This window comes from Streptomyces sp. NPDC057307, from assembly GCF_042667665.1.
Classification (GTDB): domain Bacteria; phylum Actinomycetota; class Actinomycetes; order Streptomycetales; family Streptomycetaceae; genus Streptomyces.
This window is the reverse complement of the sequence record NZ_JBHUZM010000049.1, coordinates 1-48,228: the sequence shown is the minus strand read 5'-3', so window position 1 is coordinate 48,228 and position 48,228 is coordinate 1. Positions and strand designations below refer to the sequence as shown.

Here is a 48,228-nt window from a genome sequence, read left to right as displayed (position 1 = left end):
CGCCGATCCTCCGCCTTGCGACGCACCGCACCGACGAGACATCAGCCGCTCCGCGGCGGGCGCAGGGCCCGCCCTACGGGCGGACGGCGCTACTTCGCGGACCCGCCCTAGTCCGCCTTGCGGAAGATCTCCGACAGCCGGTCCCCGCTCTCCGGTGACAGCAGCCCCGGGCTCTCCGGGCCTTGGAGGCCCACCAGCACCGCCAGGTCCCGGCCGTGTACGTCCACCGCCGACTCCACCAGTGACGCCAGCGCCTCCACCGATTCGCGGGCGCGGGACCGGGCCACCGTCGCGCAGCCCGCCGCGATCAGGAGGGCGGGCCACCACCAGACGGCGACGGCGAGGTAGCCCAGGGACCACGCGCCGAGCCGGGCCGCCGCCGCGAAGGAGGTGCGGGCCGATTCGATCTGGCGCTGGGCCGGTTCGGTGAGGATCAGCCACAGGCGTGGCCAGACGGCGGCGAGGTCGATGCCGTACGCCGCGTGGACCCGCCACGCCGCCGCCGCGAGGCGGTCGCCGTACCAGGTGGGGCGGCTCGGCGGGACGAGGGCGATACGGTCGCGGGCCCGGGTGAGGCGTTCGATCTCGGCGGCCGGGGTGGCCGGGTCGCGGATCGCGTCGGTCCGTTCGTGGTCGAGGCGCTGCCAGGCCGTGTGACGGCGGTGCTGGAGGCGGCGTTCGAGGGGGAAGCGGCTCTCGCGCAGCCAGAAGCTCTCGACGGCGGCCCCGAGGAACTGCGCGGCCAGCGACAGCGCGGCCGACAGCAGCAGGACGGCGGCCACCGCGACCGCCGCCGTGCCGGTGCGGTCCATGACCGGCCGGGCGGTCAGGTCGTCGAGGGCCTGGCTCAGCCGGTGGATGTCGTGCCAGTGGGTGTGCCCGAGGGTCGTGCCGGCGGCGAGGACGCCCAGGAAGAGCGCGCCGGGCAGTACGAGGAGGTTGAGCCACCGCTCGGTGAGTTTCGTGCCGAGCGTGACCAGGAGCGGGTTCACCGGCGCGAGTACGTCGAGAGCACCGGGCTCATATCGTCGAGTCCCCGCGCAGGCGCTCCTTGCGCATCCGTACGCCGTTGACCGCGCACGCGGGCGCCGGCCGCAGGTCCTTGGCGGGTTCGCGGCGCGTGCACGGCACCGTACCGGGACAGAGCGCGACCTTGATCATCGGGCGGACGCCGGGCAGGGCGGCGCCGGGCGGACCGAGGAACTCGCCCCGCCGGGTGCCGAGCCCCCGCGAGTCGCCCGCCCGGCGCAGCGCCTCGTCCACCGCCTCGAAGGCGGCGTCCAGCCGGGCCGGGTCGACGGCGTCCGCCGTCAGCAGCCGTCTCGCCCGCTCGACCGTCTCCGCGACCTGCGCGTCGCTGCTCCGCAGTCCGTCCGGGGTGTTGAGCAGCAGGCACAGAGCCGCGATGGAATCGGCGCGTCGGCGCTCCCCGGGCGCGCCGTCTGATGCGGTCATGGCGTCAAGTGTGCCTCGGACAGGCACTCTTGGCTCGCACTTGACCACAATGAGTCACTGGGACGGATGAGTGGCGGGGCGAGCAGGGGGAGGACGTACGGGTGAGTGCGACGAGTCGGGAGCACCTGCTGACCGCGGTGGTCGAGCGGCTGGCGCGGGTCGACCAACAGGGCGACGGGGCACTGCTGTTCGGCGCCGAGGCCGACGCCGAACTGGGGGCGTTGCTGCGCGGCTGCGACCCGCGCACCGACATGGAGGCCCGGTACGTGGCCGGTTGGCTGTTCTGGTACCGCTGTATCTCCCTCGGCGAGGGGCACGGCGCGGAGGAGGGCAGTTGCGCGGGGATGCTGCTCCTTCCGGTCTGGGTGCGCGACCGGGACGCCGTACCACCGGAGTTGGCGGCGCTCTGGGCCGCGCAGCCGCCGGAGTCCTGGCCGGATCCGGCGGGCGCCGACGGGCCGGAGGAGTGGAGCCTGGTGTGCATGGCCGCCACGGCGGTCGGGCAGGGTCGTCAACTGCCGGGAGCGCCGGCGGACATGGCGAAGGCGTTCGACCTGCCGGGCAGCACGCCCGACATCGTGCGGGCGCAGGCGATCGGCGCGGGACGGCTCGCCGTGCTCGCCACCGAGGACGACGACCCCGAACTCGCCATCCGGGTCGGCTGGCTGTCCGAGGCGATGGGCGCGGCGGCCCGCGCCCGGGGCGACGACGAACTGCTGCGGGAGTCGCTGAGTCTGGCCGACGAGGTGTTACGGCTCCAGCGCCGCGCCGTGCGGCTCACCCCGCCCGGCGACCCCAACCGAGTGCCACGGCTGAGCAATCACGGGCTGTCGCTGGTCACGCGCTACGAGCGGACGTCCGATCCGGAGGACCTGGACGAGGCGATCGGGATCGCCCGCGACGTCGTGGCCCAGGCCGCCCGGGCGGACGACCGTGACCCCGATCTCCCGCGCTACTGGAGCCTTCTGGCGCGCGCGTCGGCCCTGCGGCTCGACCGGTCGGGCGGTGCGGTCGAGGAGTTCGACGAGGTGGTCGACCTGTACCGGCGAGCCGCGCCCGGCGACCCGAACGGGCCGGGCTCGGGTCTGGCGAATCTCGGCGGCGCGCTCCTCAAGCGGTACGAGGTGACCGGCGCGCTGCCGGACGTGGAGGAGGCGGTCGCCGTGCTGCACCGGTCGCGCCGGGAGGTGTGGGCCGAACCGCGCGAGCGGTCGCGGGCGGACGAGCAGCTGGGACACGCCCTGCGCGCGCGGCACGCGCGTCTCGGAGACCTGGCCGACCTGGAGGAGGCACGGCGCCTGCTCGGCGGCGAGGCGCGGCCGGACGCCCACGAGACGACGGGCCGCGCGCTCCAGAGGATGGTCAACTCCGCGCTGGAGCTGCGGGGGCGGTACGAGCGGGGCCTCGGTGATCCGGACGATCTCCGTACAGCGGCGGCGCGGTTGCGGGAGGCACTCGCGATGCTCCCCGCCGGTCACGCGGCGCGGCCGGCCGTACTCAACAACCTCGGCAGTGTGCTGGTCTCCAGCCATCAGCACTTCGCCGAACTCGGCGAGCTGACCGAGGCGGTCGACGCGCTGCGTGAGTCCGTACGGGAGACCTCCGCCGGACACCATCAACTCGGCGGCCGGCTGATCAACCTCAGCGGCGCGCTGATGCTCCGTCACAACCGGCTCCAGGACTCGGCGGACCTCGCCGAGTCGCTGGACTGCCGCCGGCGCGCGGCGGCGCTGCCCGGCACCTCTCCCGTGAAGCGCGCCGCGATCCTGTCCGCGACGGGCGCCGCTCTGATGCGGACCGCCGACCGGACGATGGACCCGGTCGCCGCCGACCAGGCGGTGGAGCACATCAGGGCGGCGCTGGAGCTGACCGGTACGGCCGATCCGCTGCTGCCGCAGCGGCAGTTGGCGCTCGCGATCACCCTGCTGCGGCGCTTCGAGACCACGCACGGCCGCCGCGATCTGCGGGAGGCGCGGACGCTCGCGGACGCGGTGCTCGCCGCGCTGCCCGAGGGATCTCCACGGCGGGCCAACGCCCTGATGCTGGCCGCCGCCGCCCACGGGTCCTCGCTGCGGGCCGCCGTGTCGTCGAACGCGCGCGATGAGGTGGTCCGACTGCTGCGCGAGGCGGCCGATGTGACCCCGCCGGATCATCCGAACGTCACGACGCGGCTGTCCGCGCTCGGTACGGCCCTGGCGGAGCGGTACGGGCGTACGCACGCGCGGGACGATCTCAAGGAGGCCGCCGGGGCTTTCCGCGAGGCGGCGCTCGAACCGCAGTGCCCGCCGTCCGAACGGCTTGAGGCCGCCTGGCGGTGGGCCCGTGCCGGGCTGGATCTCGGGCGGCCGGATCTCGCGCTGAAGGGGTACGTCGTCGCCGTCGACCTGATGCCGCTTCTCTCGCCGCGCCATCTCCTGCGCGACGACCAGGAGTTCCGGCTCGCGGAGACGACGGGGCTGGGCGCGGAGGCCGCCGCCTGCGCCGTCCGGTGCGGCGAACCCGGGCTCGCGGTACGGCTGTTGGAGCAGGCGCGCGGGGTGCTGCTGGCGCAGGCGTTCGACGCCAACAGTGACCTGACGGAACTGGGCCGTAGGGCACCGGAGTTGGCGGCGCGGCTGGTCCGGCTGCGGGACGGACTCGACGAGTCCACGGGCGCGTTGGAGCCGGAGCCGGAGCCGGAGCGTGAGCCTGCGGAGGAGAGCGCGGACCCCGCCAGCGACCGGCGGCAGCGGCTGACCGCCCAGTGGGACGAGCTGACCGCGCGGATCCGCGCCGAGCACCCCGAGTTGCGCCTCTTCCGCTCCGTACGCGACTGGGACGAGGCCGAGTTGTACGCGACGGCCGCGCACGGCCCCGTCGTCCTGGTGCATGTGCCACGCGCCGACAGCGGCGACGGCGCCGACGCCCCGGCCGGCGGCGCGCTCGTCGTGACCGGGCGGTCCGTCGAGGCCGTACCGCTGCCCCTGCTCACCGCACCGGCGGTCACCGCGCGCACCGAGCGCTTCCACGACGCGCTCGCCCGGCTGAACGCGCCCGGGAGCGGCCACGAGGAGGCGCTGCGGGCCCAGGGCGAGGTGCGGTCCACGCTGGACTGGCTCTGGTCGGCCGTCACCGGCCCCGTCCTCGACCGGCTGGGCCTCGGCGTCCCCCGGGAGGGGGAGGAGCTGCCGCGCGTCTGGTGGTCGCCGGGCGGGCTGCTCGGCACGCTGCCCCTGCACGCCGCCGCCCCGGACGGCACCGGGCCCGGCGCCCTCGACCGGGTGATCTCCTCGTACGCCCCCACGCTCCGTACGCTCCACCACGCCCGCACCCGGGTCCCGGCCCGCATCCCCTCACGCGCCCACGCGCACCCCGCCGGCGACGACTCCATGCTGATCGTCGCGGTCCCGGAGGCGGCCGGACAGCCCGCGCTGCACGGCGCGCGCGAGGAGGCCGAGTGGCTGGCGGCACGGCTGCCGTACGCCACCGTCCTCGCCGACGGCGAGGCGACCCGCGCGGCGGTCGAGGCCCGGCTGCGCGACCACGCGCACGCGCACTTCGCCTGCCACGCCGTCAGCGATCCGCTGCGCCCGTCGGCCGGGCGGATGGTGCTGCACGGCCCGCCCGACGCGTCGCCGACGATCCGTGATCTCGCCCGGCTGCGCCTGCCCGGCGCGCGCCTGGCCTATCTGTCGGCGTGCGACACCATGCGTATCGGCGCCGAACTCGCCGACGAGTCCGTGCACATCGCGAGCGCCTTCCAGATGGCGGGCTTCCCGCATGTCGTCGGCTCGCTCTGGCAGGTGGACGACACGGTCGGCGCCCGGATCGCCCGCCGGGTGTACGAGCAGCTGGACGGCGCGGCCGCCGGGGCCGGGCTCGCCGTCGAGGACACGGCGCGCGCCCTGCACCGCGCGGTGCGCGAGGTGCGCGCCGACTACCCCCGTACGCCCAGCCTCTGGGCCTGCCAGGTCCACGCGGGGCCGTGACGGCCGGCCCCGGAGATCACCCCGCCAGCGTCTTCAGCCGGGCCGCCGCGTCCGCCAGGACCTCCGTGCGCTTGCAGAACGCGAAGCGTACGAAGGGCGCGCCCTGCTCCCGGTGGTCGTAGAACACCGCGTTCGGTACGGCCACCACCCCGCACCGCTCCGGCAGCGCGCGGCAGAAGGCGAAGCCGTCGGTCTCGCCGAGCGGCCGGATGTCGGTGGTGACGAAGTACGTGCCCGCCGGCCGGTAGACCTCGAAGCCGGCGGCGGTGAGCCCCGCCGACAGCAGGTCGCGCTTGGTCCGCAGATCGTCGCGCAGCTCGTCGAAGTAGCTGTCCGGCAGCCGCAGCGCCTCGGCGACGGCGTACTGGAAGGGGCCCGCCGAGACGTACGTCAGGAACTGCTTCGCCGCCCTGACCGTCGTCACCAGCTCCGGCGTGGCCGTCACCCAGCCGACCTTCCAGCCGGTGAACGAGAACGTCTTGCCCGCCGAGGAGATGGTGACCGTGCGCTCGCGCATCCCCGGGAAGGACGCGAGGGGCAGATGCTCGCCGTCGAAGACCAGGTGTTCGTACACCTCGTCGGTGACGACCAGCAGATCCCGCTCGACGGCGAGCGCGGCCACGGCCGCCAGTTCGGCGCGGGTGAGGACCGTGCCGGTGGGGTTGTGCGGGGTGTTGAGGAGGATCAGCCGGGTGCGCGGGGTGACGGCGTCGCGCAGCTCGTCCAGGTCCAGGTGGTACGCGCCGTCGCGGGGACGCAGCGTGACGGGGACGCGGGTGCCGCCCGCCAGGGCGATGGAGGCGGCGTACGAGTCGTAGTACGGCTCCAGGGCGATGACCTCGTCGCCGGGCTCGACGAGGGCGAGCAGCGAGGCGGCGACGGCCTCGGTGGCGCCCGCCGTGACCAGGACCTCGGTGTCGGGGTCGTACGTCAGGCCGTACCGCCTCAGCTGGTGGTCGGCGATCGCGGTGCGCAGCTCGGGGACGCCGGGGCCGGGCGGGTACTGATTGCCGCGGCCGTCGCGCAGCGCCCGTACCGCCGCCTCCCTGATCTCCTCGGGGCCGTCGGTGTCGGGAAAGCCCTGGCCCAGGTTGATCGCGCCGGTCCGGACGGCCAGCGCCGACATCTCGGCGAAGATCGTCGTCCCGAACTCCGCGAGGCGTCGGTTGAGCAGGGGGCGGCGGCGCGCCGGGTCGTCGCTCGCGGCGGGTGTCGGGGGATTCGTGGCGGTCATGGCGGCCATCCTGCGCCGAAGCTCTGGAGTTGCTCAAGTTCGCTTTGGGTGTGCGGGGCGGCGGGCATTGACCAGTCACACAAGAAGACGGCACGAAAGCCGATCACTGGCGAAGCCGGTCCCGCGACGGCGCGGGGGCCTCGCTTCGGGGGAACAGAAAGACGGTGGGGACGATGGGCGTTGTGGGACTGGCCTTCGGGCTTCTCGCACTGGTGGTTGTCGGGTTCCTGTTCGCCATGAGGGCCTATGCGAGGCACCTGGGGGCGGCGCGGAGCCGGGGTGTCCGCGTCTACAGCAGCCGCCGGTCCGGCGGGGGCGACGGCGGGGGTGGCGGCGGGAGCTGGTTCGCGAGTGGGGACGGAGGCGGTTCGTCCTCCTGCGGTGGCGGATCGTCGTCCTGCGGTGGCGGTTCGTCCTCCTGCGGCGGGGGCGGCGGAGGGTGCGGCGGCGGAGGCAGCTGACACGGGGCAGCTGGTCCGTGGTTGATCGAAGGTGCCCGGCGGGAGTGAACTTCCGCCGGGCACCTTCGTGTTGGCGCCGGGGGTGAGCCGGTGCTGAGCCGGTGCTCGGTCGGTGACGAGCCGGTGGTGAACCGATGAGCGGTTTTTCATTGAACAGGTGAACTGGGGTGCCCCCGAGGGGATGGAAACCCCGTCAAGTTGGGTAAAAACGCTGTGAGCGCCCCTTACTTCGTGATTCTCTCGCTGTTGAGATTTTCCAGCCCCCGGACCTTGGGCCTCGAACCTCGGACCTTCTGCGCGGAGCCGAGCAGACGATCTCCTACTGCCGTCGATCCTCAGCTCTCAGCCCTCAATTCCCCCTTCCCAGCTTTCAGTTCACAGATCTCAGTTCACAGCTCTCAGTTCCTTTCGTTCATCCTCCGGGGCGCCACCCGGTCCACTTTGCCAAGCGTGTTTGCGGAGCCGACCCATGCTCAGAACCCTCAATACCGCCTACACCGACACCCGCGCCGCCGATCTGGCCTGGGCGTTGGGGCGCGAGCCGCTGCCCGCCCTCGCCGTCCTCGATCTCGAACTCACCGGCGCCAAGGTCCAGATGAGGCTTCTCGGCGCCTCCCACCAGGTGCTTCTTGAGGAGGCGCAGGGCAGTTGCTCCGAGACGGTGGCCTGCATTCCCGGCAGCAGTACGCCGCTGCCGCTCGGGGTCGCCGAGCGCGTGGGGGAGTGGGAGTACGAATTCGCCGCGCGCGTCGAGACGTTGTCGCAGGGCTCGTTCGCGGGGCGCGCGCAGGAACTGCTCGCGCTGGTGGCCGACCATCCGAACGGGCTCGCGGGCACCTTTCCGGGTGAACCGCACGCCTTCACGGCGATGCTCGTCCAGCGGCACGAGGGGCAGGTGTCCTGGCGGACCTGGCACGCGTATCCCCAGGAGGGGGCGCTGGTGGTGACCCGGACGCGGGTGGGGGTGCGGGTGCCGGCCGCGCTGTAGCCGGGCCCGGGGTCGGGGCGAGAAGCGGGGCGAGAGGCGATGGGCGGGGGCGTGGCGCGAAAACGTCAACAGAACGGGTGCGTACGCCGGTTACCACCCTTGTGGGTGACAAGCCGCACGGAAGTCGTGACGTAGCGTTACTGGAATGATCGACCAGTCTGTGGTCGCGCCGCCGGACAGCGCGGCGCGACTGCCCGTCCGACCGAGCGCGGGTCGCTTCCTGATCCTCGCCGTGGTCTTCGTGTGCGCCGCGTGCGGACTGGTGTACGAGCTGGAGCTGGTCGCCCTCGCGTCGTATCTCATCGGGGACTCAGTCACGCAGGCGTCGGTGGTCCTGTCCCTGATGGTCTTCGCGATGGGCCTCGGCTCGCTGCTCGCGAAGCGGCTGCGCTGCCGGGCGGCCGTCGGATTCGGCCTGGTGGAGGCGGCGCTCGCGCTGCTCGGGGGCCTCTCGGCGCTGGTGCTGTACGCGACGTTCGCCTGGATGGGCGAGTCGCGGTACGCGCTGATCGGCTTCTCGCTCGCCATCGGGATCCTCATCGGCGCGGAGATCCCCCTGCTGATGACGCTCATCCAGCGGGTGTCGCGCCAGGACGCGGGCGGGACCGTCGCCGATCTCTTCGCCGCGGATTATGTGGGCGCGCTGGTCGGCGGGCTCGCGTTCCCGTTCCTGCTGCTGCCGTGGTTCGGACAGCTCACGGGCGCGCTGCTGACCGGCGCGGTCAATGTGGTGGCGGGCGGCGCGCTCGTGCTCTGGGTCTTCGGCCGCGACCTGACGGGCCGTGAGCGAGGGCTGCTGCTCCTGGTGAACGTGCTGGTGCTGGCCGTGCTGGGCACCGCCGCCGTCATGGTGGACGACTTCGAGCGGGCCGCGAGGCGTGCGGTGTACGGGGACGGGGTGCGGGTCGCCGTCCAGACGGACGTCCAGGAGGTGGTCCTCACGGGCGGGCGTGACGGGCCGCTGGACCTGTATCTGGACGGGCGGCTGCGGGTCAGCGAGCGCGACGAGTTCCGGTACCACGAAGCGCTGGTGCACCCGGCGATGAGGGGCGAGCACGCGCGCGTGCTGATCCTGGGCGGCGGCGACGGGCTCGCGGCGCGCGAGGTCCTGCGCTACGCGGACGTCCGTTCGGTCACGCTCGTGGAGATGGACCCCGGCGTCGCGCGCCTGGCCCGCACGGATCCGGCGCTGGCGGGGCTGAACGGGCATGTGTACGACGACCCGCGATTCCGGGTGGAGTACGCGGACGCGTTCGCGTGGCTGCGCGGGGCGGCCGGGGCGGGGGCGTACGACGTGGTCATCTCCGACCTGCCGAATCCCGGGATCACCCCGAGCACGAAGCTCTACTCGGAGGAGTTCTACGGGCTGGCCTCCCGGGTGCTCGCCGAGGGCGGGCGGCTGGCGGTGCACGCCGGTCCGCCGGCGTCCCGGCCGCGTACATACTGGACGGTGGACGCGACGCTGCGGGCGGCCGGCTTCGGTACGAGTCCGTACAGCGCGACGGGCCGGGCGGCCGGGTTCGGGGCGGGGCCGGACCGGGTGCGTGACGGGAAGGGCGCGGACGAGGAGGACTGGGGGTTCGTCCTGGCCGCCGTCGGCCGGGCGCCGAGGGTGGGGCTCTCCCCGGACGCGCCCCCGCTGCGCTCGCTGGCGGCGCCGGTGCTCGAAGAGGGCGTCCTCGGGGCGGAGCGCACGCGGTTGCGCGATCTGCCGCCGTCCACGCTGGTGCATCCGCGGTACGCGGGCTGACGGGCGGTGCGGGCGCGTACGGGTCCGGTTGTGCGCGGAGAGGCGCCTGAGGCGGCGGGGCTGAGTAGGCTCGGATCCCATGGAGCATGAGGTGTTCATTCCGGTTCCGGCTGAGACCCTCCGCGAGGCGTTGCGGGACCACGCCCGCGTCGCGCGCTGCGTCCCCGGACTCCAACAGGACGCGGACGCGTCGGCGCGCCCGCTCTCGGGCCGGCTGAAGGTCCGCGTGGGCGGCCACACGATCACGTACCGCGGCGCGCTGACGCTCACGGAGCGGGCGGGCGGCTTCACGGCCAAGGGCGAGGGCGCGGAGGTACGCGGTACGGGCTCCGCCAAGGTCTCCGTCCGCGTCAGACTGACGGAGACGGGTGAGGGCACGACGGTCACGTTCACGTCGACGTGGACGCCGACGTCGGACGGCCGCCTGTCGGACATCGCCGCGTCCACGGCGGAGGCGACGGCCCGCAGACTGCTGGACCGCTTCGTCGCGGCGCTGGCGAAGCCGGGTGCCGCGCCCGGCGGTGCGGAGGGTACGGCGGAGAGCCTTGGCGCCGACCGGGCTCGGGGCGACGGGCCGGACGGCACGGGGGTCGGGGCCGGGCAGCCGTCGGACGCGACGGCTGCCGCCGAAGGGCCGGACGCCTCCGGCGTCGTGGCCGCGGGCGCCGGGCGGGACGGGGACGTACCCGCTTCGGACACGGCGTCCGCGGGCGGGACGCGTGCCGCTGACGCGGCGACGCCTGCTGATCGACCGGCGGGGAGTCCCGCTGCCGGGTCGGACCGGACCGTACCGACCTCGGACGGAGCCGCTGCCGCTGAGCCACGGGGCGGCGATCGGGCTCCGGGCGACGGGCCGGACTCCGGCGCGGACACGTCCGGCCCCGCCGCCGGGTCGGACCAACAAGTGCCGGCTGCGGAAGCCACGCCCAGCCCCGCCCCCACCTCCGGCGCCGACCGGCTTCCGGAAGACGCACCGGACGCCTCGCCCGCCGGCGACGAGGCGTCGGCAGGCGCGAGCCCTGGCGCCGACAGTGCCCCCGGCGATGAACCGGACGGGCCTGACGCCGCTGCCCCGGACGCCGCCGCTGCCGCGCAGGCGTCGGATGCGGCGGCCGCCGGTGACGCGGCTCCTGCTGACGGCGTGGCCGGGCCGGAAGAGGGCGTGACCGCCCCGGAGGCCGCTGCCGCGCGGGACACGGACACCGCCCCCGAAGCCGAAACCGGCGGAGACCCCACCCCCGAGGTCCCCGACCCCGACGACCCCGAGCTGACCGAGCCCGCCGGCTTTGACGTTCCCGTGCCGCCGTCCGCTCTCGACGCGTCCGCCGGGTTCGGGCTCACCGCCTCCGGGGACGGGGACTTCCTCGTACCGCTCGATCCGCCCGCCGAGGCCGCCCATGCCCGGCGGACCATGATCGGGCGGAGCGCCGAGGAGGTCGATCACGCGCCGCCCCGCGGGCGTTACGCGCCCGAGCAGGCGCCCGACGCCGGGGGCGCCGGTGCCGCGTTGCGTTGGGTGGCGCCCGCCGCCGCGCTCGCCATCGCGGGCGCCGTCGTCGTGGGGCGCGCGCTGCGGCGCAGGCGTTGAGCGGGGCGGTGCCGGTCCACGACGGTTAGGGTCATGGCGTGAGTACGGACACGGACCAGAAGCGCGAGATCCGACTGGCGGCCGGCGACGCCGAGTTGACCATCCATCCGGCGAACGGCTGCCGCGTCGCGAGCCTGCGCGTCGGCGGTACCGAACTGCTGCGGCAGGGCGACCGCTACGGCTGCTTCCCGATGGTGCCCTGGTGCGGCCGCACCGGTGAGGGCCGGTTCCGCAACGGCGGCGTCACCCACCAACTGCCGCTGAACTCCCCGCCGCACGCCATCCACGGCACCGGCCGCGACACCTCCTGGCGTACGGCCCGCAAGGGCGGGAGCGAGGCGGCGTTCACGTACGAGCTGGCCGACCCCTGGCCGTACACCGGCCGCGTCACGCAGCTGTTCGAGCTGACCGACGACTCGCTGACGCTGACGCTGGGCGTCGAGACGTACGACGACTCCTTCCCCGCCCAGGCGGGCTGGCACCCGTGGTTCCTGCGCCATCTCGACGGCGGTACGGCCGACGAGGACGCCGTACGCCTCGACTTCGCGGCCGCCGCCGCGTGGCAGGAGGAGCGCGGCGCGGACCATCTGCCGACCGGGCGCCGTATCGACCCCCGGCCCGGCCCGTGGGACGACTGCTTCGGGATGCCCGACGGCGTCGAGGCGACGCTGACCTGGCCGGGGCGGCTGGAACTCAAGGTGACCAGCACCGCCGAGTGGGCCGTCATCTACGACGAGCAGGCCGAGGCGGTCTGTGTGGAACCGCAGACGGGCCCGCCGAACGGGCTCAACACCGCCCCGCGCCTGGTCACCCCCATCGACCCCCTGGAGATCCGGGCGACCTGGAGCTGGCGCCGGCTCTGAGAAGCCCCCGTGGGCCGGGCCGTAAGCTCAGGGCCATGACTGACGTACGCGCTGAGCTGCTCCAGCAGATCAAGGACAAGGCCGTCGTGCACGGCAAAGTGACCCTCTCGTCCGGCATCGAGGCGGACTGGTACATCGATCTGCGCCGCATCACGCTGGACGGGCAGGCCGCCCCGCTGGTCGGGCAGGTCATGCTCGACACCGCCGCGGCCGCCGGTCTCGACTACGACTGCGTGGGCGGCCTGACCCTCGGCGCGGACCCCGTCGCGACGTCGATGCTGCACGCCTCCGCCGCGCGGGGCACGAGCCTGGACGCGTTCGTCGTACGCAAGCAGGGCAAGGCCCACGGCATGCAGCGGCGCATCGAGGGCACCGACGTGAAGGGCCGCCGCTGTCTGGTCGTGGAGGACGTGTCCACGACCGGCGGGTCCCCGCTGACCGCTGTCGAGGCGGTGCGTGAGGCGGGCGGCGAGGTCGTCGCCGTCGCCGTCATCGTCGACCGGGGCGCCGCCGGGGCCGTCGAGGCCGCGGGGGTCCGGTACGTCAGCGCGTACACCCTGCCGGACCTCGGTCTGGCCTGAGCCCGGCCCGGGTCCGGCCCGGGTCCGGCCTGGGCCTCACCGTACGGAAAAGGATCTGGAAGGATGAGGGCGACAATGACGTCGCCCCCAGGTCAGGGACAAAGCACCTCACACCCGCACATCACAAGGAGCGGCCCGATGCCCATCGCAACCCCCGAGGTCTACGCCGAGATGCTCGACCGGGCGAAGGCAGGCAAGTTCGCCTACCCGGCCATCAACGTGACCTCGTCCCAGACTCTGCACGCCGCGCTGCGCGGCTTCGCGGAGGCCGAGAGCGACGGCATCATCCAGATGTCCACCGGTGGTGCGGAGTTCCTCGGCGGCCAGTACAACAAGGACATGGTGACGGGCGCCGTCGCGCTGGCGGAGTTCGCGCACATCGTGGCCGCGAAGTACGACATCACGGTCGCGCTGCACACCGACCACTGCCCCAAGGGCATGCTGGACACCTACGTGCGTCCGCTTCTCGACGTCTCCGCCGAGCGCGTCAAGGCCGGCCGGAACCCGCTGTTCCAGTCGCATATGTGGGACGGCTCCGCCGAGACCCTCGCCGACAACCTCACCATCGGTGAGACGCTGCTCGCGCAGGCCGCCGCCGCGAAGATCATCCTTGAGGTCGAGATCACCCCGACCGGCGGCGAGGAGGACGGCGTCACGCACGAGATCAACGACTCCCTCTACACGACCGTCGACGACGCGCTGCGCACCGCCGAGGCCCTGGGCCTGGGCGACAAGGGCCGTTACCTGCTCGCCGCGTCCTTCGGCAACGTGCACGGCGTCTACAAGCCGGGCAACGTGGTGCTCCGTCCCGAGCTGCTGAAGGACCTCCAGGAGGGCGTGGCGGCGAAGTACGGCAAGCCCGCCGGCAGCCAGCCCTTCGACTTCGTCTTCCACGGCGGCTCCGGCTCCTCCGCCGAGGAGATCGCGACGGCGCTGGAGAACGGCGTCGTGAAGATGAACCTCGACACCGACACCCAGTACGCCTTCACGCGGCCGGTCGCCGACCACGTACTGAAGAACTACGACGGTGTGCTGAAGGTCGACGGCGAGGTCGGCTCCAAGAAGACCTACGACCCGCGCACCTGGGGCAAGCTGGCCGAGGCGGGCATGGCGAAGCGCGTGACCGAGGCGTGCGGCGCGCTGCGTTCCGCGGGCACCAAGCTCAAGTAGGCAACTGCCTTACGCACAGCGGGCCCGGTACCTCTTCAGGTGCCGGGCCCGTGTGCTGTTCCGATCGCTGTCCGATTGCCGTCCGATCGCTGTTCCGAGCCGAGGAGGACCGAGACACCGTGGATCAGGGTTACGACTTCGACACCCCCGTCGACCGGCGCGGCACCTGGAGCGTCCAGTGGGACGGCGTCGCCGACCGCTTCGGCGTGGACGGGCTGCTCCCCTTCACCATCTCCGACATGGACTTCGCCTGCGCGCCCGAGGTGCTCGCCGCCCTCCAGGCGCGTATCGCGCACGGCGTCCTCGGCTACACGGACTGGCGGCACGAGGACTTCCTGTCGGCGCTGCGGCACTGGTTCGCCACGCGCTACGGCACCGAGCTGGACACCGACCGCGTCGTGTACGCGCCGTCCGTGCTCAGCCAGGTGTCGCAGCTGCTGCGGATGTGGTCCGCCCCCGGCGACGGCGTGGTCGTCCACACCCCCACGTACGACGGCTTCCGCAAGGCGGTCACCGGGCTCGGCCGCGAGCTGCGCGGGGTGCCGGTGGGGGACACGGCGGCGCTGGAGCGGGAGCTGGCGCGCGGCGACAGCAAGGTGCTGATCCTGTGCTCGCCGCACAACCCGACGGGGCGGGTGTGGACGGAGAGCGAGCTGACGGAGTTCGCCGGGCTCGCGGCGGCGTACGGGGTGGCGGTGATCAGCGACGAGATCCACGCCGACTTCGTGCACCCCGAATTCCTTCCGGCGGGCCGCCGCCATCTGCCGTGGACCCGGTTCGGCACGGGCCGGTGGGCCATCGTCACCTCGGCGTCGAAGTCCTTCAACTTCCCGGCGCTCAGCGGTTCGTACGGCGTCATCGGCGACCCGGACGACCACGCGGAGTTCATGCGCCGGATGCTGACGGCCGAAGGGCTCGCCTCCCCGGCGGTCCTCGCGCTGACGGCCCACATCACCGCGTACCGCGAGGGCGCGCCCTGGCTGGACGCGCTCAACGCGTACGTCGTGGGCAACCTCCGTATGCTCGCCGCGCGCCTCGACGCGGCCTTCCCCGCGCTGGGCTGGCGTCCGCCGGAGGCCGGTTATCTGGCCTGGATAGACCTGCGGTCGCTGGGTGTGGACGACGACGCGCTCCAGCGGGAGCTGATCGAGCGCGAGAAGGTGGCGATCATGCCGGGCACGACATACGGCTGCGAGGGTTACGTACGGCTCAACGTCGGCTGCCCGCGCGCCAAGGCGGAACAGGGCACCGACGCGCTGATCCGTGCACTCCGCCGGCTCGCCTCCTGATACTCGTAACTGTCCTCATGCAAGGGGGAGTTCGGCGAGCATCACCGCGAAGACGGGCGAGTCGGGAAACGGTTGGCGCTCGCCCACCTTGCGGTAGCCCCACGACTCGTACAGGGCCTGGACCTTGGGGTGCCGGGTGTCGACCAGCAGGACGGCCAGGTCCTCCTCCCGAGTCCGCAACAGTGCGCGGGACAGCCGTTCGGCGGTACTCGTCCCGCGCCAGGTGGGGTGGACCGCCAGTTCGGAGAAGGAGTATGTACGGGTCCTCTCCGGCGCCGGGTCCAGGTGTTCACGCCACCATTCGCGGCCCTCTGTCGCCGGGGCGCCGTAGGCGAAGCCGACCGGCTTGTCGTCGTCGTAGCCCACCACACACGAGAAGCCCGGATGACTGCCCCAGCGGTCCACGAACCAGGGAAAGCGCTGGTTGAACTCGTCGTCCAACTCCTCCGCGTACGCGGAGGAGTGGAGATCGAGGAGCGTCTGCCGGATTCGCGGGAGATCGGCGTGCGCGTAGTGGCGGATGTCGAGGTCCGTGGTGCCCGTCATGTACGGCTCCGTTCGAGGCGGTAGCGGTCCGACCACTGGCGTGAGGGTTTTGAGCCGGGGGCGGACGTGGTCAGGGCGCGCTGGAAGTGGTCGAGCCGTGAGCGCAGGCGGCCGGGCAGGGCCTGGTCGGGCAGTAGGCCGAAGACCGTGTCGGCCGTGGCGCAGGCTTGGCCGATGTCTCCTTGGCGGAGCTGTGCGAGGGCGAGCTGTGTGGTGGCCATCGCGCGGTTCCTACGGAGCGCGTCGGGGATACGGGCCAGGGCTTGGTGAGAAGCTGCCTCGGCCTGGTCCGGATCTCCGGTGGCGTTCATGACGACGGCGGTGATCGCGCTCAGCTCCCCCGGCCCGTAGAAGGCGATCCAGTTCGGTCGTGCGAGGTTGGACCCCTCAGCTCTGCCGAGGGCGTCCTCGGCGCGGCCCAAGGCCCGCAGAGCGGCCGGACGGTCGCGGAGATGCGTGTGATTGATGGCCGCGCGGGCGTGTGCGAGTGAGGCGAACATCGGATCACGGCGGGTGATGGTGGTCGCCAGTGCCGCGTCCGTCGCGTCCGCCGCCTGATGGAAGTCATGACGCTGGCGGCACAGCATCGCGTACATGTTCCACACCTGGAAAAGCGCCACGGGATCCCGTGCCATACCCGCGAGATGGAGCGCTCTCGCCAAGCGCGTCTGGGCGTGATCCAGCCGATGGGCGTCCAGCGCGGACCACGCGGCGATCCCGGTGTAGTCGGCCGCGATGGCGAAGAGGCGTCGGCGGATGCGCTGGGTGGCGGCCTGATCTCGTAGCTCCAGTGTCCGCTTGGCGCCCGAGAGCGCCAGCTGTTCCAACTCGCCGTGACCGCCTTGGCTCTGGTCCAGTTGTACGAGGTCGCTCAGTCCTTCACGGAGGCGGATCACGTCCGAGGAGCCGACCATCGAGGGGCGGGCAGTGATGAGCGGCGCGGCGGCGGCCGTCCCGGCAGCCGCGGTGACGAAATCGCGGCGTCTCACGGGTTGCTCACCTTCGTCCGTGCTGCTCTGTCGGCACGCCGGGGCGACGAAACCCAGTTCGCCCGCAGAGCGCCCGAAGAGTGCGGTCAATGCCTCCCGCTGCCGAGGATGCGGCCAACGGGTCCTTCCGGTAAGCCAGTTGCGTACCGTCCGGTCGCTGACCGTCCCTTCGTGGCCGCTGTTCCAGAGGTAGGTGTTCACGGCATCGGCGAGTTCGGCCTGCGTGAATCCGGTCTCTTTCACGGCGTGGCTCAGACTTACGTTGCCCGTCACCCGTCAACCGTAGCCAGGTGGCCGACCGGCGGGACCGGCTACCGGGGAAATTTCCGGTGAGGCGGGACGTACAGCGCCTCGATACTTCCGCCCGGTCGGCGGGCCGGGGCAGTTGAATGAGTCGCGTCACCTCTGTACGAGCAGGGACACGACCCGAGAAGGAGCGTTACATGGCAGACGACGGGAAGCACGGGGGCCCGCCCTCCGACAAGCCGTGGACGCCCCCGGCACCTGAGCCCAGTCCCGACGGGTCCGGGCCCAAGAAGTGACTTCTGGTGAGGACCCGCGTCACGGTTACGCCGCGCTTGTCGCGGCGGTCGCCGGGCGCGGGCTTCTTGATCCCGTCTGGCGCCGGGTGTGGGAGGCGCTGCCCCGGCATCGGTTCATCCCTTCGAGGATCTGGCGGCAGGGGCCGGAACGCTGCGAGCCCGTGGCCGTGGGGGACGAGTGGTGGAGCCTGGTCCACAGTGACGAACCCGTGGTCGTCCAGGTCGACGACGGGGCGGAGAACGGGCCCGGTGTGGCGACCTCGTCCAACTCCAAGCCCAGCGTGGTCGCGACGATGCTCGGCCTCCTCCAGGTGCGCGACGGCGAGCGGGTCCTGGAGATCGGCACCGCGACCGGGCATGTCGCCGCGCTCCTTTCCGAGCGTCTCGGCGACCGGGGCCGGGGTGTCCACAGCATCGAGGTCGACCCCGCCATGGCCGCCATGGCGGCCACCCATCTGGGCGACACCGGATATGAACCGCACCTCCGAGTCGGTGACGGTGAGCGCGGTTGGCCCGGCGGGGAGCCCTTCGACCGGATCGTGGTCACCTGCTCGTTGCGCCGGATGCCGTACGCCTTCATCGAGCAGGTACGGCCCGGCGGCACCGTGGTGGCGCCGCTGTACCGGGACTTCTGGAGCGGCGCTCTGGTCCAGCTGACCGTGGGCGCCGACGGTGCCGCGCGGGGCCGGTTCCGCGGCGGTGCGTCGTACATGCCGATCCGGGCGCAGCGTACGGAGGTGGACACCGCGGTCGACTCCGGCACCGCCCGCTCCCGGGAAGCCGGTCTCGACCCCGCCGAACTGCTGTCCCTGGGCTTCGCCCTGTACGCCGGTGCCCGGCTGCCGGGCGTGTGGATGCGGCACTCCAGGATCGACGGCACCGTCCACGTGTGGGCACGCGGTGAGGACGGCTCCGCCACATCCACCGCCACCGGCGAGGACGTGTGGCAGTACGGACCGCGAGACCTGTGGGCGGGCATCGAGGCGGTGCACCGCGAGTACACGGCGGCCGGCAGCCCCCACTACGAGGACTTCGGACTCACCGTCACCGCCGAGGGCCAGAGCGTGTGGCTGAGGGAGCCGGGCGCGATCGTGAAAGCGCTCGCGTAAGCCGGGCATCCGCACCGGCCAAGGTGGATGATGCCCCTATGGACATCAGGCTGGGCACGGCCTCCGGCCGGTGGATCGTACTGACGACAGTTCTCGGTTCCAGCATGGCGCTGCTCGACTCGACGGTCGTCAATGTCGCCCTGCCGCACATCGGTGACGACCTCCACGCGAACCTCGCCGACCTGCAGTGGACCGTCAACGCGTACATGCTGACGCTCGCCGGGCTGATCCTGCTCGGCGGGTCGCTCGGGGACCGGTACGGGCGGCGGCGGATCTTCGTGCTGGGCACCGTGTGGTTCGCGCTCGGGTCGCTGCTGTGCGGGGTCGCGCCCAGCGCCGAGGTGCTGATCCTCGCGCGGGCGCTCCAGGGGGTGGGCGGGGCGCTGCTGGTGCCCGGGTCGCTCGCGCTGATCCAGGCCAGCTTCCATCCCGACGACCGGGCGCGGGCCGTGGGGCTGTGGTCCGGGCTCGGGGGTGTCGGGGCGGCCGTGGGGCCGTTCCTGGGCGGGTTCCTGGTGGACGGGCCCGGCTGGCGGTGGGTCTTCCTGCTGAACGTGCCGCTGGCCGCGATCTGTGTGCCGGTGGCGCTGCGGCACGTACCGGAGTCGCGGGATCCGGCGGCGCACGGCCGGTTCGACGTACTCGGCGCGGTGCTGGGCGCGGTGGCGCTGGGGCTGGTGACGTACGCGCTGATCGCGAAGGTGTGGTGGGCCGGGGCCGCGGGGGTGCTGGTGGGGGTGTGGTTCGTGCTGCTGGAGCGGCGGCGGCCCGATCCGATGCTGCCGCCGTCGATCTTCGCCTCGCGGCAGTTCACGTCGGTCAACGTGGTGACGCTGTGCGTGTACGCGGCATTCGGCGGGTTCTTCTTCCTGGCGTCGTTGCAGCTCCAGGTCGTCGCGGGCTACTCGGCGCTCGGCGCCGGGACGGCGCTGCTGCCCACGACCGTGCTGATGCTGCTGTTCTCCGCCAGGTCGGGCGAGCTGGGCGCGCGGATCGGGCCCAGGATCCCGCTCACGGTGGGGCCGCTGCTGTGCGCCGCCGGGCTGCTGCTGATGCTGCGGGTGGGCGGCGGGGCGGACGCGTCGTACGTACGGGACGTACTGCCCGCGCTGGTGGTGATGGGGCTCGGCATGGTGACACTGGTCGCGCCGCTGACCGCGACGGTCCTGGCGTCCGTCGAGAACTCCCGGGCGGGGCTGGCGAGTGGCATCAACAACGCGGCGGCGCGCGCCGCGGGTCTGCTCGCGGTGGCCGCGCTGCCGCTGCTGGCGGGCATGGGGCCGGAGGTGTACCGCTCGTCGACGCAGTTCGACGCGGCGTTCCACCGGGCCATGCCCCTGTGCGCGGGGGTGCTGGTGCTGGCGTCGCTGATCGCCTGGGCGACGGTGCGCACGACGCGGCCCGCCGACGACAAGACCGCCGAGAGCGCGCCCAGCCTGCCCCAGTGCAAGGTCAACTGCGGGCTGTCGTCGCCGCCGCTGGAGCCGACGACGGTACGGAGGGGGCTGGGCGAAGGGGCGGGAGGGGGCGCGTCGGCGGCGGACGCGTGAGCGGGGACGGGGCGCGCGACCGCCGAAGCAAGGGCGGGCGTTTGCCGGTGGCAAACCCGCTCCACTGCCACGGAATCCGGCGCGACCTGGGACACTCGGAACCATGGCCATCCACAAAGACCTTCTCGGGGGACCGCCCCCCACGCACCTGCCCGACGACCCCGAACCGCGCGAGCTTCTCGCGAACGGGACGGCGCCCGCCGACGTCGCGGCGAAGTACCCGACCTCGTCGCTCGCGTGGGCCCAGCTCGCCGACGACGCGTTCGAGAACGGCCGGGTCGTGGAGTCGTACGCGTACGCCCGTACCGGCTACCACCGCGGCCTCGACTCGCTGCGCCGCAGCGGCTGGAAGGGCCACGGCCCGGTGCCGTGGGAGCACGAGCCGAACCGCGGCTTCCTGCGCGCCCTGCACGCTCTCGCCCGCGCCGCGCAGGCGATCGGCGAGGAGGACGAGTACGAGCGCTGCTCCGGTTTCCTGCGGGACTCCTCGGCGGCGGCGGCCGACACCCTCGGCTGAGGTCGCGCGCGTCGGGTCGCTCGTCGGCTTGCCGCGTCTTCTGCGCAGGTCCGTGGCCGTCCGAAAGGCTACGGACCTGCGGCGCGCGGTCGATACGATCGCACACGCCATCGAATCCGGTACGAGGCCCCGGCACCCTCTCCCTGTTGACTCCGGTCGAAGCAGGGGAGAAGTCCGTCTTGGGCAAGCGTGTCGTGGCCCGTCGCCGTCCGTTCGCCCGCCCGGTGCTCCTCGGGGTGTGTCTGATCGCCGTCTTCGCCGGTGGCGGCGCGTTCCTCGCGGGCTGGCCGGGGAGCGGGCCCACGGCCGACGCCAAGGGCCGTAAGAGCCCGGCGCCCACGACCGAGGCGGCCGAACCACCCGCCCCGTCGCTCAGCCCGGGCGTCGGTCCCGGCGCGAGTCCCGGCCCGCGCGCCTCCGCCGATTCGACGCGTCGTATCCCCATCCCCGACAACGGTCCCGGCGACTTCACGACGGCCCGTTCCGCCGGTTCGCCGGTCGGCTCCGGCGACACCGTGCGCCGCTACAAGGTCCAGGTCGAGAAGGGTATCGAGCTGTCCGAGCGGCAGGCCGCCGTCGAGATCGAGACAATCCTGGCGCACCCGCGGGGCTGGACCTCCGACGGCCGTAACTCCTTCCAGCTCGTCGGCTCGGGACCGTCCGACTTCGACGTCAAGATAGCGACGCCGGGCACGGTGGACCGGATCTGCGGCGCCGCCGGCCTGCTCACGCGCGGCGAGGTGAACTGCACCGTCGGCCGCACCGTCGTGGTGAATCTCAAGCGGTGGGTGCTGGGGTCCGAGCAGTTCGACGGCCCGGTCACCGAGTACCGCGCGCTGATCATCAATCACGAGGTCGGCCACCGTCTCGGCCGGGGCCATGTCACCTGCGGCGGCGCCGGAAAGCCCGCGCCGGCGATGATGCAGCAGATCAAGGGCCTGTACGGCTGCCGTGCGAATGCATGGCCGTACGCCGAGAACGGGACGTACATCACAGGTCCGGCGGTGCCGTGAAGTCGGGATTATGATGCGAACAGGGGACCGGAGCTCCGATGCCGATTGGAAGGGGCGGACCGCTACCCGGTAGCAATATCGAGGAGACAGAGATGTCGCAGCACCCCGATGCCTCCGGAGCCGGTTCGGACACCCCGAACCTCGACTTCGCGGGTACGACCCCGTACGAGGACTACGTCCAGGCGGACGTCCTCACCCATCTCCAGCACCCGATGTCCGACGACCCGGGCGAGATGGTCTTCCTGGTGACCACCCAGGTGATGGAGCTGTGGTTCACCGTCATCGTCCACGAGTGGGAGACCGCGTCCCGCGCGCTGCGCGAGAACCGGCTGCCGGTCGCGATCGACGCGCTGAAGCGCTCGGTGCGCGAGTTCGAGGCGCTGAACGCGTCGTGGACGCCGCTGAGCCAGCTGACCCCCGCGCAGTTCAACTCGTACCGCAGCGCGCTCGGTGACGGCTCCGGATTCCAGTCGGCGATGTACCGGCGGATGGAGTTCCTGCTCGGCGACAAGTCGGCGTCCATGCTCGTACCGCACCGGGGCGCGCCGCGTGTGCACGCCGAGCTGGAGAAGGCACTTCAGGAGCCGAGCCTGTACGACGAGGTGCTGAGCCTGCTGTCGCGGCGTGGGCTGCCGGTGCCGGCGTCGGCGCTGAACCGGGACTTCACACAGAAGTACGAGCCGTCGACGGCGGTCGAGGAGATCTGGGCCCGGGTCTACGCGGAGCCCGACCAGAACGGTGAAGTCATCAGGCTGGGCGAGGCGTTGACGGACGTCGCCGAGCTGGTGTGGCGCTGGCGCAACGACCATCTCGTGGCGACGCGGCGCGCGATGGGGTCCAAGAGCGGGACGGGTGGGTCCGCCGGGGTCGCGTGGCTGGAGAAGCGGGCGCAGAAGAACGTGTTTCCGGAGCTGTGGACGGCGCGCAGCCATGTCTGAGGTGTTGGCCAAGCAGGCCGCCGGACTCGACGCGGACGACCGACTGGCCGCGCACCGCGAGCTGTTCGCGCTCGACGACGACTCCGTCTATCTGGACGGCAACTCGCTCGGCGCGCTGCCCCGCCACGTACCCGAGCGGGTCCAGGACGTCATCACCCGGCAGTGGGGCGAGCTGCGTATCCGCTCCTGGACCGAGGGCGGCTGGTGGACCGCGCCGGAGCGGATCGGTGACCGGATCGCGCCGCTGGTCGGCGCGGCACCCGGCCGGGTCGTGGTCGGTGACTCCACAAGTGTCAACGTCTTCAAGGCGGTTGTGGCGGCGGCCCGGCTGGCGGGGGAGGGCCGCGACGAACTCCTCGTGGACGCCGAGACGTTCCCCTCGGACGGCTATATCGCGGAGTCGGCGGCGCGGATGACCGGTCTGCGACCGGTCCCGGTGTCCGCCGCCGATGTGCCGGGCGCCGCCGGGCCGCGTACGGCCGCCGCGCTCGTCAACCACGTCGACTTCCGTACGGGCAGGCTCCACGATCTGCCCGGCATCACGGCGGCCCTGCACGACGCGGGCGCGCTGGCGATCTGGGACGTGTGCCACAGCGCCGGCGCGCTGCCGGTGGGACTGGACGCGCACGGGGTCGACCTGGCGGTCGGCTGCACCTACAAGTACCTGAACGGCGGGCCGGGTTCACCGGCCTTCCTGTACGTCTCCGAGCGCCACCAGGCGGCCTTCGACTCGCCGCTGCCGGGCTGGACCTCGCACGCCGACCCGTTCGGGATGACGCCCGGCTACACGGCGGCGGACGGCGCGACACGCGGCCGGGTCGGCACGCCGGACATCCTCTCCATGCTGGCGCTGGAAGCGGCGCTCGACGTGTGGGAGGGCGTCTCGCTGGACGCCCTGCGGGCCAAGAGCCTGGCGCTCACGGACTTCTTCCTGCGGTGCGTGGACGCGTACGCCCCGGCGGGCCGGGTCACCTCGCTGACGCCGGCGGCACACGCGGAGCGCGGCAGCCAGGTGGCACTGCGCTGCGCGGAGGCGCCCGCGGTCATGGCGGAGCTGATCGCGCGCGGCGTGGTCGGTGACCTGCGACGACCGGACGTGCTGCGGTTCGGCTTCACGCCGCTGTACGTGGGCTTCCGCGACGCGGAGCGGGCGGCGCGGGTGCTGGGGGAGGTCCTGCGGGAGGTACCGGCCTGAACGTGCCGCCGGGGCGGGGGCTCGTTGGTCGAGCCGCCGCCCCGGAAACCGGCGCCACGGGGGCAGGTGCGGAGGTCAGGGGGGTGCGGGCGGACCGAGTCGGCGGCCGACGGCCCGCCCCAGTTCGGTGAGCTGTTCGCTGTCGGGTCGGACGCCGAGCTGGTCGGCGAGGTCGGTGAGGTGCAGGTCCACGGCGGCCTCGACCAGGGACGCCAGGACGGCCGCCGCGCCGCGGGCCCGTGCCACGGCGGTGAGCAGCACACCGGCGCCGATCAGCGCGGCGGGCCACCAGAGCACGGCCAGCGCGGCGTAGAGCAGACCCCAACCCGCCAGGCGGGCAGCCGAGTTGTACGCCGTGTGGGCGCCGGACAGGTCGGCGCGCGGGGCGTCCGGGAGCATCGTCCAGAGCCGGGGCCAGACCAGGTCCACGTCGAGGGCGTAGCGCGTGCGCACTCGGACGGCGACCGCGTGGAAGGCGTCTCCGACGCGGGTGGGGCGATGCGGTTCCCGCTCCGCCCGCAGACGCAGGGCGCGTTCGGCGCGCGCCTGTCGGGCCCGCGCCGAGACCGGGTCCGGCGGCTGATCGTCGCCACCGGCGGTGACCGCGTGGGCGACGGCGCGTCGGGCGCGCTCCGAGTACCACCTCTCCCACCACCTCCGGCGCCACCGCAGCAGCCGGCCGAGCCCCGGCCCCGCGCCGTCGGCGCCCCACAACCGCTGGAGCAGCGCGCCCAGCCCGCCGGCCGCCAGACCCGCCGCACCGGCCGCGAGCAGCGCGGCGGCCACGGTCAGCAGGATGGCGGCGGGGCTGTTCCCGGCCCGGTTCGTGGCGATCTCGTCGAGCCATGTGTGAAGCCGTGCCACGTCGAACGGATGCGACTGGCCGAGCCGCGCGGCGACGACGAGCGTCGCGACCCACAGCAGCCCGGACAGGACCACGGTCTGCAGCCATCGGTCCGCGATCCAGGTGCCGATCCCGGCGAGCAGTCCGGGCATCAGGCCGCCGGGAAGGCGCGCAGCGGTTCGTCGCCCGCCGCGCACCGGGGCGCGGACGCCCCGGCTTCGTCCGGGAGGACCACTCGTCCGCAATTGCCCCACGGACAGACCCAGGCGCTCGCCGTGCCGCCCTCCGGAGGCAGGCCGAATCCCAGGGGCAGTTGTGCGTTGCCGTACTCGCGCACGTCGAGTGCGGGCAGGCCGTGCCGGACGCAGGCGTCCTCGATGGTGTCCAGCAGCTCCGTCTCGCGGGCTCCCGCGGCTGTCGCCGTTCCGCTCCGAACCAGTTCGAGCAGTTCGCGCAACTGCGGTCCCGCTCCGGCGGTGTCGATCTCCGCCGCCATCGACTCGTGCCGGGTGAGCTGGTCGCACAGCACACCCAGTCGGTTCCGCGTGCCGTTCCGCGACCTCGCCACCCTGCCACCCCCACAGCGTCTCTCGGCTTTTCTCGGCGCCTCGGCGTGTCAACTAGCCTTCATTCAGGCTGATTTGTCAATCTATCATTCAGTAGCCTGAGCAGCCTGAATCGGAGGACGGGATGGCCGATCGGGATCTGCTCGGTGACCTTCGGCGGTGCATCGGGGCAGCCGTGGACGCGGACGACGCCGCCGGGTTGTTCGCGGACGGCGCGGAACGTACGGCCGCCGCCCTGACATCGGTCACCGACCCGGCGACCGACGTCGAGGCGAGCCACGTGCTGGGCGTGTACCACTGGATCCGGCTCACCGCGCTGCCGGAGGGGCCGGCGCAGGAGGAGGCGCTGATCGAGGCCGTGCGCTTTCTGGCCCCTGTGCACGACGTGGATCCGGAGGCCGTACCGGAGCCGTTGCGCTTCGTCTTCGCGAGCGGAGAGGGGGGCGAGGACGGGGAGGCCGCGGACGGCGGGGGCGACGGCGACGGCGACGGCGACGGCGACGGCGAGGAATTGTTCGGCGAAGGGGCCCTGGAACTCGGCCTCGCCGTGTACCGGGCGTACGAGCGGGGCCGCCATCTTCCGTTGCTGCCCCGGGCCGTCGAGCTGTTCCGCGCGGCGATCACCGGGCCGTTCGAGCGTCCACTCGACCGGGCCATGGCCCTCAACAATCTCGGGCTCGTCCTTCGGCAGATGTACGAACTGACCAAGGACACCGAAACGCTGGACGAGGCGCTCACGGTGTCCCGTGAGGCGGTCCGCGCCACCGACCATCCCGAACACGCCATGTTTCTGACCAACTTGGGACTCGCCCTGTTCCAACTGCACAGGCGGGACAAGAACGCGGAGACCGACACCCGGACGCTCGACGAAGCGCTCGACGTCGCCCGCGGGGCCGTCGTCACGACCTCGCCCGGCCACCCCAATCTGACGATGTATCGCAACAACCTCGCCATCATCCTGCACATGTGGGCCGATGCCGAGGCCGATCCGGTGGCGGGCGCCGAGGCGATCGAGCTGACCCGGGGCGTTGTCGCCGCCATGGCCGCGGGTGACCCCGCCCGAGGCACCCAGCTCCATATCCTCCTCATCGCTCTTCAGAAGCAGTACGGGCGTACGGCGGCGGAGATCGGCCAACTCCTCGAAGCGGTCGCCGTCGGGCGAGAAGCCGCCACCGTGCTCCCCGCCGGGTCGCCCGCGCGCGCCGACTGTCTGGACCGGCTTGCCGGCTGCCTCAACGGGCTCTTCAAGCTCACGGGAGACCTGTCGACGCTGCGCGAGGCGATCGCCGTGTCCCGGACCGCGGTCGACGCCGCCGCGGCCGACCGCGCGCGGTATCTCCACAACCTCGGTACCGGCCTTCGTACGTTGGCCGAACACAGCACGGACCCCGCCGCGGCGGAGGAGGCGGTCGCCGTCGCGCGGGCCGCGGTCGACGCCTCCGACGATCCCTCCCACGACGCCCCCCACGACTCCTCCCACGACTCCTCCGACGACTCCTCCGACGACGACCCCGAACGCCTGGGGCGGCTGAGCGGCTTGGCCGCCGCGCTCCTTCAGCGGTACGAGTACACGGGGGACGTCGGTCAACTCGTCGAGGCCGCCGCGTGCGAGCGTGCCGTCATCGACGCCACGCCCGTCGGCCACCCCGACCGTCTTCGGTCCATGAACAACCTCGGCATGGCACTGCGCCTGCGCTACGAGACCGTCGGCGGGGACGACCTTCTTGAGGAGGCGGTCGACATCGGCCGGGCGGTCGTCGCCGCGCTGCCCGACGGGCATCCACATCTGGCGATGGCCCTGAGCAATCTCGGCAACGCCCTGTCCAGGAAGAACGGACGCGACGGCGGACTTGAGCGGGTGCCGGAGTCCGTCACGTACGCCCGTGCCGCCGTCGACGCCACGCCCGTCGGCCATCCCGACCGTCCCAAGTGGCTGAACAACCTCGGCATGGCACTCCAGACTCAGTCGAACTGGGCCGGGACACGCGAACCTCTTGAAGAGGCGGTCGCCGTCCTGCGGGAGGCCGTCGCCGCGCTTCCCGAGGGGCATCCGCATCTGGCCATGGCCCTGGGGAATCTCGGCAACGCCCTGAGCAGCCTCTTCGACCAGACCGGCGAACTCCCCTTGCTGCGCGAGGCCGCCACGACGGGCCGCAGGGCCGTCGACGCCACCCCCGCCCGGAACGCGCACTACGCCGCCTCCTTGAACAATCTCGGCCTCATCCTGCAACTGCTGTCCTGGTACACAGGCGACTCCGTGCCGCTGCGGGAAGGGGTCGAGGTATCCCGTGCCGCCGTCGCCGCCGTCTCCGACGACCACCCCAACCGCGGGCATTTCCTGGGGACTCTCGGCTCCGCCCTGCAGATGAGTTTCCAGCGCACCGGGGAGAGCGAGGACATCGCGGAGGCGGTCGCGGTCTGCCGCGAGGCCGTCGCCGCCTTCCCCCACGGCCATCCGTATCGCGCGCAGCAGTTGCTCGGGCTCTCCAGCGCCTTGTTCGCACAGGCGTCGCGGGACCGGGACGCCCGAACGGCGTCCGAGGCGGTGGACATGGTCCGCCTGGTCGTCGAGGCCACCCCCGCCGACCACGCCAACCGCAACCGCGTACTGGTCAACCTGAGCGCCGCCCTGTTGCTGCGGTTCAGCCACGACGGCGACCCCGCCGGGCTGTACGAGGCGGTCGACGCCACGCGCGAGGCCGTCGCGATCACCCCGGTCGGTCTGCCGTACGCCGCGAACGCGCTCAACAACCACGCCGCAGCTCTGCACATGCTGTACACGCACACCGGTGAGGCCGGCCTGCTGGACGAGATCCTGGCCTCCTCCCGGTCGGCGGCACTGGACGACACCGCCCCGGTCTGGACCCGGATCGCCTCGTACCGGACGATCGCCATCCTGGCGGCGAGGGACGACGCCGGAGCGCACGAAGCGCTCGCGGCGGCCGAGTCGGCCGTCGCGCTGCTCCCGCAGATCGGTCTCGGCGCGCTGGACCTCACCGACCGTGGGCACTTGATCGGCGAGGCAGGCTCGCTAGCGGGGGCCGCTGCCGCCGCCGCGCTGAACGTCGGGCGCGCGCACCGGGCCGTCGAACTGCTGGAACAGTCACGTGGGGTGCTGACGGCCGAGTCCGTCGCGGACGGGGGCACCGACCTCGACCGGTTGCGGTCGGCGGCGCCGCACCTGGCGCAGGCCGTCGGCGAGGTACGGAACCGGCGCGCGGCCCTCGACCGCCAGGCCCCCTCAGCCGTCGAAGCTCCCGCATCTCCCACGCCTCCCACGCCTCCCACGCCTCCCGCACCTCCCGCGCCTTCCGCGCCTCCCGAAGTACCCCCACCCGCACCCGCCCACATCGACGCCTCCATGGCCGCCGAGACCTCCGCGCCCGCCGAAGCCCGTGCCGCCGCCCGCCGTGAGGCGCAGGCCGAGTGGGACCAACTGCTCACCCGTATCCGCTCCCTGGACGGCTTCTCCGACTTCCTCACACCGCCCGGAGCCGTCGGCCTCACCACCCAGGCCGCCGACGGCCCGGTGGTGTACGTCTCCGCCGCGCCCACCCGCTGCGACGCGCTCGTCCTCACCGGTGACCCCGACGATCCCGTACATGTCGTGCCTCTGCGCGGCCTCACCGACACGGAGGCCGTGCGCCGCATCATGACGTTGGGGACGGCCATCGAGGCCACCGGCGACCCCTCCGTCGATCCGGTCGGCCGCCGCACCGCCCAGCGCGACATCCTGGGCGTACTGGCCTGGCTCTGGGACACGATCAGCGAACCGGTCCTGGCCGCCCTGGGTCATACGGGTCCCCCACCACCGGGCGAGCCCTGGCCCCGCGTGTGGTGGTGCCCCGTCGGCATCCTCGCCTATCTGCCGCTGCACGCCGCCGGCCATCACGAGGACCTGGCCGACGACTCCGCCCGGCGCCAACTGCCGCGCACGGTCCTGGACCGGGTCGTCTCCTCGTACACCGCCACCGTGCGTGGGCTGGCCCGGGCCCGTACCCGCGAAGGCGCGACCGATCAGGGGGCCCGGACCGCGATCGTCGCCGTCCCGGACGCTCCCGGCGCGGGCCCTCTGGCGGGCGCCGCCACCGAGGCGGACCTGCTCACCGGGCTCGTCCCGGGCGCCGCGGTCCTTCCCGACCCGACCCGGTCGTCCGTGCTCGCGGCGCTTCCCCACCACCGGGTGGCGCACTTCGCCTGCCACAGCGAGCCTCATCGGACCGATCCCTGGCGCGGCAGGCTGATCCTCCAGGACCACCGGACGGATCCACTGACCGTCGCCGACATCGGCGCGCTGCGCCTGGACGGCGGGCTCGCCTTTCTGTCCGCCTGCAACACCACCCTGACGGCCCCGCGCCTGGCCGACGAGGCGCTTCATCTGACGGGCGCGTTCCAACTCGCGGGCTATCCGCATGTGGTGGGCACCCAGTGGCCCGTGGCCGACCGGGCCGCCCATCAACTGGCGGCCGACTTCTACGCCCGCCTCACGGCCGACGGAACCACCCCGCCCCGCCCGGCCCTTGCCGCCGAGGCCCTGCACCACGCCACCCGGCGCCTGCGCGCCGGCTATCCCGTCACCCCCACCGTCTGGGCCGCGCATACGCACACGGGTGCCTGAACGGGGCCCGTTACGCGGTGCTGGGGATATCCCCACCTCGCAGATGGGTGCCTCCGTCATGGGATCGGGGTGCCCTTTCCACCAGGCTGATGGCCATGAGCACATACGCCAGAACCTCACGCCGCCCGCGCCTGCCCGTGGTCACCGCGCTCGTCACCGCCGCCGTCTGCGCCGTGTCCCTCGGAGTGTCCGCCGGGCCCGCGCCCGCGCGGGGGGCCGACGGTGGCGGCCGGGGTGCCGCGGGGGAGCCGCTGTCGCAGAAGCAGTTGCAGCGTGAGGTGAACAGCACGCTCAAGAAGGCCGGGTACATCGGCGTCTCCGTACAGGTGCGTGACGGACAGCGCCGTACGTACGCCGTCGCCGGGGAGGCCGAACTGGGCACCGGGCGGCCGGTGTCGCACGAGGCCGGCTTCCGTGCGGCCAGCGTCACCAAGACGTTCGTGTCGACGGTCGTCCTCCAACTCGTCGCCGAGGGACGGCTGTCCCTGGACGACACCGTGGAGAAGTGGCTGCCCGGCGTCGTGGCGGGGAACGGCAACGACGGCAGCCGCATCACGCTGCGCCATCTCCTCCAGCACACCAGCGGCGTCTACAACTACGACTTCACCGAGGACACCGGCGACACGGCCGCCGACTTCGAGCGCACACGGTTCGACCACCACGACCCGGAGGAGGCCGTGGCCGGGGCGATGAAGCACCGTCCCGACTTCGAGCCCGCCGACCCCAACGACCCGCATCCCAAGTGGAGTTACTCCAACACCGGCTACATGCTCGCCGGGATGATCATCGAGAAGGCCACGGGCAAGTCGTGGGACAGGGAGGTCCGCGACCGTATCGTCCGCCCGTTGGGACTCACCCAGACGTACGCCCCCGGTGACGACCCGCGCCTCAAGGGGCCTTACACACATACGTATCAGCAGCTCCCCGGGTCCACCGCGATGACGGACACCACCATCCGTAACGTCTCCTGGGCGTCGGCCGCCGGCGAGCTGGTCTCCGGGGAACGCGACCTGGACACGTTCCTGACGGCCCTTCAGCGCGGCAGGCTGCTGCCGCCGGCCGAGATGGCCGAGCTGCGCGAGGTCGTTCCCGCCGGCGAGGACTTCCAGGTGGTCTTCCCCGGGCTGCACTACGGGCTCGGGGTGATGCGGCAGCCGCTGAGCTGCGGCGGATTCCGCTGGGGACACGGCGGCGACCTGGAGGGGGCGACCATCAGGACGGCCGTCAGCGAGGACGGGCAGCGGTCGGTCGTCGTCAACGCGAGCGGCAAGATGTCGAACGACGAGTGGCTGCTGGGCGCGGAGGAGGCCGTCCAGGCGCTGCTCGACCGGGCGATCTGCGGCGGTGACCGGTGATGCGGCGACGGTCCGGCGTGCGGCGGCGCTGGGCGGGGCCGCGGTGGACGGGGGCCGGGCGGTGACGGTGGTGGTGAACAGCTTCGACGAGGCGGACGAGGCGCGGCAGGAGAGTACGGCCAAGGCGGTGAAGGCCCTGATCGCGAGGGCGCCGACGCGCGCGGACTGAGTACGGCGGTGGCGGGGTCGTCGGCGGTGGGGCCGGGCCGTAAACCTGTGGCGTGGATGCTGATAGCGTCCCGCTGATCAGGTCAATTCGGGTCTCTCATCGAAAGGTTGGAGCAGCGTGTCGGATTCCGCCGCCCAAGATTCCGCCGCCGACTCCACCGACGCCGGCGCGGTCGCCCGTGACCGTGCCGAGATGGCGGCACTGTTGTCGCGCCCGCGGGTCGAGTCGGACGTCAGCGTGGCGTACGGGGCCCACCCCGACCAGGTGGTCGACTTCTACGCGCCGCGCGGCGGGCGCGAGGGTGTGCCGCTGGTGGTCGTGCTGCACGGCGGGGAGTGGCGGGCGCAGTACGACCGGGCGCATCTGACGCCGTTCGCCGGTTTCCTGGCACGGCGCGGGTTCGCCGTCGCCAACGTGGAGTACCGGCGGGGGAGCGACGGGGACGTGTCCGGTGAGCCGTTCGCGGGCCGGTGGCCCGAGACCTTCGACGACATCGCCGCCGTGATGGACGCGCTGCCCGCGCTCGTCGCCGACGCCCTCCCCCAGGCGGATCCGCGCCGGATCGTGGTCACCGGGCACTCCGCCGGTGGCCATCTCGCGCTCTGGGCGGCGGCGCGGCATGTGCTGCCCGAGGGGTCGCCGTGGCGACTGGACGCGCCCCCGAGGCTGCGCGGTGTCGTCGCGATCGCGCCCATCGCGGACTTCGCGACCGCTGTCGAGCTGGGGGTGTGCGGCGGAGCCGTCGTACAACTGCTCGGTGGGGAAGGGGAGTTGAAGGCGCGCAAGGACAGCGCGGACCCGTCGGCCCTGCTGCCCACCGGGATCGCCACCGCCGTCGTGCAGGGCCGGGACGACGACGTCGTACCGCAGGCCGTGGCCGAGGCGTATGTCGACGCCGCCGCCAGGGCCGGGGAGATGGTCGGCATCACGCTGCTGGAGGACGTCGGGCACTACGCGCCGGTCGACCCCGGCGCGGACGCGTGCGCGGTCGTGGCGGAGGAACTGGCGCAGCTCGCGTACTGACCGCCGATGGTCGGGTGCGCCGTACTCGCGGACAGAAGCTGACCGCAAGCCCTCCTACCTTCGGCACATGACCAACAACGCGAACGTCCACCTCGTGACAGGCGCCACCGGCACCGTGGGCCGCCAGATAGTCCTTGAACTGCTCAACCGCGGCCACTCCGTACGCGCGCTGACCCGCGACCCCGCCAAGGCGGGCATTCCCGGCTTCCCCGACGGCGTCGAGGTGGTACGCGGCGACCTCGCCGATCCGGCGTCGCTCGTCCCGGCGCTGGAGGGCGTCACCGGGCTGCATCTGATCACCTTCGACGGCGGGGGCTTCGCGGCGCTGGAGACCGGCCCCGAGATCGTCCGGCTGGCGGCGGCGGCCGGTGTGCACCGGATCACCGTGCTCAACGGCGGCGGCGACACCCCGCTCCAGGACGCGGTGACGGGGAGCGGCATCCCGTGGACCGTGCTCATGCCCGTCGAATTCATGGCCAACGCGCTTGCGTGGGCGGAGGGCATCCGCGCCGAGGACACCGTGCGTGAGCCGTTCGTCGGCCGGCTGAGCGCCATGGTCCACGAGGGCGACATCGGTGCCGTCGCCGCCGTCGCGCTCAGCGAGGACGGGCACGGCGGCCAGACCTACCTGATCACCGGGCCCGAGGCGCTGACGATCCACGACAAGGCGGACGCGCTGGCCGGGGCGCGCGGCCGGAAGATCGAGGTGGTCGAGCTGACCGAGGCGCAGGCGCTGGAGCAGTGGCGGGCGGCCGGGCAGAGCGAGGAAGTGATCGGCTTTCTGCTGGAGGTGTACGGGAACACCCCGCCCGAGGGCCGGACCCCGATCGGGACGGTGGCGGAGGTCACGGGGCGTCCCGCGCGTACGTTCGCGCAGTGGGCGGCCGAGAACGCGGACGCGTTCCGGCGTACGGCGTAGGAAGCGGCGTAGAAGCCGCGCAGGGAGCCGCGCGGGGACCGCGTACGAGTCGCGTGTAGCTCTCGTGGGTGGGCTCGTAGTACCTGGGAGGGACGGGAAAGGATCCCTATCACTGGTGACGACCGGTGCCTGTCCCTCCCCTTACCTTTGAAAACGTGACCAATACACAGACGACGGCGAAGACGACGAAGACCGCGTCCGGGAAATCCCGGAGCCCCGAGTTCCGCCTGGCCGAGGGCATGCTCAAGGGCCTGCGCCAGGACCTCTTCACCGATGCCTTCGCCTACCGGCCGCTGCCGCGCATGGCGACGGACGGGGTGATCACCCGCCGGCTGCCGGATTCGATACGGGGGCACGCGGGATGGTTCCCGCACTTCGCGATCGTCTCCTGCGCGATGTTCGCGCTGATCATCGGAATCGGCAACGGGACGGGTGTCGACCTGCTCGCGGTGGCGCCCGTCCTGCTGGTCCTCGTCAGGCCCGTCGCGGCCTGGTGGCTGGCCCTGGCGGTCACCGCGTTCACCGGCGCGGTGGCCTCCTACTACTCCGACTGGCCTTGGACGCCCTCCGCCTTCGCCTCGTATCTGGCCGTGATGACGATCGTCGCGATACGGACGAACCCGCGCACCGCGGCCTGGATGTGGACAGTCACCCTGGCGTACGCGCTGATCGTCGGGACACTCTTCAGCGGGGGATACGCGTACGGGTACGGCTCGACCAGCGCGCCCATGCTCTTCGTCTCCGCGCTCACCCTGCTGACGGTCTCGGCGATACACATCCGCCGTGACGCGAAGAACGAGGTGGCGGTGCAGCTGAGCGTCAACGCGGTCGAGCGCGGCCGGCGCACGCTGCTCGAAGAGCGCACCACCATCGCCCGCGAGCTGCACGACGTCGTCGCGCACCACATGTCGGTCGTCGCGATCCAGGCGGAGGCCGCGCCCTACCGCGTGGAGAATCCGCCGCCCGAGCTGGAGAAGGCGTTCGCCACCATCCGGGAGAACGCCGTCGCCGCGCTGACCGAGCTGCGCCGCGTTCTCGGAGTCGTCCGGGCGGAGGACTACGACGCCCCGGACGCCCCACAGCCGACCCTCGCCGACCTCGAAGGGCTGCTCTCCAATGTCCGTGAGGCGGGCCTGACCGTGGAGAAGGCGGTCACCGGAGCGGTCCGGGCACTGCCGCAGGGCGTCGAGCTGTCGGCGTACCGCATCATCCAGGAAGCGCTCAGCAACGCTCTGCGGCACGCGCCGGGGGCGACGGCGACGGTCGAGGTGTCGTACGTGCTGGGCGGGCTCGGCCTGCGGATCGTCAATACGCCCCCGCAGGGGCTGGTGAAGCCCTCACCGGGGGCCGGGCACGGCATAACGGGGATGCGGGAGCGGGTGTCCATGCTGAACGGGGAGATGACGGCGAAGCTGCTGCCGGACGGTGGCTACGAGGTGGCGGCGTACATACCGGTCGCCGCCCAGGACGAGGACGAGCGCCAGGACGCCGCTCCGGCGGCCGACGGGGAGCGGTCATGACGATTCGGGTACTGATCGTCGACGACCAGGTGATGGTCCGCGAGGGCTTCTCGGTGCTGCTGAACGCGATGCCGGACATCGAGGTCGTGGGCGAGGCGGTGAACGGCCGCGAGGCCGTCACCCAGGTCGCGGCTCTCTCCCCCGACGTGGTCCTGATGGACATCCGGATGCCGGAGCTGAACGGCATCGAGGCGACGCGCGAGATCGTGGCGGCGGACGCGGACGCGAAGGTCCTCGTCCTGACCACGTTCGACCTGGACGAGTACGTCTACCAGGCACTGCGGGCGGGAGCCTCCGGCTTCCTCCTCAAGGACGCGTCGGCGCGCCAACTGGCCGACGGCGTCCGCGTGGTGGCCTCCGGCGAGGCACTGCTCGCCCCCACGGTGACGCGCCGGCTGATCACGGAGTTCTCCAAACTCGCGGAGTCCCCCCGCCCGCCCGCGCTGGCCCAGATGGGAGAACTGACGGAACGCGAGACGGAGGTCCTGGTCCTGATCGCCCAGGGCCTGTCCAACGCGGAGATCGCCGGCCACCTCGTCGTGGCGGAGTCCACGATCAAGACGCATGTGAGCCGCATCCTGGTGAAGCTGGGCCTGCGCGACCGCACACAGGCGGCGGTGTTCGCGTACGAGGCGAGGCTGGTCACTCCGGGGTGATCACTCGTTCGCGTGACCGGATCGGGAGGCCGGGGCGTCCGGGGCGCGGGTTGGTCACACTGGTCTGTGCCTGACAGGGGGTGCACCATGACTGCTATGGCGGAGCGCACATCGCAGCAGATGACGGTGGACGAGTTCGAGAAGATCGCCAAATTCGCCGCCGCCGAGTCCGATGCCGTCAGGTTCGAGTTCATCGGCGGACGGATCGGGGACAAGGGAACGCCGGACGGGGACCACAGCGAGATTCTGCGGTGGCTTCAGCAGCGCTGTATGCAGGTGCGGGCCGATCTGTGGTTGTACGGCAGCGATCAGGGGCTCCAGGTGGAGGCGTACCGCAAGGGCCGTGCCCGGCCGGACGGATCAATGGCACCGAACGGCCACTTCGCCGGTCAGGGTGAGTGGGCCGATCCCGCAGGGGTGCTGATGACGGTGGAGATCACGTCCTTCGACTCGGACACGGACCGTCGGGACCGTCGGGAGAAGCCTCGCGCCTACGCCGGTGCGGGCATCCCGCTGTTCCTGCTGATCGACCGCGAAGCTTGCGTGGTCACCGTGCACAGCGCTCCCGACCCGGAGGGCGGCGGATACCGTGACGCGCACTCGGTGAAGTTCGGCGAGAAGATCTCGCTCCCTGACCCCGTCGGCATCGAACTCGACACCGAGATTCTCAAGGACTACGTCCGGTAGAAGCCGGACAAGGCGCAGGTCCGTCGGGCTTTGCTCTGGGAGTCCGGGGTGTGGCTCAGTAGCGTGCAGGCATGGCAGTTTCCTCCGGTTCCTTCCACGGCTCGTCCGCTCCCGCCGTGTCCTTCGATCCCTGGTCGCTCGACTTCGTCGCCGATCCGTATCCCGCCTACGCGGAGCTGCGTGAGCGTGGGCGGCTGCACTACTTCGAGCCGTCGCGGCAGTGGCTGGTCCCGCACCATGCCGATGTGTCCGCCCTGCTGCGGGACCGGCGGCTGGGGCGGACGTATCTGCATCGCTTCACGCACGAGGAGTTCGGCCGGACGCCGCCGCCCGAGGCGCATGAGCCGTTCCACCTGCTCAACGGCAACGGGCTGCTCGACCTGGAGGCGCCGGACCACACCAGGATCCGGCGGCTGATCTCGAAGGCGTTCACGCCGCGCACCGTGGAGGTGCTGGCGCCGACCGTGCGGCGGCTCGCCGCCGAGCTGGTGGGCGGGTTGTGTGCGGCGGGCGGTGGGGATCTGCTCGCCGAGGTGGCGGAGCCGCTGCCGGTCGCCGTCATCGCCGAGATGCTGGGGGTCCCGGCGGCGGACCGGGCGCTGCTGCGGCCCTGGTCGGCCGACATGTGCGCGATGTACGAGCTGAATCCGACGGAGAACGCGGCGCGCCGGGCGGTCCGGTCGTCGCTCGAATTCACCGACTACCTGCGGGAGTTGATCGCCGTCCGGCGGGCCGCCCCCGGCGGCGACCTGCTCTCGGCGCTGATCGCGGCGCAGGACGCGGGGGACCGGCTGAGCGAGCAGGAGATGATCTCCACCTGCGCGCTGCTGCTCAACGCGGGCCACGAGGCGACGGTCAACACCACCATCAACGGGTGGTGGACGCTGTTCCGGCACCCCGGGCAGCTCGCGGCGCTGCGGTCCGGCGAGGCGTCGTTGTCCACAGCTGTGGAGGAACTGCTGCGGTACGACACCCCGCTCCAGATGTTCGAGCGGTGGGTGCTCGACGACATCGAGATCGACGGCACGGTCATCCCACGCGGAGCCGAACTCGCGCTTCTCTTCGGCTCCGCCAACCGCGACCCGTCCCGTTTCGACCGCCCGGACACCGTCGATCTCACCCGGACCGACAATCCGCATGTGACGTTCGGCGCGGGTATCCACTACTGCCTGGGCGCGGCGCTCGGGCGGCTCGAACTGAGCGCGTCGTTCGGTGAGCTGCTGCGCCGGGCGCCGACACTCCGGCTCGCCGCCGAGCCGGAGTGGAAGCCGGGCTATGTGATCCGGGGGGTGAAGGAGCTGCTGGTCGAGATGTGACGCCCACCCCCGTGGGGCGCCACACCCCCGGCCGTCACTTCGTTTCCAGGTCCCGACGGCGGAAGCCCGCGAGCCCCAGCCAGATCAGCCCGGCCGCGACGGCGGTGAGGACGAGCATGGGCGTCCAGCTCATGTCGGCGGCCGGGAGCTGGGGCACGTGCCCGAAGGGCGACAGGTTGTTCATCCAGTCCGGGAACTGGAGGATCGACCCGAGATACCCGACCAGGAACGCGTACACGGGCACGATCCACGCCGCGGCCCCGGCGCGCGGGTACCAGCCGAAGAGCGCGACGGCCACGCCCACCGTCACCCACAGCGCCGGCGCGTACGCGAGGGCGGCGCCGACCAGTTGGAGGACGAGGCCGCCGTCCCCGACCGACGCCGCGCCCGAGAGGCCGAAGCCAAGTCCGGCCGCGAGCAGCAGCGCCGTACCTCCGGCGAGGGCGACGGCGACATGGCTGCCCACCCAGCGGTCGCGGGACAGGCCGGTCGCCAGCAGCGGTTCGGCGCGGCCCGCGCTCTCCTCGGCGCGCGGCCGGAGCGCGGCCATCACCACGTACACGGCGGCGACCACGGCGATCACGACCATGATCATCGACGCGAACGACTCCGCGATGGACGCGCCGCCGATCTTCGCCAGCGCCTCCTGTACCTGTTCGATGTCCTTCATCATGTCGGCGGCGTCGCCGAGGATGGAGCCGTACATCACGCCCATCACGAACAGCCCCGCGCCGAAGCCCAGCAGGGTCGCCCGGTGCAGGCGCAGTGCGAAGCCGAAGGGCCGGGTGAGCGCGTCGGAGGCGGTACGGCGGCCGAGCCGGGCGGAGCGCAGGCCCGCGCCGACGTCGCGCCGCGTGCTCAGCACGAAGCCGGCGGCGGCGGTCAGCGCGGCGAGTGCCAGACAGAGCAGCAGCGGCCACCAGCGGTTGTCGACGAAGACGTATGTGCGCTGGGCCCAGCCGATCGGTGACAGCCAGGACAGCGCGTCGTTGCCCACGTCGCCGGAGGCGCGCAGCACGTAGGCGACGCCGATCACGGCGAGCGCCATGCCGGAGGCGCCGCGCGTATGGGCGGTGATCTGTACGGTGACGGCGGCGACGCCCGCGAAGACGAGGCCGACGGCGGCGTGCGTGAGCCCGTACAGCAGTGCCTCGCCCGTGCCGATCCCGTCGATGCCCGTCGAGAGGACGCCCAGCGTCAGCAGGGCGGCGAGCGCGAGGTTGGCGACGGTCGCGACGACCAGTGCGGACGCGAGCTGTGCGTGGTGGCCGACGACGGTGGAGCGCACCAGTTCGGCGCGGCCGGTCTCCTCCTCGTTGCGGGTGTGCCTGGTGATGATCAGGACACTCATGAGGCCGACGAGGACGGCCATGAAGCCGAGGAGTTGGTGGCCCATCATCGAGCCGATGGTGTAGTCGTCGAGGTAGTGGCGCGGGCCGGTCATGGCGAGCGCGGCGGGGCTGTCCATGGAGCTGACGGCCGTGGCGCGTTCCTCGGCGGTGGAGTACAGGGTCTTGAACTCGCCCGCCGTGGACAGCGTGCCGAGGGTGAGGGCGAGCACCCAGACGGGGATACGGACGCGGTCCCGGCGCAGGCCGAAGCGGACCAGGGTCCCGGTGCCGGCGAGGGCGCCGGAGCCGGTCCGGTCGGGCGCGGAGGTGTGGCCGGCGGCGGGTGCCGTGACGGTGGTCATCGGGCAGCCCCACTGGTGCCGGTGCCGGTGCCGGTGCCCGAGTCGGCGGCGGCCGGGACGTCGGCGGCCGGGACGTCTTCGAAGTCGCCGTTGGAGTCGTCGGAGTCGTCGGAGTCGTTGGAATCGTCGCCCACGCCGCCGGGGTGCCCGCCCACGGCCAGCTCGTCGCCGTAGTGGCGCAGCATCAGTTCTTCGAGCGTCGGCGGGTGGCTGATCAGGCCCCGGATGCCGAATTCGCCGAGCGTGCGGATCGCGGCGTCGAGGTGCGCGCCGTCGACGGCGAAGTGCACCCTGCGGTCGGTCAGCCGCACCCCGTGGACGCCGGGCAGGGCGTCGAGTCCGGTGGCCGGGCGTTCGGTCTCGGCCTCGACGGTCGTACGGGTGAGGTGCCGCATCTCGCTGAGCGTGCCGGACTGCACGTTCCGCCCCTGCCGGATGATGCTCACGCGGTCACAGAGCTTCTCGACCTGCGCCAGGATGTGGCTGGAGAGCAGCACGGTCTTGCCGGCGGCCTTCGCCTGCAGGATGACGTCCTGGAAGACGACCTCCATGAGCGGGTCGAGACCGGCCGTGGGCTCGTCCAGGAGCAGCAGTTCGGCGTCGGAGGCGAGCGCGGCGACGATGGCGACCTTCTGCCGGTTGCCCTTGGAGTAGGCGCGGCCCTTCTTGGTCGGGTCGAGGTCGAACCGTTCGATCAGCTCGTCCCTGCGCTGCCGGTCCAGCCCGCCGCGCAGTCTGGAGAGCAGGTCGATGGCCTCCCCGCCGGTGAGGTTGGGCCACAGCTCGACGTCGCCGGGTACGTAGGCGAGCCGCCGGTGCAGGGCGACGGCGTCCTTCCACGGGTCCTTGCCGAGCAGCTGGGCGGCGCCGGAGTCGGCGCGCAGGAGCCCGAGCAGGACGCGGATGGTGGTGGACTTGCCGGCGCCGTTGGGGCCGAGGAAGCCGTGGACCTCACCGGAATCGACGGCGAGGTCGAGGCCGTCCAGTGCGTGCGTTCGGCCGAACGACTTGTGCAGTCCGGCGACGCTGATTGCCTTCTTCATGTTTCGGAAAGTACGCTACTTTCAGAAACTTGTGAAGTTAAGGAACCGTATAAATGGAGCCGTATAAAGTGAGGACACCGCACTGACCAGGGAGAGGATCCAGTGGTGACCGAAGAGACCAAGGACGGCAGGGGCGAGCAGCGCGACGCCGAGGTGGTCTCACGCTTCGTCGAACGTTTCGCGGCGCAGCTCGTCGACGCCGGGATGACCCGGATGCCGGCCCGGGTGTTCGCCGCGCTGCTCTCCTCCGAGCGGGGCGTCATGAGCTCCGCCGAACTCGGCGAGCAGCTCCAGGTGAGCCCCGCCGCCGTGTCGGGCGCGATCCGCTATCTCGCCCAGGTCGACATGGTCACGCGCGAGCGCGAACCGGGCTCACGGCGCGAGCGCTACCGGGTGCACAGCGATCAGTGGTACGAGGCGCTGACCAGCCGCAATTCGGTGCTGAAGCGGTGGGAGGGCACCTTGCGCGAGGGGGTCGAGCAGTTGGGCGCCGACACGGCGCCGGGGCGCAGGCTCAACGAGACGATGGCGTTCTTCCAGTTCCTGGAGGACGAGATCGTCGTGGTGATGGACCGCTGGCGCACGCACCGCCTGGAGCGGTTCGGGCACTGAGAAAGCCGGTTCGGGCACGGAGAAAGCCGGCCGAGGTACGCCCGGAGGGCGACCGCGGATCAGGCGTCCCGTCAGGCGTCCCGTCAGGCGTCCCGTCAGGCGTCCCGTCAGGCGTCCGCCGGCAGTGTCAGCCCCCACGCCCCCGCCCGCAGCGTCCACGTCCGCGTCCGTACCGGCCCCGTCACCGCCGCGTCCGCGCGGTAGCGGAAGTCCGCGCCCGAGACCGTCACCGACAGCGCGCTGGCGGTGATCGGCTCGGCCGAGGCGCGCGTACGGATCACGACCTCCGCCCGGCCGCCCCGCGAGCGCACCGTCACGGTCTCCACCGGCTCGTCCAGATCGCTCAGCAGGACGCCGTCCGCCTCCACCCGCAGCCGGTGGGTGTGGACGGCGAGCAGCTGCGGCACGGGCTTGACCAGCGTCCGGACCAGGGACCGGCAGGTGTGCCACACGGACGAGCCGCCCGGCCCGCCCGCACCGCCCCCGCGCCCCGACCGCTCGTCCGACGGCGGCAGCGCCGGGATCCGCAGATCCCCCAGCACCACCCCGTCGCTGTCGTCGACGAGCAGATCCAGCCGCCGTACGACTCCGTCGAGCACCGCCCGCGCCGCCGCGACGGCGCCGGTGGGCACGCCGAGCGAGCGCGCCAGCTCGACCGACACCCCGACCGGCACCAGCGACAGCGCGCCCGCGGACAGTTCGCGCTCCCGGTGCAGCAGAGCCACCGTCCGCAGCAGGGCGTGGTCGTCGCCGATCACCACCGGCCGCCGCGCGCCTCTGCGGGCCAGCACCCGCGCGAACTCGGCCGGGCCGTCCGGCAGACAGATTTTCGCGGTCGCGCCCGCGCTCAGCACATCTTTCGCGATCCGGACTGATTCGCCGTCGGTCCGGCGGGCGACCGGGTCGATGACCACCAGAAGCTGCTGCGCACCGTTCTCGGCGGGCTCTGGAGCCGACACCTCGGTCCTTCCTCGGGTAGCATCTTTGTGCAAGAGCCCCTTGCGCTATTGCGCCAGGGGCTTGGTCTATTCCGGGGCAACCGGTTCGACGGCTCAGGCTTCGTCGTACAGCGTCTTACTGCTTCGTGCGAGCTATCGCGCGTGTGCGTCCTACGTATGTACGTCCCCTGGCCTTAGGACATGCCCCGCCCGGAAGGGGTGTACGCCTGTGCCCGCACTTGTGCTGCTCGGTGCTCAGTGGGGTGACGAAGGCAAGGGAAAGGCCACCGACCTGCTCGGTGGATCCGTGGACTATGTGGTGCGCTACCAGGGTGGCAACAACGCCGGCCACACGGTCGTCGTAGGCGACCAGAAATACGCGCTGCATCTCCTCCCTTCCGGAATCCTCTCGCCTGAATGCACGCCGGTGATCGGCAACGGCGTTGTCATCGACCCGGCCGTCCTGCTCTCCGAGCTGAGTGGGCTCAACGACCGTGGCGTTGACACGTCGAAGCTTCTGATCAGCGGAAACGCCCACCTGATCACGTCGTATCACACGACGATGGACAAGGTGACGGAACGGTTCCTCGGATCCCGGAAGATCGGCACGACGGGCCGTGGCATCGGCCCGACGTACGCCGACAAGATCAACCGGGTCGGTATCCGCGTCCAGGACCTCTACGACGAGTCGATCCTGATCCAGAAGGTCGACGCGGCGCTGGACTTCAAGAACCAGATCCTCGCCAAGCTCTACAACCGGCGCGCCATAGAGGCCGGGAAGATCGTCGAAGAACTGCTGGTCTACGCGGACAAGCTGCGTCCGTACGTCAGCGACACCACGCTCGTCCTCAACGACGCGATCGACGCCGGAAAGGTCGTCCTCTTCGAGGGCGGTCAGGGCACGCTCCTGGACGTCGACCACGGCACGTATCCCTTCGTGACCTCGTCCAACCCGACGGCGGGCGGCGCCTGTACGGGCTCCGGCGTCGGCCCCACGAAGATCAGCCGGGTCATCGGCATCCTCAAGGCGTACACGACGCGCGTCGGCGCGGGCCCGTTCCCGACGGAGCTGCTTGACGCGGACGGCGAGGCGCTGCGGCGCATCGGCGGCGAGCGGGGTGTCACGACGGGCCGCGACCGCCGCTGCGGCTGGTTCGACGCGGTGATCTCGCGGTACGCGACCCGGGTCAACGGTCTGACGGACTTCTTCCTCACCAAGCTGGACGTGCTGACGGGCTGGGAGCGGATCCCGGTGTGTGTGGCGTACGAGATCGACGGCAAGCGCGTCGAGGAACTCCCGTACAGCCAGACCGACTTCCACCACGCGACGCCGATCTACGAGTACCTGCCTGGCTGGACGGAAGACATCAGCAAGGCGAAGACGTTCGAGGATCTGCCGAAGAACGCGCGGGACTACGTGAAGGCGCTGGAGGAGATGTCGGGCGCCCCGATCTCCGCGATCGGTGTGGGTCCGGGCCGTACGGAGACGATTCAGATCAACTCGTTCCTGTAGCAATCGTGTTGGCGAGTGTGTCGGCGCCCCGGCGGTCGGTGACGGCCGCCGGGGCGCTCGCGCGCCACGTTGCCCACCCCTACTCCTCCGCGCAGATCTTCAGCCCCTCCGGCGTCCCGCACGGCAGATGCCCGTGCGTCCGGATGACGTCCTGTCCGCTGCCCCTGATCAGGTAGTTCAGGAAGCTGGACACGAGGGAGCTGGCGGGCGGGCGGCCGTACGTGTACGCGTACTCGATCTCGCGGTACGGGTACCCGCTTCTCGCGATGTCGTCGATCGACGGCGCCCGCCCGTCCAGCTCCAGCCGGTGGAGGCCCTTCGTGGGGGTGGCGGAGCGCAGTTCGCTGTAGCCGAGGGCGCCGGGCAGCTCCGCGACGGTGTTCAGGACCTGCTCGGTGCTTTCGAACTCGCAGCGGAAGACACGGGCGTTCGGGTCGTCCTTCTTCTGGCAGTCGGTGGACGAGGCGCCCGGCTCGAAGCCCTGGAGGATACGGCGCTGGAAGGTGTCGCGGGTGCCGGAGCCGGCGTTGCGGCTGACGAGACGGATGGGGAGGTCCGGGCCGCCGACGTCCTCCCAGTTGGTGAGGGAACCGCGGTAGATCCGGCGCACGTCGGACGTGGACAGCCCGTCCAGGCCGACGTCGTCGTTGACGACCAGGGCGAACGCGGACACCGCGACCCGGTTCTCCCGCAGTTGGTCGTTCCCCGTCGACTCCGGCCCGTCGGAGAGGGCGACCACCGCCGGTGAGCCCTTCTTCTGTCCCGTCCCCGCCTCGGCCAGTTCGCGGATTCCGGCCGCGCTGCCGTTGAGGTCCACGGTGATCTCCGAGCCGGGGCAGTCGTCCTCGTACTTCTTCGCCAACTCCTCGGCCACCGGCCGGAAGGCGGTCGACCCGATGACGGTCAGCTCGCCCGCCGCACAGCCGATGGGCGGCCGGGTGTCGTCCCGCAGGACGATGATCGAGGCGAGTGTGACCACGCAGACCGTCAGCAGAACCGTGATGAGGCGGGTCGCGCGGCTGAACACGGGCGGGGCCTCGTCGGGGGCGATGGCGCGGTTGACGACCACCTCGCCCTCGGAGATCCCACCGCTGACGGTGACCTCTTCGCCGACCTCGCCGCCCGTCAGCAGTACCAGCAGCTTGAAGTGCTGCCCCTTGTTGAGCGGGACCTTCGGGACGGTGAGCACACTGTCGGAGCTGCGCAGGCCCCTCGCGTGGGTGAAGTGCGACATCAGATGGCGGGCCGCGGACGGCAGGGTGACGGCGACACCCTTGATCGTGCGACCGCTGAACGTGACGGTCAGACCGTGGATGTCGGGTGAGGTGTAGTCGTCCACCGAGATGGTCTGCGAGCCGTCGTTCTCCAGGCGCAGCAGTACGAGGGTGGCGTCCGCCATGTCCGGGTCGTCGTCGAACAGTCCGAGGCGTACGTTCGTGTGGCCGGAGCGGACGTGGCTGCCGATGGCCGTGTCCATCTGCACGCGGTAGCCGATCCGCTTGCGGCGCGGCACCCTGCGCTCGTACCAGAGCACCCCGACCGAGGTCAGCAGGCCCAGCAGTGTGGAGAAGACCGCGAATATGTTCTCCCCGTCGAACCACTCCACGATCTGTCGCCCCCCGGCACTCTCCGACCCCGTGAGGTGACGGTAGGTGGGTGCGGGGCGAACGGCAGTACGAGGACGGATTTCGATGACGGATGTTCACGAGCAGTTCCCCGCAGGGCATTTGGTGTTCACGGTGCCGGGCGGAGAAGTTCGGCCGTGGCCTCCCACGTGTCGGTCCGCCACGGGCCGCTCTCCGGTCGGAAGGCTTCGGGGATGATCCACGCCGTACTGCACGCACTGTCGATCGCCGGGTCCATGGCCTGGGAGATCACCTGGGCCCTGATCCTGGGCTTCGCCCTGTCCGCCGTCGTTCAGGCGGTCGTCCGCAAGTCCACCGTCGTCGCTCTGCTGGGTGATGACCGCCCCCGTACTCTCGTCGTCGCCGCAGGGCTGGGCGCGGCTTCCTCCTCGTGCTCGTACGCCGCCGTCGCTCTCGCCCGCTCCCTCTTCCTCAAGGGTGCGAACTTCACCGCCGCGATGGCCTTCGAGATCGCGTCCACCAACCTCGTCGTCGAACTCGGCGTGATCCTGGCGCTGTTGATGGGCTGGCAGTTCACGGTGGCGGAGTTCGTCGGGGGGCCCGTCATGATCGTGGTCCTGGCCGTACTGTTCCGGCTGTTCCTGCGCGACGGACTCCTGCGCCGGGCCCGCGCGCAGGCCGAGCGCGGGCTGGCGGGCTCGATGGAGGGGCACGCCGCGATGGACATGTCCGTCAGGGGTGAGGGGTCCTTCGCCCGGAGGCTGTTCTCCCGTGAGGGGTTCACCGCCACCGCCCACGTGTTCGTCATGGAATGGGCGGCGATCCTGCGCGACCTGGTGGTCGGCCTGCTCATCGCCGGCGCCATCGCGGCGTGGGTGCCTGACTCGTTCTGGCGCGCGTTCTTCTTCGACGGCCACCCGCTGGCGTCCAAGCTGTGGGGCCCGCTCGTCGGCCCACTGGTCGCCATCGCGTCATTCGTCTGCTCGATCGGCAACGTGCCGCTCGCGGTCGTGCTCTGGAAGGGTGGCATCAGCTTCGGCGGCGTGGTCGCGTTCATCTTCGCCGACCTGCTGATCCTGCCGATCCTCAACATCTACCGGAAGTACTACGGGGCGCGGACGGCGCTCTTTCTCCTGGGGACCTTCTACGTCGCGATGGTCGTCGCCGGTTACGTCGTGGAGTTCACCTTCGGCGGGCTCGGCCTGGTCCCGGACCAGGCCGACGCGCGGATCCCCACGGAAGGGATCACCTGGAACTACACGACCTACCTGAACATCGCCTTCCTCGTGCTGGCGGCGTCGCTCGTGGTCCGGTTCTTCCGGACCGGGGGGATGGGGATGCTGCGGATGATGGGCGGGGAGGGCGGGGAGGTTCACTCCGATGGGTGAACTCCGGGAAGGGTGTGACGGGCTGTCACCGGTCGAGTGAAAGGGGACATTTACGGGAACTTCGCAGGTCGGCCCTGGCCCGGTTTCCGGGCTCCGGGTATCCCAACTCCGGGTTCGGGTCCCGGTCTTGGCATTTGCCACCGTCACAGTGTGTGGCGTTACAGTCACGGAGTCGATGCCGCGCCTGGCGTCGGGCAAGTGAATGCCCCCGCGGTGCACCAACACCCGGGGGCTCGACACCAGGAGCTAAGGGCTTCCCGATGCGCATTTACCGTACCAAGCCGACGCGTTCCTTCTCCACCTTCACCAACGCGCTGCTGCGCGATCGCAGCATCTCGTGGTGTGCGCTGGGCGTACTGCTGTACCTGCTGAGTCTGCCCAACGGGGCCCGTGCGTCGATCCGGACGCTCGCCGAGCAGCGCAAGGAAGGCCGCGCGCGAATCGCCGACGCGCTGACTGACCTGGAGCGTTCCGGCTATCTGCGCCGGGTGCTGGTGAAGAACCCGGAAAGCGGCGAACTCTCCACGGTGTACGAGGTGTTCGACTGCCCGTACGCGGATCGGGTGACAGCCGAATCGGCGGAGAATGGCCAGAACCTGGCCTCCGGTGACCGGGTCGCTGGTGACGCGGGCTCGCTCCCTACGGGAGTAAAGACGGGGGAACAAAAACCTCCCTCCCTGGAGCGCGAGCGCGAACCGGAGTGCGGGCGCGAACCGGTGCCGGTGCCGGTGCCTGTGCGGAAGCGCCGGTTGCTGCCCAAGCTGACCGTCCCTGAACAGCTGCGCTCCGCAACGGAGTTGCTGCTCTCGCTCGGTGGCCGCGATCCCCGGCTGACGCTCGGCACCGCCGAGGCGGTACGGCTGGCGCCGCTGGTCGGCGAGTGGCGGGAGGCCGGTGCGAGCGACGCGCAACTGCGCGAGGCGCTGACCGGCGGACTGCCCGTACGCGTCCTCTCGCCCCCCGGCCTGCTCGCGGACCGCCTGCGCCGCAAGATGCCAACCCGCCCACCACGCCCCGTACCCCCGGCGCTGCGCGCCGAATGCCCCGACTGCGGCGCCCCGTCGGCCCCCTCGGGCACCTGCCGCGCCTGCGCCCTGCCGCCCCCCACGCCCGAAACCCACGGCTTCGTCGCGGCGGCCCGCAGGGGCCGGGCACTGGCCCGCGAGGCCCTGGCGGGCGGGGCCGTGACAGGCGGGGCCTGCGCGGCGATGTGAGACTCCCGGCCCCGAGAGAGGGCCGGGTCCCCCTAGAGAAGGAAGCTCATGACCATTCAGTTGGAACGGCCGCCCGAGGCGGTATACCACCGGTATACTGTCGTCATGGCTGAAACCACCGTCAAGGTTGACCCCGCCGTCCGTGACCGCCTCATGATCCTCGCGCGTGAGCGTGGGCTGACGATGCGCGATCTGATCGCCGAGTTGGCGGGAGCGACGCCTACCAAGGAGGAGCTGCGGCAGCGGTACGAGGCGACCAAGGCGTACTGCGAGACGCACTTCGGTGTGACGCTCACCGACGAGGACCACGACAGGGCCGAGAAGGTCTGGCAGGACTTGGAGGCCGGACGGCCTGTGGACAGCCTGTGAGCGGGTCCACGGCGGTCGTGTACGACGAGACGGCACTCATCGCGCTCGGCGCGGGGAACCGGCTCGCCTCGCAGTTCCTGTCCAATACGGAACACGGCCCGACGCGGCACGTGTACGTACCGGCTCTCTGCCTTGCCGCCGCCGACGGCAGACGTAAGGGATTGGCCGAGCACGTCGGCGCACTGCCGGCCGCCGAGATCGTGGCGCTGGACTTCGCAGGCGCCCACGCGGTGGGAGCGTTGCTCCAGGACGGTGTGGAGTGGTGGCTCGGCCAGGCCATCCACCTCTCCCGCCCGACGGTGGACTGGCCGGACGGGCGTCCGGTGGTCACGGCTGAGCCGGGCTTGTACGCGAACATGCCGCTCGTCCGCACCATCCGGCTGCCTGAGCAGCGGTAAGCGGATACCGGGGGTGCGGGGCCGGGTGCACCCGGCCCCGCACCCCCGGTATCCG

Annotated in this window: 40 protein-coding genes; 29 read left to right on the top strand and 11 right to left on the bottom strand. The window is 71.9% G+C overall.

What is annotated here, in order from left to right:
• Positions 1-107 precede the first annotated feature (107 nt).
• On the bottom strand, positions 108-992 hold the full coding sequence (locus ACFUN8_RS18920; RefSeq protein ID WP_383638493.1) for a hypothetical protein: 885 nt from the start codon (positions 990-992) through the stop codon (positions 108-110).
• 28 nt (positions 993-1,020) lie between these two features.
• The gene (locus ACFUN8_RS18915) at positions 1,021-1,455 is read right to left on the bottom strand and encodes a hypothetical protein (protein ID WP_383638491.1); all 435 of its coding nucleotides are present in this window, start codon (positions 1,453-1,455) and stop codon (positions 1,021-1,023) included.
• Between the two features lie 101 nt (positions 1,456-1,556).
• On the opposite strand from ACFUN8_RS18915, the gene ACFUN8_RS18910 reads away from it, so the two are divergent.
• Positions 1,557-5,423, top strand: a complete 3,867-nt coding sequence (locus ACFUN8_RS18910) for a CHAT domain-containing protein (RefSeq protein ID WP_383638488.1) — start codon at positions 1,557-1,559, stop codon at positions 5,421-5,423.
• A 16-nt stretch (positions 5,424-5,439) separates the two neighbouring features.
• Here ACFUN8_RS18910 and ACFUN8_RS18905 read toward each other — a convergent pair whose 3' ends face one another.
• Positions 5,440-6,657, bottom strand: coding sequence for a pyridoxal phosphate-dependent aminotransferase (locus ACFUN8_RS18905; RefSeq protein ID WP_383638485.1), 1,218 nt, complete (start codon positions 6,655-6,657; stop codon positions 5,440-5,442).
• 930 nt (positions 6,658-7,587) lie between these two features.
• Here ACFUN8_RS18905 and ACFUN8_RS18900 point away from each other — a divergent pair.
• The 7 genes from ACFUN8_RS18900 (at position 7,588) to ACFUN8_RS18870 (ending at position 15,347) form a co-directional block, all read left to right on the top strand.
• Positions 7,588-8,106: a DUF2617 family protein gene (locus ACFUN8_RS18900; RefSeq protein WP_382564156.1), complete on the top strand. Its 519-nt coding sequence runs from the start codon at positions 7,588-7,590 to the stop codon at positions 8,104-8,106.
• A 145-nt stretch (positions 8,107-8,251) separates the two neighbouring features.
• Positions 8,252-9,856, top strand: a complete 1,605-nt coding sequence (locus ACFUN8_RS18895) for a polyamine aminopropyltransferase (protein WP_383638482.1) — start codon at positions 8,252-8,254, stop codon at positions 9,854-9,856.
• A gap of 79 nt (positions 9,857-9,935) precedes the next feature.
• Positions 9,936-11,444: an SRPBCC family protein gene (locus ACFUN8_RS18890; RefSeq protein WP_383638479.1), complete on the top strand. Its 1,509-nt coding sequence runs from the start codon at positions 9,936-9,938 to the stop codon at positions 11,442-11,444.
• Positions 11,445-11,482: 38 nt separating this feature from the next.
• A complete protein-coding gene (locus ACFUN8_RS18885; RefSeq protein WP_383638477.1) occupies positions 11,483-12,307 on the top strand; it encodes an aldose 1-epimerase in 825 nt (274 codons plus the stop codon).
• 35 nt (positions 12,308-12,342) lie between these two features.
• On the top strand, positions 12,343-12,888 hold the full coding sequence (gene pyrE / locus ACFUN8_RS18880) for an orotate phosphoribosyltransferase (protein ID WP_383638474.1): 546 nt from the start codon (positions 12,343-12,345) through the stop codon (positions 12,886-12,888).
• A gap of 138 nt (positions 12,889-13,026) precedes the next feature.
• On the top strand, positions 13,027-14,058 hold the full coding sequence (gene fbaA / locus ACFUN8_RS18875; protein WP_383638471.1) for a class II fructose-bisphosphate aldolase: 1,032 nt from the start codon (positions 13,027-13,029) through the stop codon (positions 14,056-14,058).
• A gap of 119 nt (positions 14,059-14,177) precedes the next feature.
• The gene (locus ACFUN8_RS18870; protein ID WP_383638468.1) at positions 14,178-15,347 is read left to right on the top strand and encodes a MalY/PatB family protein; all 1,170 of its coding nucleotides are present in this window, start codon (positions 14,178-14,180) and stop codon (positions 15,345-15,347) included.
• A 15-nt stretch (positions 15,348-15,362) separates the two neighbouring features.
• Here the strand turns inward: ACFUN8_RS18870 and ACFUN8_RS18865 are convergent, their stop codons facing one another.
• Positions 15,363-15,893 carry a GNAT family N-acetyltransferase gene (locus ACFUN8_RS18865; protein WP_383638465.1) on the bottom strand — a complete coding sequence of 177 codons (531 nt, stop codon included), beginning with the start codon at positions 15,891-15,893 and terminating at the stop codon, positions 15,363-15,365.
• Positions 15,890-16,882, bottom strand: coding sequence for a hypothetical protein (locus tag ACFUN8_RS18860; RefSeq protein ID WP_383638462.1), 993 nt, complete (start codon positions 16,880-16,882; stop codon positions 15,890-15,892). Before ACFUN8_RS18860 ends, ACFUN8_RS18865 begins: the two co-directional genes overlap by 4 nt.
• 538 nt (positions 16,883-17,420) lie before the next feature.
• Between ACFUN8_RS18860 and ACFUN8_RS18855 the strand changes: the two genes are divergently transcribed.
• The 6 genes from ACFUN8_RS18855 to kynU all read left to right on the top strand — a co-directional run bounded on the left by ACFUN8_RS18855 (position 17,421) and on the right by kynU (position 23,746).
• The gene (locus tag ACFUN8_RS18855) at positions 17,421-18,533 is read left to right on the top strand and encodes a methyltransferase (protein ID WP_383638459.1); all 1,113 of its coding nucleotides are present in this window, start codon (positions 17,421-17,423) and stop codon (positions 18,531-18,533) included.
• A 38-nt stretch (positions 18,534-18,571) separates the two neighbouring features.
• Positions 18,572-20,083 (top strand): MFS transporter, encoded by a 1,512-nt coding sequence (locus tag ACFUN8_RS18850; RefSeq protein ID WP_383638456.1) that lies wholly within the window; start codon positions 18,572-18,574, stop codon positions 20,081-20,083.
• Between the two features lie 103 nt (positions 20,084-20,186).
• The gene (locus ACFUN8_RS18845) at positions 20,187-20,600 is read left to right on the top strand and encodes a DUF3151 domain-containing protein (RefSeq protein ID WP_382564138.1); all 414 of its coding nucleotides are present in this window, start codon (positions 20,187-20,189) and stop codon (positions 20,598-20,600) included.
• Between the two features lie 179 nt (positions 20,601-20,779).
• Entirely contained in the window at positions 20,780-21,613 is an 834-nt protein-coding gene (locus ACFUN8_RS18840) for a DUF3152 domain-containing protein (protein WP_383638453.1), read from the top strand.
• Between the two features lie 92 nt (positions 21,614-21,705).
• Positions 21,706-22,551 carry a tryptophan 2,3-dioxygenase family protein gene (locus ACFUN8_RS18835; protein WP_383638449.1) on the top strand — a complete coding sequence of 282 codons (846 nt, stop codon included), beginning with the start codon at positions 21,706-21,708 and terminating at the stop codon, positions 22,549-22,551.
• Positions 22,544-23,746 (top strand): kynureninase, encoded by a 1,203-nt coding sequence (kynU, locus tag ACFUN8_RS18830; RefSeq protein ID WP_383638447.1) that lies wholly within the window; start codon positions 22,544-22,546, stop codon positions 23,744-23,746. The genes ACFUN8_RS18835 and kynU overlap by 8 nt, the downstream gene beginning before the upstream one ends.
• Positions 23,747-23,821: 75 nt before the next feature.
• On the opposite strand, the gene ACFUN8_RS18825 is transcribed toward kynU, so the two are convergent.
• On the bottom strand, positions 23,822-24,742 hold the full coding sequence (locus ACFUN8_RS18825; protein ID WP_383638444.1) for a hypothetical protein: 921 nt from the start codon (positions 24,740-24,742) through the stop codon (positions 23,822-23,824).
• Positions 24,742-25,158, bottom strand: coding sequence for a hypothetical protein (locus tag ACFUN8_RS18820; protein ID WP_383638441.1), 417 nt, complete (start codon positions 25,156-25,158; stop codon positions 24,742-24,744). Before ACFUN8_RS18820 ends, ACFUN8_RS18825 begins: the two co-directional genes overlap by 1 nt.
• A 122-nt stretch (positions 25,159-25,280) precedes the next feature.
• On the opposite strand from ACFUN8_RS18820, the gene ACFUN8_RS18815 reads away from it, so the two are divergent.
• From ACFUN8_RS18815 to ACFUN8_RS18775, 9 genes are all read left to right on the top strand, one after another.
• Complete coding sequence (locus ACFUN8_RS18815; protein ID WP_383638438.1) at positions 25,281-29,774, top strand: CHAT domain-containing protein; 4,494 nt, start codon at positions 25,281-25,283, stop codon at positions 29,772-29,774.
• A gap of 95 nt (positions 29,775-29,869) precedes the next feature.
• Positions 29,870-31,129, top strand: coding sequence for a serine hydrolase domain-containing protein (locus ACFUN8_RS18810; RefSeq protein ID WP_383638435.1), 1,260 nt, complete (start codon positions 29,870-29,872; stop codon positions 31,127-31,129).
• Positions 31,119-31,298 (top strand): hypothetical protein, encoded by a 180-nt coding sequence (locus tag ACFUN8_RS18805; protein WP_383638432.1) that lies wholly within the window; start codon positions 31,119-31,121, stop codon positions 31,296-31,298. The genes ACFUN8_RS18810 and ACFUN8_RS18805 overlap by 11 nt, the downstream gene beginning before the upstream one ends.
• Before the next feature lie 192 nt (positions 31,299-31,490).
• Positions 31,491-32,321, top strand: a complete 831-nt coding sequence (locus ACFUN8_RS18800) for an alpha/beta hydrolase family protein (protein WP_383638498.1) — start codon at positions 31,491-31,493, stop codon at positions 32,319-32,321.
• A gap of 67 nt (positions 32,322-32,388) precedes the next feature.
• Entirely contained in the window at positions 32,389-33,240 is an 852-nt protein-coding gene (locus ACFUN8_RS18795) for an NmrA family NAD(P)-binding protein (RefSeq protein ID WP_383638429.1), read from the top strand.
• A gap of 155 nt (positions 33,241-33,395) precedes the next feature.
• Positions 33,396-34,760 (top strand): sensor histidine kinase, encoded by a 1,365-nt coding sequence (locus ACFUN8_RS18790; RefSeq protein ID WP_383638426.1) that lies wholly within the window; start codon positions 33,396-33,398, stop codon positions 34,758-34,760.
• Entirely contained in the window at positions 34,757-35,416 is a 660-nt protein-coding gene (locus ACFUN8_RS18785) for a response regulator (protein WP_383638423.1), read from the top strand. Before ACFUN8_RS18790 ends, ACFUN8_RS18785 begins: the two co-directional genes overlap by 4 nt.
• Before the next feature lie 87 nt (positions 35,417-35,503).
• Positions 35,504-36,103 carry a Uma2 family endonuclease gene (locus ACFUN8_RS18780; protein WP_383638420.1) on the top strand — a complete coding sequence of 200 codons (600 nt, stop codon included), beginning with the start codon at positions 35,504-35,506 and terminating at the stop codon, positions 36,101-36,103.
• Between the two features lie 71 nt (positions 36,104-36,174).
• The gene (locus ACFUN8_RS18775) at positions 36,175-37,419 is read left to right on the top strand and encodes a cytochrome P450 (protein ID WP_383638417.1); all 1,245 of its coding nucleotides are present in this window, start codon (positions 36,175-36,177) and stop codon (positions 37,417-37,419) included.
• Positions 37,420-37,453: 34 nt separating this feature from the next.
• Here the strand turns inward: ACFUN8_RS18775 and ACFUN8_RS18770 are convergent, their stop codons facing one another.
• Both ACFUN8_RS18770 and ACFUN8_RS18765 read right to left on the bottom strand, forming a co-directional pair.
• Positions 37,454-39,112 carry an ABC transporter permease gene (locus ACFUN8_RS18770; protein WP_383638415.1) on the bottom strand — a complete coding sequence of 553 codons (1,659 nt, stop codon included), beginning with the start codon at positions 39,110-39,112 and terminating at the stop codon, positions 37,454-37,456.
• Complete coding sequence (locus ACFUN8_RS18765; RefSeq protein WP_383638412.1) at positions 39,109-40,155, bottom strand: ABC transporter ATP-binding protein; 1,047 nt, start codon at positions 40,153-40,155, stop codon at positions 39,109-39,111. The genes ACFUN8_RS18770 and ACFUN8_RS18765 overlap by 4 nt, the downstream gene beginning before the upstream one ends.
• Positions 40,156-40,257: 102 nt before the next feature.
• Here ACFUN8_RS18765 and ACFUN8_RS18760 point away from each other — a divergent pair, with 102 nt between their 5' ends.
• Entirely contained in the window at positions 40,258-40,767 is a 510-nt protein-coding gene (locus ACFUN8_RS18760; protein WP_383638409.1) for a GbsR/MarR family transcriptional regulator, read from the top strand.
• Positions 40,768-40,874: 107 nt separating this feature from the next.
• On the opposite strand, the gene ACFUN8_RS18755 is transcribed toward ACFUN8_RS18760, so the two are convergent.
• Positions 40,875-41,726, bottom strand: coding sequence for a diacylglycerol kinase (locus ACFUN8_RS18755; RefSeq protein ID WP_383638406.1), 852 nt, complete (start codon positions 41,724-41,726; stop codon positions 40,875-40,877).
• A 208-nt stretch (positions 41,727-41,934) separates the two neighbouring features.
• Between ACFUN8_RS18755 and ACFUN8_RS18750 the strand changes: the two genes are divergently transcribed.
• Entirely contained in the window at positions 41,935-43,218 is a 1,284-nt protein-coding gene (locus ACFUN8_RS18750; RefSeq protein WP_382564106.1) for an adenylosuccinate synthase, read from the top strand.
• 79 nt (positions 43,219-43,297) lie between these two features.
• Here ACFUN8_RS18750 and ACFUN8_RS18745 read toward each other — a convergent pair whose 3' ends face one another.
• Entirely contained in the window at positions 43,298-44,824 is a 1,527-nt protein-coding gene (locus ACFUN8_RS18745) for a substrate-binding domain-containing protein (RefSeq protein WP_383638403.1), read from the bottom strand.
• A gap of 216 nt (positions 44,825-45,040) precedes the next feature.
• Here ACFUN8_RS18745 and ACFUN8_RS18740 point away from each other — a divergent pair, with 216 nt between their 5' ends.
• The 4 genes from ACFUN8_RS18740 to ACFUN8_RS18725 all read left to right on the top strand — a co-directional run bounded on the left by ACFUN8_RS18740 (position 45,041) and on the right by ACFUN8_RS18725 (position 48,173).
• The gene (locus ACFUN8_RS18740; protein WP_383638495.1) at positions 45,041-46,192 is read left to right on the top strand and encodes a permease; all 1,152 of its coding nucleotides are present in this window, start codon (positions 45,041-45,043) and stop codon (positions 46,190-46,192) included.
• 260 nt (positions 46,193-46,452) lie between these two features.
• Positions 46,453-47,406 carry a hypothetical protein gene (locus ACFUN8_RS18735; protein ID WP_383638400.1) on the top strand — a complete coding sequence of 318 codons (954 nt, stop codon included), beginning with the start codon at positions 46,453-46,455 and terminating at the stop codon, positions 47,404-47,406.
• Positions 47,407-47,511: 105 nt separating this feature from the next.
• Positions 47,512-47,775 (top strand): hypothetical protein, encoded by a 264-nt coding sequence (locus ACFUN8_RS18730; RefSeq protein WP_383638397.1) that lies wholly within the window; start codon positions 47,512-47,514, stop codon positions 47,773-47,775.
• A complete protein-coding gene (locus tag ACFUN8_RS18725; RefSeq protein ID WP_383638394.1) occupies positions 47,772-48,173 on the top strand; it encodes a hypothetical protein in 402 nt (133 codons plus the stop codon). The genes ACFUN8_RS18730 and ACFUN8_RS18725 overlap by 4 nt, the downstream gene beginning before the upstream one ends.
• Positions 48,174-48,228: the final 55 nt, after the last annotated feature.

Bases quoted from the DNA above. Each gene is read 5' to 3' on its own strand.
- ACFUN8_RS18915 (WP_383638491.1), bottom strand. From the start codon at position 1,455: ATGACCGCATCAGACGGCGCGCCCGGGGAGCGCCGACGCGCCGATTCC.
- ACFUN8_RS18905 (WP_383638485.1), bottom strand. From the start codon at position 6,657: ATGACCGCCACGAATCCCCCGACACCCGCCGCGAGCGACGACCCGGCG.
- ACFUN8_RS18900 (WP_382564156.1), top strand. From the start codon at position 7,588: ATGCTCAGAACCCTCAATACCGCCTACACCGACACCCGCGCCGCCGAT.
- ACFUN8_RS18895 (WP_383638482.1), top strand. From the start codon at position 8,252: ATGATCGACCAGTCTGTGGTCGCGCCGCCGGACAGCGCGGCGCGACTG.
- ACFUN8_RS18890 (WP_383638479.1), top strand. From the start codon at position 9,936: ATGGAGCATGAGGTGTTCATTCCGGTTCCGGCTGAGACCCTCCGCGAG.
- pyrE (WP_383638474.1), top strand. From the start codon at position 12,343: ATGACTGACGTACGCGCTGAGCTGCTCCAGCAGATCAAGGACAAGGCC.
- fbaA (WP_383638471.1), top strand. From the start codon at position 13,027: ATGCCCATCGCAACCCCCGAGGTCTACGCCGAGATGCTCGACCGGGCG.
- ACFUN8_RS18865 (WP_383638465.1), bottom strand. From the start codon at position 15,893: ATGACGGGCACCACGGACCTCGACATCCGCCACTACGCGCACGCCGAT.
- ACFUN8_RS18850 (WP_383638456.1), top strand. From the start codon at position 18,572: ATGGACATCAGGCTGGGCACGGCCTCCGGCCGGTGGATCGTACTGACG.
- ACFUN8_RS18845 (WP_382564138.1), top strand. From the start codon at position 20,187: ATGGCCATCCACAAAGACCTTCTCGGGGGACCGCCCCCCACGCACCTG.
- ACFUN8_RS18835 (WP_383638449.1), top strand. From the start codon at position 21,706: ATGTCGCAGCACCCCGATGCCTCCGGAGCCGGTTCGGACACCCCGAAC.
- kynU (WP_383638447.1), top strand. From the start codon at position 22,544: ATGTCTGAGGTGTTGGCCAAGCAGGCCGCCGGACTCGACGCGGACGAC.
- ACFUN8_RS18825 (WP_383638444.1), bottom strand. From the start codon at position 24,742: ATGCCCGGACTGCTCGCCGGGATCGGCACCTGGATCGCGGACCGATGG.
- ACFUN8_RS18815 (WP_383638438.1), top strand. From the start codon at position 25,281: ATGGCCGATCGGGATCTGCTCGGTGACCTTCGGCGGTGCATCGGGGCA.
- ACFUN8_RS18810 (WP_383638435.1), top strand. From the start codon at position 29,870: ATGAGCACATACGCCAGAACCTCACGCCGCCCGCGCCTGCCCGTGGTC.
- ACFUN8_RS18800 (WP_383638498.1), top strand. From the start codon at position 31,491: ATGGCGGCACTGTTGTCGCGCCCGCGGGTCGAGTCGGACGTCAGCGTG.
- ACFUN8_RS18795 (WP_383638429.1), top strand. From the start codon at position 32,389: ATGACCAACAACGCGAACGTCCACCTCGTGACAGGCGCCACCGGCACC.
- ACFUN8_RS18785 (WP_383638423.1), top strand. From the start codon at position 34,757: ATGACGATTCGGGTACTGATCGTCGACGACCAGGTGATGGTCCGCGAG.
- ACFUN8_RS18780 (WP_383638420.1), top strand. From the start codon at position 35,504: ATGACTGCTATGGCGGAGCGCACATCGCAGCAGATGACGGTGGACGAG.
- ACFUN8_RS18775 (WP_383638417.1), top strand. From the start codon at position 36,175: ATGGCAGTTTCCTCCGGTTCCTTCCACGGCTCGTCCGCTCCCGCCGTG.
- ACFUN8_RS18770 (WP_383638415.1), bottom strand. From the start codon at position 39,112: ATGACCACCGTCACGGCACCCGCCGCCGGCCACACCTCCGCGCCCGAC.
- ACFUN8_RS18765 (WP_383638412.1), bottom strand. From the start codon at position 40,155: ATGAAGAAGGCAATCAGCGTCGCCGGACTGCACAAGTCGTTCGGCCGA.
- ACFUN8_RS18735 (WP_383638400.1), top strand. From the start codon at position 46,453: ATGCGCATTTACCGTACCAAGCCGACGCGTTCCTTCTCCACCTTCACC.
- ACFUN8_RS18730 (WP_383638397.1), top strand. From the start codon at position 47,512: ATGGCTGAAACCACCGTCAAGGTTGACCCCGCCGTCCGTGACCGCCTC.